The organism is Microbacterium sp. C23T, assembly GCF_053345975.1.
Genome location: NZ_JBKFBD010000036.1, coordinates 1 through 49,415, shown reverse-complemented (window position 1 = coordinate 49,415; position 49,415 = coordinate 1). Strand labels below are relative to the sequence as shown.

General features: G+C 69.8%; 42 protein-coding genes and 1 pseudogene. 25 read left to right on the top strand and 18 right to left on the bottom strand.

Annotated features, from left to right (window positions below; all coding sequences use genetic code 11):
• Positions 1-163 precede the first annotated feature (163 nt).
• Complete coding sequence (locus ACLBXX_RS17955; protein WP_447659140.1) at positions 164-610, bottom strand: pyridoxamine 5'-phosphate oxidase family protein; 447 nt, start codon at positions 608-610, stop codon at positions 164-166.
• A 185-nt stretch (positions 611-795) separates the two neighbouring features.
• On the opposite strand from ACLBXX_RS17955, the gene ACLBXX_RS17950 reads away from it, so the two are divergent.
• From ACLBXX_RS17950 to ACLBXX_RS17940, 3 genes are read left to right on the top strand one after another with little or no spacing between them, the layout of a single operon-like run.
• Positions 796-1,938, top strand: a complete 1,143-nt coding sequence (locus tag ACLBXX_RS17950; protein ID WP_447659139.1) for a 3-oxoacyl-[acyl-carrier-protein] synthase III C-terminal domain-containing protein — start codon at positions 796-798, stop codon at positions 1,936-1,938.
• Entirely contained in the window at positions 1,935-2,636 is a 702-nt protein-coding gene (locus ACLBXX_RS17945) for an iron-containing redox enzyme family protein (RefSeq protein WP_387140592.1), read from the top strand. The genes ACLBXX_RS17950 and ACLBXX_RS17945 overlap by 4 nt, the downstream gene beginning before the upstream one ends.
• Before the next feature lie 22 nt (positions 2,637-2,658).
• Positions 2,659-3,510, top strand: a complete 852-nt coding sequence (locus ACLBXX_RS17940; RefSeq protein ID WP_447659138.1) for a DUF6999 family protein — start codon at positions 2,659-2,661, stop codon at positions 3,508-3,510.
• Between the two features lie 10 nt (positions 3,511-3,520).
• Here the strand turns inward: ACLBXX_RS17940 and ACLBXX_RS17935 are convergent, their stop codons facing one another.
• Positions 3,521-4,087 carry a TetR/AcrR family transcriptional regulator gene (locus tag ACLBXX_RS17935; protein ID WP_447659137.1) on the bottom strand — a complete coding sequence of 189 codons (567 nt, stop codon included), beginning with the start codon at positions 4,085-4,087 and terminating at the stop codon, positions 3,521-3,523.
• Positions 4,088-4,166: 79 nt separating this feature from the next.
• Between ACLBXX_RS17935 and ACLBXX_RS17930 the strand changes: the two genes are divergently transcribed.
• Entirely contained in the window at positions 4,167-5,360 is a 1,194-nt protein-coding gene (locus ACLBXX_RS17930) for an MFS transporter (RefSeq protein ID WP_447659136.1), read from the top strand.
• A gap of 4 nt (positions 5,361-5,364) precedes the next feature.
• On the opposite strand, the gene ACLBXX_RS17925 is transcribed toward ACLBXX_RS17930, so the two are convergent.
• Entirely contained in the window at positions 5,365-6,126 is a 762-nt protein-coding gene (locus tag ACLBXX_RS17925) for an MBL fold metallo-hydrolase (RefSeq protein WP_447659135.1), read from the bottom strand.
• Between the two features lie 82 nt (positions 6,127-6,208).
• Here ACLBXX_RS17925 and ACLBXX_RS17920 point away from each other — a divergent pair, with 82 nt between their 5' ends.
• The 5 genes from ACLBXX_RS17920 (at position 6,209) to ACLBXX_RS17900 (ending at position 10,123) form a co-directional block, all read left to right on the top strand.
• Complete coding sequence (locus tag ACLBXX_RS17920) at positions 6,209-6,556, top strand: UBP-type zinc finger domain-containing protein (protein WP_310285731.1); 348 nt, start codon at positions 6,209-6,211, stop codon at positions 6,554-6,556.
• A gap of 13 nt (positions 6,557-6,569) precedes the next feature.
• Positions 6,570-8,222 (top strand): FAD-dependent oxidoreductase, encoded by a 1,653-nt coding sequence (locus ACLBXX_RS17915; RefSeq protein WP_447659134.1) that lies wholly within the window; start codon positions 6,570-6,572, stop codon positions 8,220-8,222.
• 115 nt (positions 8,223-8,337) lie between these two features.
• A complete protein-coding gene (locus tag ACLBXX_RS17910; protein ID WP_447659133.1) occupies positions 8,338-9,318 on the top strand; it encodes an aldo/keto reductase in 981 nt (326 codons plus the stop codon).
• 14 nt (positions 9,319-9,332) lie between these two features.
• Entirely contained in the window at positions 9,333-9,752 is a 420-nt protein-coding gene (locus ACLBXX_RS17905; protein ID WP_447659132.1) for a (R)-mandelonitrile lyase, read from the top strand.
• On the top strand, positions 9,749-10,123 hold the full coding sequence (locus ACLBXX_RS17900; RefSeq protein ID WP_447659131.1) for a DUF2255 family protein: 375 nt from the start codon (positions 9,749-9,751) through the stop codon (positions 10,121-10,123). Before ACLBXX_RS17905 ends, ACLBXX_RS17900 begins: the two co-directional genes overlap by 4 nt.
• 177 nt (positions 10,124-10,300) lie before the next feature.
• Here the strand turns inward: ACLBXX_RS17900 and ACLBXX_RS17895 are convergent, their stop codons facing one another.
• A complete protein-coding gene (locus ACLBXX_RS17895) occupies positions 10,301-11,197 on the bottom strand; it encodes a helix-turn-helix transcriptional regulator (RefSeq protein ID WP_387140561.1) in 897 nt (298 codons plus the stop codon).
• A 72-nt stretch (positions 11,198-11,269) separates the two neighbouring features.
• Positions 11,270-12,324: pseudogene (locus tag ACLBXX_RS17890) on the bottom strand (DNA polymerase IV).
• A 489-nt stretch (positions 12,325-12,813) separates the two neighbouring features.
• Here ACLBXX_RS17890 and ACLBXX_RS17885 point away from each other — a divergent pair.
• Entirely contained in the window at positions 12,814-13,152 is a 339-nt protein-coding gene (locus ACLBXX_RS17885) for a sugar ABC transporter ATPase (RefSeq protein WP_447659130.1), read from the top strand.
• A gap of 91 nt (positions 13,153-13,243) precedes the next feature.
• On the opposite strand, the gene ACLBXX_RS17880 is transcribed toward ACLBXX_RS17885, so the two are convergent.
• Positions 13,244-14,623: a permease prefix domain 1-containing protein gene (locus ACLBXX_RS17880; RefSeq protein WP_447659129.1), complete on the bottom strand. Its 1,380-nt coding sequence runs from the start codon at positions 14,621-14,623 to the stop codon at positions 13,244-13,246.
• A gap of 1 nt (position 14,624) precedes the next feature.
• Positions 14,625-14,999 carry a PadR family transcriptional regulator gene (locus tag ACLBXX_RS17875; RefSeq protein ID WP_116196997.1) on the bottom strand — a complete coding sequence of 125 codons (375 nt, stop codon included), beginning with the start codon at positions 14,997-14,999 and terminating at the stop codon, positions 14,625-14,627.
• A 180-nt stretch (positions 15,000-15,179) separates the two neighbouring features.
• Here ACLBXX_RS17875 and ACLBXX_RS17870 point away from each other — a divergent pair, with 180 nt between their 5' ends.
• The gene (locus tag ACLBXX_RS17870) at positions 15,180-15,932 is read left to right on the top strand and encodes a DUF1684 domain-containing protein (RefSeq protein ID WP_447659128.1); all 753 of its coding nucleotides are present in this window, start codon (positions 15,180-15,182) and stop codon (positions 15,930-15,932) included.
• A gap of 90 nt (positions 15,933-16,022) precedes the next feature.
• Entirely contained in the window at positions 16,023-17,063 is a 1,041-nt protein-coding gene (locus ACLBXX_RS17865; protein WP_447659127.1) for a potassium channel family protein, read from the top strand.
• Positions 17,064-17,071: 8 nt separating this feature from the next.
• Here ACLBXX_RS17865 and ACLBXX_RS17860 read toward each other — a convergent pair whose 3' ends face one another.
• Positions 17,072-18,082, bottom strand: a complete 1,011-nt coding sequence (locus ACLBXX_RS17860) for a LacI family DNA-binding transcriptional regulator (protein ID WP_387140540.1) — start codon at positions 18,080-18,082, stop codon at positions 17,072-17,074.
• A gap of 160 nt (positions 18,083-18,242) precedes the next feature.
• On the opposite strand from ACLBXX_RS17860, the gene ACLBXX_RS17855 reads away from it, so the two are divergent.
• The 4 genes from ACLBXX_RS17855 (at position 18,243) to rhaS (ending at position 22,978) form a co-directional block, all read left to right on the top strand.
• The gene (locus tag ACLBXX_RS17855) at positions 18,243-19,778 is read left to right on the top strand and encodes a sugar ABC transporter ATP-binding protein (RefSeq protein ID WP_447659126.1); all 1,536 of its coding nucleotides are present in this window, start codon (positions 18,243-18,245) and stop codon (positions 19,776-19,778) included.
• Positions 19,775-20,812, top strand: coding sequence for an ABC transporter permease (locus ACLBXX_RS17850; protein ID WP_447659125.1), 1,038 nt, complete (start codon positions 19,775-19,777; stop codon positions 20,810-20,812). The genes ACLBXX_RS17855 and ACLBXX_RS17850 overlap by 4 nt, the downstream gene beginning before the upstream one ends.
• A complete protein-coding gene (locus ACLBXX_RS17845; RefSeq protein ID WP_447659124.1) occupies positions 20,809-21,867 on the top strand; it encodes an ABC transporter permease in 1,059 nt (352 codons plus the stop codon). Before ACLBXX_RS17850 ends, ACLBXX_RS17845 begins: the two co-directional genes overlap by 4 nt.
• A 64-nt stretch (positions 21,868-21,931) precedes the next feature.
• On the top strand, positions 21,932-22,978 hold the full coding sequence (gene rhaS / locus ACLBXX_RS17840; RefSeq protein WP_447659123.1) for a rhamnose ABC transporter substrate-binding protein: 1,047 nt from the start codon (positions 21,932-21,934) through the stop codon (positions 22,976-22,978).
• Positions 22,979-23,053: 75 nt separating this feature from the next.
• Here rhaS and ACLBXX_RS17835 read toward each other — a convergent pair whose 3' ends face one another.
• Both ACLBXX_RS17835 and ACLBXX_RS17830 read right to left on the bottom strand, forming a co-directional pair.
• On the bottom strand, positions 23,054-24,301 hold the full coding sequence (locus ACLBXX_RS17835; RefSeq protein ID WP_447659141.1) for an MFS transporter: 1,248 nt from the start codon (positions 24,299-24,301) through the stop codon (positions 23,054-23,056).
• Between the two features lie 144 nt (positions 24,302-24,445).
• Positions 24,446-25,435 (bottom strand): DUF5937 family protein, encoded by a 990-nt coding sequence (locus ACLBXX_RS17830; RefSeq protein WP_447659122.1) that lies wholly within the window; start codon positions 25,433-25,435, stop codon positions 24,446-24,448.
• Between the two features lie 72 nt (positions 25,436-25,507).
• On the opposite strand from ACLBXX_RS17830, the gene ACLBXX_RS17825 reads away from it, so the two are divergent.
• Both ACLBXX_RS17825 and ACLBXX_RS17820 read left to right on the top strand, forming a co-directional pair.
• A complete protein-coding gene (locus ACLBXX_RS17825; protein ID WP_447659121.1) occupies positions 25,508-25,894 on the top strand; it encodes a cupin domain-containing protein in 387 nt (128 codons plus the stop codon).
• 11 nt (positions 25,895-25,905) lie between these two features.
• Positions 25,906-26,196 (top strand): DUF4287 domain-containing protein, encoded by a 291-nt coding sequence (locus ACLBXX_RS17820; protein WP_447659120.1) that lies wholly within the window; start codon positions 25,906-25,908, stop codon positions 26,194-26,196.
• A 1-nt stretch (position 26,197) separates the two neighbouring features.
• Here ACLBXX_RS17820 and ACLBXX_RS17815 read toward each other — a convergent pair whose 3' ends face one another.
• The 4 genes from ACLBXX_RS17815 to ACLBXX_RS17800 form a co-directional block, all read right to left on the bottom strand.
• On the bottom strand, positions 26,198-28,144 hold the full coding sequence (locus ACLBXX_RS17815; protein WP_447659119.1) for a glycoside hydrolase family 127 protein: 1,947 nt from the start codon (positions 28,142-28,144) through the stop codon (positions 26,198-26,200).
• Positions 28,141-29,034, bottom strand: a complete 894-nt coding sequence (locus tag ACLBXX_RS17810; protein ID WP_310285617.1) for a carbohydrate ABC transporter permease — start codon at positions 29,032-29,034, stop codon at positions 28,141-28,143. Before ACLBXX_RS17810 ends, ACLBXX_RS17815 begins: the two co-directional genes overlap by 4 nt.
• Before the next feature lies 1 nt (position 29,035).
• Positions 29,036-29,959 (bottom strand): carbohydrate ABC transporter permease, encoded by a 924-nt coding sequence (locus ACLBXX_RS17805; protein WP_447659118.1) that lies wholly within the window; start codon positions 29,957-29,959, stop codon positions 29,036-29,038.
• A gap of 93 nt (positions 29,960-30,052) precedes the next feature.
• Positions 30,053-31,351, bottom strand: coding sequence for an ABC transporter substrate-binding protein (locus ACLBXX_RS17800; protein WP_447659117.1), 1,299 nt, complete (start codon positions 31,349-31,351; stop codon positions 30,053-30,055).
• Positions 31,352-31,535: 184 nt separating this feature from the next.
• Between ACLBXX_RS17800 and ACLBXX_RS17795 the strand changes: the two genes are divergently transcribed.
• Together ACLBXX_RS17795 and ACLBXX_RS17790 are read left to right on the top strand one after the other, a co-directional pair.
• Positions 31,536-32,561: a LacI family DNA-binding transcriptional regulator gene (locus ACLBXX_RS17795; RefSeq protein WP_310285610.1), complete on the top strand. Its 1,026-nt coding sequence runs from the start codon at positions 31,536-31,538 to the stop codon at positions 32,559-32,561.
• Positions 32,562-32,787: 226 nt separating this feature from the next.
• Positions 32,788-36,126 (top strand): family 43 glycosylhydrolase, encoded by a 3,339-nt coding sequence (locus ACLBXX_RS17790; RefSeq protein ID WP_447659116.1) that lies wholly within the window; start codon positions 32,788-32,790, stop codon positions 36,124-36,126.
• A 117-nt stretch (positions 36,127-36,243) separates the two neighbouring features.
• Here ACLBXX_RS17790 and ACLBXX_RS17785 read toward each other — a convergent pair whose 3' ends face one another.
• Together ACLBXX_RS17785 and ACLBXX_RS17780 are read right to left on the bottom strand one after the other, a co-directional pair.
• The gene (locus ACLBXX_RS17785) at positions 36,244-37,248 is read right to left on the bottom strand and encodes a LacI family DNA-binding transcriptional regulator (RefSeq protein WP_447659115.1); all 1,005 of its coding nucleotides are present in this window, start codon (positions 37,246-37,248) and stop codon (positions 36,244-36,246) included.
• Between the two features lie 20 nt (positions 37,249-37,268).
• Positions 37,269-38,795 carry an alpha-N-arabinofuranosidase gene (locus ACLBXX_RS17780; RefSeq protein ID WP_447659114.1) on the bottom strand — a complete coding sequence of 509 codons (1,527 nt, stop codon included), beginning with the start codon at positions 38,793-38,795 and terminating at the stop codon, positions 37,269-37,271.
• 204 nt (positions 38,796-38,999) lie between these two features.
• Between ACLBXX_RS17780 and ACLBXX_RS17775 the strand changes: the two genes are divergently transcribed.
• The 3 genes from ACLBXX_RS17775 to ACLBXX_RS17765 are packed head-to-tail and all read left to right on the top strand — an operon-like array spanning position 39,000 to position 42,059.
• Positions 39,000-40,247 (top strand): sugar ABC transporter substrate-binding protein, encoded by a 1,248-nt coding sequence (locus ACLBXX_RS17775; protein WP_447659113.1) that lies wholly within the window; start codon positions 39,000-39,002, stop codon positions 40,245-40,247.
• 55 nt (positions 40,248-40,302) lie between these two features.
• Positions 40,303-41,232, top strand: a complete 930-nt coding sequence (locus tag ACLBXX_RS17770; protein ID WP_447659112.1) for a carbohydrate ABC transporter permease — start codon at positions 40,303-40,305, stop codon at positions 41,230-41,232.
• A complete protein-coding gene (locus ACLBXX_RS17765; protein WP_447659111.1) occupies positions 41,232-42,059 on the top strand; it encodes a carbohydrate ABC transporter permease in 828 nt (275 codons plus the stop codon). Before ACLBXX_RS17770 ends, ACLBXX_RS17765 begins: the two co-directional genes overlap by 1 nt.
• 6 nt (positions 42,060-42,065) lie before the next feature.
• Here the strand turns inward: ACLBXX_RS17765 and ACLBXX_RS17760 are convergent, their stop codons facing one another.
• Positions 42,066-42,632 carry a DnaJ family domain-containing protein gene (locus ACLBXX_RS17760; RefSeq protein ID WP_447659110.1) on the bottom strand — a complete coding sequence of 189 codons (567 nt, stop codon included), beginning with the start codon at positions 42,630-42,632 and terminating at the stop codon, positions 42,066-42,068.
• A gap of 258 nt (positions 42,633-42,890) precedes the next feature.
• Here ACLBXX_RS17760 and ACLBXX_RS17755 point away from each other — a divergent pair, with 258 nt between their 5' ends.
• The gene (locus ACLBXX_RS17755; protein ID WP_447659109.1) at positions 42,891-43,463 is read left to right on the top strand and encodes a hypothetical protein; all 573 of its coding nucleotides are present in this window, start codon (positions 42,891-42,893) and stop codon (positions 43,461-43,463) included.
• A gap of 65 nt (positions 43,464-43,528) precedes the next feature.
• On the opposite strand, the gene ACLBXX_RS17750 is transcribed toward ACLBXX_RS17755, so the two are convergent.
• Positions 43,529-44,374, bottom strand: coding sequence for an NAD-dependent epimerase/dehydratase family protein (locus tag ACLBXX_RS17750; protein ID WP_447659108.1), 846 nt, complete (start codon positions 44,372-44,374; stop codon positions 43,529-43,531).
• Between the two features lie 315 nt (positions 44,375-44,689).
• Between ACLBXX_RS17750 and ACLBXX_RS17745 the strand changes: the two genes are divergently transcribed.
• On the top strand, positions 44,690-49,333 hold the full coding sequence (locus tag ACLBXX_RS17745; RefSeq protein ID WP_447659107.1) for a galactose-binding domain-containing protein: 4,644 nt from the start codon (positions 44,690-44,692) through the stop codon (positions 49,331-49,333).
• Positions 49,334-49,415 lie beyond the last annotated feature (82 nt).

Genomic DNA, 49,415 nt, shown 5'->3' with positions numbered 1-49,415 from the left:
GTGGGACACGAAGGCCTCCTGGTTCGTGAAGCGGTTTCTAGACAGCTCCACTTCACAACCGGAGGCCTTCACCTATCAGCAGCTCAACCGCGATTCACAAAACAACGTCCCTGGACATCACAGCTAGCCGACGGACGCAGGACGCCCGAGCCTCGCAGAGCGCCTACGCGCCTTCCTTCTCCGACGCCCGGTAGCGCTCGGGTTCCGGCGTCCGCGCGAACCACCGGCCGGAGATCTGCGTCGGCACGATGCGCACCCACCGGTACTTGAGCGTGGGGATCCAGGGTCTGAGCGCGAGCACGTCGGCCTCGTCGATCTCCCGCTGCAGCTCGAGGCGCTCCGCCACGCCTTTGACGATCACGCTCGAGGCGTACGTGTCGTCGTACTCGTCGACCTCGAACGCGACGCGAGGGTGCTCCGACAGCTCCGCGAGCTTCGAGCCCGGAGCGGTGCGGAACAGCACTCTGGGTCCGTCGATCACGTAGTTCACGGGGAAGATGTCGGGCTCGCCGTCCGCGTCCAGGGCGAGATGGCCCAGCTCGCCGCGCGCGAGCAGGTTCCAGCATTGCTCTTCGCTGAGTGTCACGACCGCATCGTTCGTGTCTTCCATGGCGCCATCTCCGTCGATCCTCGTCCGCCGCAGCACGACCCTTCTGCGCACACACCCTAGTTCTTCCCGACGCAAAGCGGACCTGGTCCGCGCGCAGGCGATGGCGACCCCGGATCGGATGACACCGAAGGGATGATGGATGCTGCGGCGCACAGCATCCATATCTTCCCCTTAGTCTTCTCACCATGGGCGCGACGGCGAATGCCTATCTGACCGGGTTCGGCCGGTACCTGCCGGGGGAACCGGTCGACAATGACGGCATCGCGGCGCGCCTCGGCGGGGACGACGCGGTCACGGAGCGGATCCGCCGGCGAATCCTCGACTCGAACGGCATCCGGCAGCGTCACTACGCGCTCGACGAGCACGGCGAGCCGACCGAGCTCAACGAGGAGCTCGCGGTCAAGGCCCTCCGCGCGGCGTTCGACGATCGCGGCATCGACGCCCACGACATCCGCATGCTGGCGTGCGCGACGACGATGGGAGACGTGCTCGTGCCCGGTTTCGCGTCGATGGTGCACGGGCGACTCGGCGGCGGGCCGATGCAGCTGCTGTCGGCGTCCGGGGTGTGCGCGTCCAGCCTCGCGGCGCTCGACGCCGTCGTCAGCAAGGTGCGCCTCGGCGATCACCCGAGTGCGGCCGTGGTCGGCTCGGAGCTTGCGAGCCGGAGCCTCAGGCAGCGCCGCTACGACGGCATCCGCGCCGGCATGGACGCCCACTTCCTCCGGTGGATGCTGTCCGACGGAGCGGGCGCAGTCGTGGTCGAGTTCCAGCCCCACCCGAGCAAGCCGTCGCTGCGGGTCGACTGGGTGCGGCACGTCTCGCTCGCCCACGAGCACGACGTGTGCATGCGCGCCGGCATGGTCGGCGCCGAGCCGGAGGTCGGTGGAACCTGGCAGGACGTCGGCATCGCCGAGGGGGACGCGGCCGGCATGTTCCTGCTGCGGCAGGACGTGAGCATGCTCGACGACCTCGCGGATGCCGGCATCCGCCAGTTCGAGGAGCTCGTCGACATCGGGCTCGTCGACGTGCGCCACCTCGACCACGTCGTCTGCCACTACTCCACGAACATGTTCCGCGATGTCGCGTTCGAGGCGCTGCGGCGTCGCATCCCGACGCTCGACACCGACCGCTGGTTCTCGAATCTCGAGACCCGCGGCAACACGGGCTCCGCGAGCATCTTCATCGCGCTCGAGGAGGCCTGGCACACCGGGCGCTTCGCGCCGGGCGAGACCGTCCTGCTCGCCGTGCCCGAATCCGGGCGGTTCTCGTTCGCCTTCGCCCACCTCACCGTGGTCGCACCCCGCGACCAGCAAGGAGCATCGACATGAGCAGCACCACGACCGTCTCCGCCGACATCGCCCCCGAGGACGGCGCCGGAACGCTGTTCGAACGCCTGGCGGAGGTCTGGGTGGAGCTCGAGGACCGGCTGGACCGGGTGCCCATCCTGCAGCGCCTCGCCGACGGAACGGTGACGCTCGACGACTACCGGCGCCTGCTCTTCAACCTCCGCCAGCAGGTGGTCGACGGGTCGCCGTGGATCTCGCGTGCGGCGTCGAGCTTCGACATCGAGCACTTCGAGCTGCGTGCGGCCGCGATCCGCCACGCGGAGGAGGAGCACCGCGACTACCTGATGCTCGAGCGCGACTACGTCGCGATCGGCGGATCGCTCGACGAGCTGCGCCGCGGACGCAAGAACGTCGGGTCGGAGGCGCTGTCGGGCTACATGTTCCACTACGCGGCTCAGCCGAACCCCGTCGGTCTGCTGGGCGCGATGTTCATCATCGAGGGCCTGGGCGCGAAGCGCGCGGCGGGGTGGGCGGCGCGGTTCCAGGAGGTGCTCGGTCTCGCCGACAACCAGGTGCACTTCATGCGCTACCACCAGGATGCCGACGCCGAGCACACCGGGGACATGGAGGCGATCCTGACCTCCGGCATCATCGACGACCGCGATGCCGACGACATCGTCCGCTGCGCGCAGGTGGTGGCGCGCCTGTACGCGCTGCAGCTCGAGGAACTGGACCGCTGACGTGGCGGCGCCGCGGCCGAGCATGCCGGAGTTCGTGCGCTCCGACCCGAGCATGTGGGAGGCGGTGTACGCCGACCCGTCGGTCCCGCTCGACCGGGCGCTGGTCCGGCGCATCATCAACGACCAGCGGCGCCTGTCGCGGCGCTGGCTCTACCCGATCGCCCGGATCGTCTCGCGCGTGCTGGTCGCGATCATCTCGATCGTGAAGCGGGTGCTCCCGTTCCGATGGATGCCGCTGAGCACGATGGACGCACTGTGCGTGTGGTTTCTGCGACGCTTCGTCGCGCCCGGCGCGGTCGAGCTGCTGATCCGGCACTTCGTGGTCGAGACGAACCTCGTGAACTTCATCATCCGCAACACGGCGGTCGACATGGCGCCGGTCACGCTCCGGCCGGAGACCCTTGCAGGCCTCGGCGACTCGGCCGTCGTCGAGCACGACGTCAACGTCTACGACGTCCTGATCGCCCTCGACGGCGTTCCGCTCACGCGGCCGGAAGCGCTCGACTTCGCGCAGCTCGACATCCCGCCGCTCGATGCCGAGCGGGGTCGGCGGCGCTACCTGCGGCTCGACATCCAGACCGCGCTGTGCTTCATGAACATCCCGTTCTCGATGGCGCTCACGGTCGAGGAGTACCGGCGTGCGGTGCACTCGATCCGGTTCGACGACTCGTTCCTCGAGATCCTCGCCCTCGTCACGGGCGACGACACGTTCCGCCACTGGAAGCTCGCCGGCATGAGCCTGTGGATGGACTCGAACGTCGACGTTCCGCGCATGGTCTACCGCCACGCGCTCGTGTGCGAGTACGCCCACGCCCACCTCGTGAAGCTGGCAGGCGGCGCCTACCCGCGAGACACCGCGGTCGAGCTGGACTGACGTCGACGGGTCAGGCGATGTCGCGTGCCGGCTCGAACCGGTCCACGAGCGCCTGGACGACCGCCGCGACGTAGTCGCGGTCCAGCGGCTCGCCCTCCCACGCCTGGTGCATCGGGAAGGCCTCGACGAGCGCGTCGAGGGCGCGGGCGGTGGGCTCGGTGAAGTGCAGGCCGAGGCTCGCACGGCTCACGAGCAGCCAGTCGCGGCAGAGGTCGTGCACCTTCGCGTCGTAGTTGCCGAACGAGTACATCTCGAAGAGCGCGCGCACCTCGTCGGTCGTCGCATACGAGCCGCAGATCAGGTCGACCACGGCGGCGCAGGCCTCTTCGCGGGACCGTGCCCCCTCGAGGCTGGCGCGGTACTGCTCCGCCATGCGGGCTGCCAGTGAGGCGAACGCCTGCTCGAGGATGTCGGACAGCCCGTCGAAGTAGTAGGTGAGAGAGCCGAGCGGCACCCCGGCGCGTGCGGCGATGACCCGGTGGCTGGTCTGGTGCACGCCGCGCTCGCCGATCACCTCGAGTGCCGCGGCGATGATCCGCTCCCGCCGGTCAGGGTCATTGGCGCCTCGTGCGACCACGCGCCACCTCCTGTCGGGATCAGTTGTGTACGATAGTACAGATCACTTGTGTACGTTCGTACATATTCTAAGGATGCCGATGCCCACGTCTCTTCGCGCGCGCCGCCTCGCCCTGGCCACGCTCTTCTTCGTCCCCGGCGTCGGGATCGCCTCCTGGGTGACGCGCACGCCCGACATCCGCGATCTGCTCGGGGCGTCGACCGCCGAGATGGGACTCGTGCTGTTCGGTCTCTCGCTCGGCTCGATGATCGGCATCCTCTCGTCCGGCGCGCTCGTCGCGCGGCTGGGCGCGCGCCCCGTCATCGCGGCCGGCGCGGCCGGAATCGTGCTGAGCATGCCGCTCATCGGCATCGGCGCAGCAACGGGGTCGCCGTTCGCGGTCGCCGCGGGCCTCTTCCTCTTCGGCGCCGGCATGGGCGGCGGCGAGGTGGCGATGAACGTTGAAGGCGCGGACGTCGAGCGGGTGACGGATCGGTCGTTCCTTCCGACATTGCACGGATGCTTCAGCCTCGGCACCGTCGTCGGCGCTGTGGTCGGCATCGTGGCCACTGCGGGGGCGTTCCCGGTGGTCTGGCACCTCGTGATCGTCGGAGTGGTGGCCCTCGTCGCGGTTCTTCTCTCGGTCCCCGCGCTGCCGCCGCACACCGGTCGCGCCTACGGGGGCGAGACGACGACGGTGCGCGAGGACCGTCGCGCGCTCTGGAAGGACTCCCGCCTGCTCCTGATCGGCGTGATCATCCTGGCGATGGCGCTCGCCGAGGGCACCGCCAACGACTGGCTCCCGCTGGTCATGGTCGACGGCCACGGGTTCGATCCCGCCCTCGGCTCGACGATCTACGCCGTGTTCGCTGCTGCGATGACGATCGGCCGCTTCGCCGGCGGCTGGTTCATCGAGCGCTTCGGCCGCCCCGCCGTGCTCTGCGCCAGCGGCGTCTTCGCCGCCGTCGGCTTGGCACTCGTGATCTTCGTCGACAGCCAGATCGTGGCCGCGGCCGCCGTGCTGCTCTGGGGGCTGGGTGCGTCCCTCGGGTTCCCTGTCGCGATCAGCGCCGCCGGCGACTCGGGTCCTGACTCGGCGGCACGGGTGTCGCTCGTGGCGACGGCCGGCTATGTCGCGTTCCTCGTCGGACCGCCTGCGCTGGGGTTCGTCGGAGAGGAGCACGGGCTGCGCGCGGCGCTCCTGATCCCGCTCGTGTTCGTCGTCATCGCGGCGATGGTTGCACCCCTCATCGGCGGCCGGCGCCGCGCGCCCGTGCTCGTCGAGGAGGCCTGAGCCGTCAGATACCGGCGTCGGCGACCATCGCTCTGAGGTGCTCGTACTCCTCCGGCATCCCGGGGTTCGCAAGGCGCCGGTCGCCGGGCACGCGCCCGGCGATGACGTCGTCGAGATAGCGGCGGTCGGCGTCGAGACGTCGGACCGCGTCGCGGCCCGGCGTGCCGTGGCCCGGGATCACGACGTCGGCCTGGGCGGCGAACGGTGCGACGAGGTCGAGCGCGGCGAGGTACGCCGGCAGGTCGTCGGGGTCGAAGGGGAGAGGCAGCTCGAGGTCGCTGAGCATGTCGCCGGCGATCAGCACCCGCTGCTCGGGCAGCCACACCGCGGTGTGACCCGGCGCGTGCCCGTCGTGCACCACCAGTTCGGGGGCGAAACCCCAAGGAATCGACGCCTGTGGGAGCGCAGCATCCACTTCCGCCACCACCCCCATCAGGTCGGCCAGCGGCGCCGGAAACTCGGCGCCGAGTGCGGCGACCAGGGCATCCCTCTCGTCGCGGGCGAGCGCGGCGGTCGCCGCCGACGCCCACCGCGGCGCGGAGCCGAAGCGCGGGTGCCACAGCAGGTGGTCGTGGTGGGCGTGCGTCGCGAAGCCGCCGATGACGCGGAGTCCTCGCGCATCGAGCTCATCGGCGAGGGCGTCGAGCTCGTCGGGCATCCACGCCGGATCGATGAGCAGCGCCTCGCCGTCGCGGCACAGCACCGTCGACGTCGTCGACATCACGCGGCTTGTCGCGACGAGCACACCATCCGCGACCTCGATCATCGCGGCTCACTCTAACGGCCCGGCTCCCGCCACGGCGCGTTAGCATCGCACCGACGGAACGCGTGCGACGAGAGGCAGGCGAATGAGCCTGAGCGAGATCGACCCCACCGTGCCGCCCTCGGGTGAGGGCTGCGCCGACTGCGACGACGTCGGCGGATGGTGGGTGCACCTGCGGCGCTGCGCGGTGTGCGGCGACGTGCGGTGCTGCGACACCTCGCCCGCACAGCACGCGACGGCGCACTTCCGCGCGACGGGTCACCGGTACGTCCGCAGCTTCGAGCCGGGCGAGGAATGGTTCTGGGACTACGTCGCCGAGGACTACGTCGACGGGCCAGAGCTCTCTCCGCCCGAGTCGCGCCCCGACACGCAGCCGTCGCCGGGGCCGGAAGGCCGGGTCCCGGCCGACTGGCGCGAGCTGATCCACCGCTGAGGAAGGGACTGCGATGGGCAACGCGAAGATGACACCGCGCGAGTTCGAGCGCATGATGAAGCCCGCGCTCACCGACGCGCAGTGGGAGCGCCTGCTGTCGTTCGGCGAACCGCACGACGTGGAGGCGGGCGAGTACCTGTTCGAGGCCGGCGACCTCGACTACGACCTGATCCTCGTCGACACGGGGGAGCTCGAGATCGTCCGCGTCGCCTTCGGCTGGGTGGGCGAGACGCATGTCGGCACCATGGGCCCGCGCAGCTTCGTGGGCGAGCTCGGCCTGCTCAACGGACAGGGCGCGTTCCTGTCGGCGCGGGCGACGAAGGCGGGACGGGTGCTGCGGGTCAGCCGTGCGCGCCTTCGCGTGCTGATGGCGGAAGACGACGAGCTGTGCGACATCATCCTGCACGCGCTGTGGGCGCGCCGCGAGATCCTCCGCACCGGACCCGCCGCGCTCACCCTCAAGCTCGTCGGCCCCCGCTCATCGCGCGACTTCCTGGCGCTGCGACGCTTCGCCGAGCGGGTGGACCTCGTGCACACCGCGATAGAGCTCGCGCCGGGAGACCTCTGGACGCTCGGCGAGCACGGCATCGGCCTCGACGACCTGCCGGTCGCCTTCATCCAGGGCGAGGCCATGAAGAACGCGACGCCCGGCATGGTCGCCGAGCGGCTGGGCCTGAGCTACCAGGGTCGGGCCGACGAGGTGGTCGACCTGGTCGTCGTCGGCGGCGGACCCGCGGGCCTCGCCGCCGCCATCTACGGGGCCTCCGAGGGACTGAGCACGGTGCTGCTGGATGCTGTGGCCCCGGGTGGGCAGGCGGCGGCGACGTCGCGCATCGAGAACTTCCTGGGCTTCCCGTTCGGCGTGAGCGGCGGCGATCTGATCGGTCAAGCGTCGCTCCAGGCGCTCAAGTTCGGCGTGCGGGTCTACGCGCCGTGCGAGGCCGCCGACCTCCGCCCGGCGGGGAGGGACCTCGACGTCACCCTCACCGACGGCCGCGTCATCCGTGCCCGTACGGCGATCGTGACCTCCGGAGCCGCCTACCGCACGCTCGACCTCGACCGGTGGAACGAGTTCGAGGGCGCCGGCATCTACTACGCGGCCACGCCGCTCGAGCTCCGGCAGGTGTTCGAGTCGCCGGTGGTGGTCGTCGGAGGGGCGAACTCCGCCGGACAGGCGTCGCTGTATCTCGCCGCGAACGGGTGCCCGGTGCACCTCGTGGTGCGCGGCTCCGACCTCGGCAGCCGCATGTCGTCGTACCTCGTGGACCGGCTGCTCGAAGACCCGCGGATCGACGTGCACACCGGTTCCCGCGTCACCGCGCTCGGCGGAGCGGCGGCCCTCGAGAGCGTGAGCATCGACTCCATCGGCGACGTCGCCGCGCGCGGACTCTTCTGCTTCATCGGCGCCGAACCGGCCACGTCGTGGCTCGCCGAGCTCGATCGCGACGCCGACGGATTCCTTCGCACCGGCACCGATGTGTCGGTGCAGTCGCTCGAACGGTGGTCGGGGCTCGGCCGCGAACCGCTGCCGTTCGAGACGTCCGTGCCCCGCATCTTCGCCGCCGGCGACGTGCGCCGCGGGTCGATGAAGCGCGTCGCCGCCGCGGTGGGAGAGGGGTCGAGCGCGGTGGCATCCGTCCACCGCGCTCTCGCCGACATCCGCTGACGCCGTCCGAGGGGTTCTCGCGGTACCTGTCACAGCGGGGTCTCCCGCGCGCAGGCTGGCAGGAGTGGGATGGAGGATGCCGCGGGCGAACGCTCTACGGCACGAGGAGGGAACCATGCACACCAGGCAGCTCGGACAGGGTCTCGAGGTCTCGGCGATCGGCATCGGCGCCATGGGGATGTCGATGAGTTACGGCCCGAACCCCGGTGACCGCGACGACATGATCGGCGTGCTCCGCTACGCCGTGGACCAGGGCGTGACGTTCATCGACACCGCCGAGGTGTACGGACCGTACGACAACGAAGTGCTCGTCGGTGAGGCGATCGCCCCCATCCGCGACCGCGTGGTCGTCGCGACGAAGTTCGGCTGGGACATCGTCGACGGCAACATGGTCGGGACGGACTCGCGCCCCGAGCAGATCCGGCGGGTGGCCGACGCCTCGCTCCAGCGGCTCGGCGTCGACGCGATCGACCTGTTCTACCAGCACCGGGTCGATCCCGCCGTGCCCATCGAAGACGTGGCCGGCGCCGTCGGCGAGCTCGTCGCGGCGGGCAAGGTGAAGCACTTCGGTCTCTCCGAGGCCGGTGCGGCCACCATCCGTCGCGCGCACGCGGTGTTCCCCGTGACGGCCGTTCAGAGCGAGTACTCGCTGTGGACCCGCGACCCCGAGGCCGAGGTGCTGCCGACGTGCGTGGAGCTCGGCATCGGGTTCGTGCCGTTCAGCCCGCTGGGCAAGGGGTTCCTGACGGGCACCGTCTCGGCGGACGCCACCTTCGGCTCGGGCGAGATCCGTGGCCGCGTCCCGCGCTTCCAGCCCGACAACCTCCGTGCGAACCAGGCTGTCGTCGACGGCGTGCGCGACGTCGCGGCCGCACGCGGGGCGACGCCCGGCCAGGTGGCCCTCGCGTGGCTGCTGTCGAGGCATCCGTCCATCGTCCCGATCCCCGGAACCCGCCGCCGCGAGCGCGTCGACGAGAACGCGGGCTCGACCACCGTGGCGCTGTCGGCCGACGACATCGCGACGCTCGACGCGCTCGCCGCGGTCGTTGCGGGCAACCGCTACGACGACGCCGGCATGGCGATGGTCGGGCTCTGAGGAGGGGGCACACGATGAGCACGAGCAGGCAGCCGCAGGCGGCGACGGTCAAGGGACCCGCCGAGTGGTTCAGCGGCGACGTCTACTTCAACGCCTACTACCGCGGTGAGGAACCCTCGCGCACGCGCCTGAACCTGGTGCGGTTCACCCCCGGCGCGCACACCGCGTGGCACCGGCACGCGGTCGGGCAGACGCTCCATGTGACGGAGGGCGTCGGCTGGGTGCAGACGCGCGGTGAGGAGCTCATCGAGCTGCGCCCCGGCGACACTGTCTACACGCCCGCGGGGGAGTGGCACTGGCACGGCGCCGCTGCCGATCAGTTCATGTGCCACCTCGCGCTGTGGGAGGCGCCCGCCCCCGACGCCGGCGAGCCCGAGACGGAGTGGGGCGACAAGCTCACCGAGGCCGAGTACCCTGCGGGAGGCGCGTCATGACGGCGTGGGACGGGGCGGAGCTGCGCCGCATCGGCGCGGCCACCGAGCTGCGCATCTCGTCGCGGCGGCCCGACGGGACACTGCGCCCCGCCGTCACGATCTGGCACGCGGCCGTCGGCGACGCCCTCTACATCCGGTCCGCGCACGGCCCTGAGAACGGCTGGTTCCGCCGCGCCGTGCGGTCGGGCACCGGTCGTGTCACAGCGGGCGGTGTCTCGAAGGACGTGACGTTCGAGCTGGCCGATCCCTCGGTGAAGACCGACCTCGACGCGGCGCTGCACACCAAGTACGACCGCTACGGGGCCGCGTACGTCAGGCCGATCACCGGAGCGGATGCTGCGAGCACGACGCTCGTCGCCATGCCGGCCTGATCGTCGCCCGAACTGCTGCTCGCCTGTCACGAAGCGCCGGCCCGCCCGGCACATCGTGACAGGCGAGCAGCGCTGCTGTGAGCTCGCGGCCCGTCGAGCCGAGGCGTTCCGGCCGAGACAGGGGAGTCGGCACCCGGTCTCGGCGAGAATCCCCTGGCTCGAGGACAGCGCCGGCGCTCAGCGAGCGGCGGCGGCCGTGGCCGTGGCGTCGATCGCCGCGAACTCGGCGGCCTGCGTGGCTGCCCAAGACGCCAGGAGCTTGAGGGCGTCGGCCGACGGAGAACCCGCCGGCGCCGTGTAGACGTTGAGCACGAGGCCGGGCTCGCTCGGCAGGTCCATCGACTCGTAGTTCAGCTCGAGGTCGCCGACCACTGGGTGATGCAGGCGCTTGAGGCCGCTGCGGTGGAACTTCACGTCGCGCGAGGCCCAGCGCTCGCGGAACAGCTCGCTCTGCGTGGAGAGCTCGCCGACGAGCCGGATGAGGTCGGGGTCGTGCGGGTTGCGGCCCGCCTCCATGCGCAGCATCGCGGCGGAGTCGTGGGTGATCTGGTCGTAGTCGCGCCAGAAGTCGCGGGCGGCAGGGTTCAGGTACGCGAACCGCGTGGTGTTCACGGGCCGGCGCGGATCATCGAAGACGGGGGAGTAGAGCGCGCGGGCGAGCAGGTTCGCCGCGAGGATGTCGTGGCGGCCGTTGCGCACCCAGGCCGGAGCCTCGGTGAACGCGTCCAGCACCTGCTGCACGGCCGGCCGCACCGTCGGCGAGGGACGGCGGGCGGGCTTGCGGCCGGGGCCTGCCGCCCGCGCGAGGTCGAACAGGTACTCGCGTTCCGCCTCATCGAGCTGCAGCGTGCGGGCGACGGCGTCGAGCACGCCCTCCGACGCGCCGGCGAGATTGCCACGCTCGAGGCGCACGTAGTAGTCGACCGAGACGCCGGCGAGCATCGCCACCTCCTCGCGGCGGAGGCCTGCGACCCGGCGGTTGCCGCCGTACGCGGGCAACCCCGCCTGCTCGGGGGTGAGCCGGGCGCGACGGGAGCTCAGGAACTCCTTGACCTCGGCGCGGATGTCAGCCATGACTCCACGCTACGTCGCCGGATCCCGCGCTGACAGGCTCTGCGAGTGCCCGTCAACCCGCGTGCTGCGTCGTCACCAGCCGCTGCGGGTCGGCGTGTGACCGTCGCGGGCGTCGTCGGGCATCGCCATCTCGGCACGCACGCCGAGGAGGCGGATGGGTCTCCCAGGCTCGATCTTCGCGACGAGCTCCATCGTGCGGGCCAGCACGACCTCGCGATCGGACGTCGACGGGATCTTCTTCGTGAACGTCTTCGTGAGAAACGGCGCGTAGCGCACCTTCAGCCCGAGCCCCACGACGGGGCGGTCGTCGGCGGCGACCTCGTCGAGCACTTCGCCGAGCAGTCTGCGGGCGGCATCCTCGATCTCGACCGGATCGACGATGTCGACCTGGAACGTCGTCTCCTTGCTGTGGCCGCGGGCGACCCAGGGGGTGTCGTCAACGACGTTCGACCCGTCGCCACGGCCGAGCTGGCGGTACCAGAGCCCCATCTTCGGCCCGAATTCGCGGGTGAGAGCGTCCGGGTCGGCGACGGCGAGCTGGGACACCGTCTCGATCCCCAGCAGCGCGAGCCGCCTCGAGATCTTCGAGCCGACGCCCCAGAGGGCGATCGTCGGGCGGTGCCCCATGACCTCGAGCCAGTTGTCGGCGGTGAGATGGAAGGTGCCGCGCGGCTTGCCGAAGTCGGTGGCGTTCTTCGCCCGCACCAGGTTGTCGCCGATGCCGACGCTGCAGTGCAGGCGGGTGCGGTCGAGCACGTCCTGCTGCAGCCTGCGGCGTACCCTTCCGGATCGTCGGTGTCGACGCCGACGAACGCCTCGTCCCATCCGAGCACCTGCACCACAGCTCCCGGCTGTGCGCGGAGCGTCGCCATGACCTCCTCGGATGCCGCGAGGTAGAGCGGAGCGTCGACCGGCAGGATCACCGCATCGGGGATCTTGCGCGCGGCGATGCGCAGCGGCATCCCCGACCCGACACCGAACTCGCGCGCCTCGTACGACGCCGTGGAGACGACCGCGCGCTCGGTGGGATCGCCGCGGCCGCCGACGATGACGGGCTTGCCCGCGAGCTCGGGGTTGCGCAGGATCTCGACGGCGGCGATGAACTGGTCGAGGTCGACGTGGAGCACCCATCGCCGAGGCGCGGGCGCGGCGATGTCGCTCACGATCCCGCCCCTCGCGACCGGCGCATGACACGAGACTAAGCGCCGTCGCCGACACGGCGCACCGTCGGCGGTCGCCCGACCGCTGGCCGGCTCGGCGCGACCGCGGAGTGGAGGTCCGTGCCGAGGTAGCCGGTGTCGTCGCCTGGGGGCACGTCGTCATCAGGGTTCTCCGCCTGAACTGAGGCCCGGGAAGGGCACTGACTTCGTTCGTCACACATCTACGCTCCACGGCGCGATCGACGTACATCTGTGGCGAACTAACGGGACTGGACGTGCCCTGTACCGGGCGCCCTGTCGTGCGTCAACCCCCGTGCGACGGGCGGGGGCGGTTCGTAGCGTGGCTGTTCTCGATGAGAGGAGCCGTCATGGCAACCAGCACGGTGACCGCAGAGACCGAGCGACACGGCGCCCTGAGCGGCCGAGTCGCCTGATCGATCGAGGAGAGGATCCACGGTGTCCGACAACCTGCCCGCCGACATCTCGCCCGCGCCCGACGGTCAGGTCGGGATGCAGCCGTTGCACGATCGCGACACGTCGATCGAGCCCGACCCCGAGAGTGATCCGGCCCAGGCCGACTGGGACCGCACGAACGCCCGCGATGCCGGCGTCCTCGTGGACGACGCCGCCACCGCGACCGGCGACGACCCGGCCCACCTCGCGTCCGACGAGGACGACGTGCCCCGGTCCGATCTCCCTCCGGATGGGGCGCAGCCCGAGACGCAGGGGCTCCCGCCCGAGCTGGCCGACCAGGGTGAGACCGGCCAGGGAGACCTCGCTCCCGAGGACTACTGACTTCCGCACTTCGCGCAGCGGGGAAAGATGCGCGAAGGGGTGAGGAGAGGATGCCTCGGCCCGGCGATCGAGGGCCGGGCCGAGGCATCCGTCACGCGAACGCGAACACGGGCGGGAAGACCACCACGACGATCGACGCCCACGCGAGGTAGACGGGCATGAAGCCGGTCTGCCAGCGCTCGAGACGCTCGTAAGGCGTACGTCGCATCGCGAACCGCAGCTGCAGCCAGGCCGCGCCCGCGAGGTTCGCCAGCAGGATGACGTTGAGCCCGAGCGAGGCGAGCTTGTTGGGGCTCGCGCCCCACTCGGCGATGCGCCCGATCATCGCGACGAGCACCATGATGTCGACGACGAGCGCCGCGACGACCATGACGAGCTGCATCCGGTCGAACCAGGAGGGCGGCGCCAGCGGATCCCGGGCCGAGAGGGCGTACAGCAGCAGGCCGACCACGACGACGAGCACGATGTCGAAGAGGATGAGCAGGTCCCGCTGTCCGAACATCTCGGTCGAGCTGTCGTCGATGAGGTTGCCCTGGATGAAGCCCGCGACGATGAACGCGAGCAGGAGCAGTGTGAACAGCGGCGTGAAGAGCTTCGTGAGCACGGGGGCGATGTTCTCGATGACGCTCTGCTTCGCCTCGACCAGCCACGCGGCGATGATGATCGCTCCCGCGAGGCCGCACGGGATCATGACCTCTTCGACGAACCAGCCCGCGTCGAGGTCGATCGCGGCGAAGACGCCCATCGTGAGCGCGATGAGCACGCCGCCGCCCAGCGCGATGAGGGCGAGGTACACCACCCACTCGCCGGTGAACCGGATGAAGTCCATGCGGGCGCGGCTCGACCTGACACGCCCGTTGACGTAGCCGATGCCGGTGACGAGCCACAGCACGACGACGAGGTGCGTCGCCGCGAGCATCAGCGTCGCGCCGCCCGGGGCGAACGGGTAGACCGCCATCACGACGGCGGCCACGACGAACGGCACCGCCACGACCGCGATGGTCGGGAGCGCGGCCTTCCGCCGCGTCAGGAAGTACGCCGCGAGGAAGGGCAGCACGAGCAGTGCGTACCAGCGGCCGTAGAAGTCGCCGTTCTCCGCGAACTGGATGCCGAACAGGGCCGGGACCTTCACCGCCAGCGCCGCCGCCACCGCGAGTCCGATCGCGAGCAGCAGCCCGCCGCCGGTGCGTGGGGCGCGCGGCGCGTCCTGGAACATGAGCTGCTTCCAGAGTCGCTCGGAATGCTCGCGCGCGAACTCCCGCGAAAGGTCGTCGAGCCCGCCGAGCCGCTTCACCGCGACGAGGAACGCCTCGTCGCCGTCGAGACCGGATGCCTCGAGCCGGTCGATCTGGCCGCGAAGGTGGTCTTCGAGCTCGTCGACGTCGCGGCCGTCGATCGCCTCCGGGCGCGAGACGTACGCGCGCCACGTCGAGATCTGCTCTTCGATGCGGGGGTCGAGGTCTTCGGTCATGTCAGGCCCCTCCGAACGCCGGGATGCCGGCGAAGTCGGTGCCGCCGTCGCGATCCGACCACACGCGCTGCAGCGCCCGGCTCACGACGGCCCACTGCTGCCGCTGCTCGGCGAACGCCGCACGGCCGGTCTGGCTGAGCCGGTAGTGCTTGCGGGGCCGCCCGCTGGGGGAGGCGCCCCACGACGACTCGACGTGCCCGAGGCGCTCGAGCCGGTGCAGCAGCGGGTACAGCATGCCGTCGCTCCACTCGAGCTCTCCGCCCGACAGCTCGCCCACCCGCTGCAGGATCGCGTAGCCGTACGACTCGCCCTCCGCGAGGATGCCGAGCACCATCGGCGTCGCCGCCGCGGCGACCAGGTCCTTGCCGATCTTCACGTCGCCTCCATACCTAGAAGTCCTAGATACATAGAAGTACAAGTTACCTAGAACTGCAAGGTATGCACCATGACGCCCCGTGACACCGCGCGTCGCCGCGGGTCGCACGGTGGGAATGCGGTCGCCCGCGTCGTGTTGGGATGGAAGGGCGAACCGCCCCTCCCCGGACGAAGGAATCGAATGACCCTCCCCGCGAGCACCTCCGACACCGTCACCGACGCACGCTGGCGCGCCGTGTCGAGCGAGCACGGCATCGCCGCGCTGCGCCACACGCACTGGCTCGACACCGAGCCGCGCGCGTACGACGGGGCACCCGGGGTATGGCAGGCGGTCGACGGGAAGGTCGTCGGCGCCGCGCTTCGCGTCGACGCACCCGGTGCTCCGGCCGATGACGTCGTGCTCACTCCCGGCGAGCACCTCGATGTGGGAGGCGTCCGGCTGAAGGCGATCAGCCGCGAGGGCGCGCCGGCGCTGCGGGTGTTCGACCCCGAGGCTCCCGGACGCACGCGGCTGCGCGGCATCCTGTCGTTCCTTCACGACGCTGCGTGGGCGCTGCCCGGGGTGTTCCGCCCCGCGGCCGAGGGCGAGATCAACGTGATCCGCAGCGTCGACGGCTACGAGCGCGAGGAGCCCGCAGTGGGCACGATCGCGCTCGAGGTCGACGGGTCGCCGGTCGAGCTCACGGTCACGGGCGATCCTGCAGAGGGTCTCAGCGCGGTCATCGCCGACGCCACCAGCAACGTGGACGCGTACCGGTTCCGGTTCCTCGAGATCGATGCGCCCGCCGCGGACGGCACCGTGACCGTGGACTTCAACCAGGCGTACCTGCCGCCGTGCGCGTTCAGCGACCACTACGTGTGCCCGCTCCCGCCCGCGAACAACCGCCTCGCCGTCCGTGTCGAAGCAGGGGAGCGAATCACCGAAATCGCGTGAGAGTGGTGCTCGCACCCCGGGCGCGGGTGCGAGCACAATGGGGCCACAGCCGGAGCGCGTCCGGCGCTGCCCGACCCGAGGAGCCTCGCCATGGCCCGTTCCCTCTCCGAGATGCGCGAGCGGTCCCGCGCGCGTGCCAAGGCCCGTGCCGATGCGCGGTCCGAGCTCAAGAACACCGCGTACGAGATCTTCATCGGCGCGCTGTCGATCCTGTCGATCCTCAACCTGGTGCTCGTCTACGCGATGGCCGGCGACACGGCGCTGGAACTCGTGCTATCGGTGATGAACGCGCTGTTCAGCGCGATCTTCCTCGGCGACTTCATCTACCGGATCTCGACCGCGCCGTCGGCGATGCGGTACTTCTTCCGAGGCTTCGGCTGGGCGGACCTGCTGGCCAGCCTGCCGTTCCCGCAGTTCAAGATCCTGCGGCTGTTCCGGCTGCTGCGGGTGTTCCGGCTGCTGCGCGAACTCGGCCCGCGAACGGTGTGGACCACCCTCATCCACGACCGCGCGAACAGCGCCCTCATGACGCTGCTGCTGATGGGCATCCTCGTGCTGCAGTTCGGCAGCATCACGATCCTCTACGTCGAAGAGGATGCCGACGGCGCCAACATCACCTCGGCCTCCGACGCGCTCTGGTACACGATCGTCACGATCTCGACCGTGGGCTACGGCGACCAGTACCCGGTGACCAACGCCGGCCGCATGATCGGCACGCTCATCATCGTGGTCGGGGTCGGCATCTTCGGTACCTTCACCGGTTACCTCGCGAACCTCTTCCTCGGTCCTCGCAAGGCCGCCGAAGACGCGGGGACGGATGCTGACGCCCCCGCGCCGACCGAAGACACCACCGCCGCGCCGACCGAGGCCGCGGCGCCGTCGATCGCCGATCACGCCGCCAAGGGCGTGGCGGCCGGAGCAGTGGCGGGCGCCGTCAAGGCCGGGGCGGCCGCGGGGCAGGGAAGCGGCCCAGGAGCACCGATCGCGGGCACGCCGGAATCGCCCGGACTTGAGCCCGAGGTCCGCGAGGCCGACCCCGAAGCCACGGTCGAGCGCCTGCGGGCGCTGCTCGCGCAGTCCGAGGAGACGATGGCCGAGATGCGCCGGCTCCTCGCCGACGCGACGCGGTAGGGGGCGGGTCAGCGGGGACGCGTCGAGGCCCGCACCACGAGCTCGGGCGGGAACACCGTCTGGCGCGCGATGCTGTCGGGGTCGGTGGCCTCCTCGAGCACGATCCGCAGCGCGGTGCGCCCGATCATCCGGCTCGGCTGGCGGATGGACGACAGCGGCACCGCCGCCGCGCCGGCGAATGAGATGTCGTCGAACCCGATGATGGCGATGTCGTCGGGCACCAGCATCCGTCCGTCCACGACGAGGGACTGGAGCAGGCCCAGGGCGAGCAGGTCGTTGGCGGCGAAGAGGGCGTCGGGCCAGTCGCGGCGCGGACGCGAGATGATGCGGGTGCCGGCGGCCACCCCCTCCTCCACGGTCATCGCGGAGGTCGCGACCACTTCGAGATCGACGTGGTCGCCGGCGTTCTCGGCGGCGACACGCGCGCCCGCGAGCCGGTCGTTCACCTGGCGGATGTCGAACGGGCCGCCGACGAACGCGATGCGGCGCCTGCCGCCCTCGATGAGATGCTCCACGGCAAGGCGCCCGCCCGCGACGCTGTCGACCGAGACCGACGAGAATCGGCCGTCGCCGCTGAAACGGTCGACGAGGACGGCCGCGATGCCGCGCTCGCGCAGCCGCTCCAGTCGCTTCGTCACGTCTCCGTACGGTGCGATGAGGAGTCCCCGCACCTGCTGCTCCTCGAAGAGATCGAGGTAGAGGCTCTCGCGGCGGTGGTCCTCGTCGGTGTTGCCGTAGAGGATCGCGATGCCGTGGCGGGTGGCTTCGTCCTCGGCCCCGCGCACGACGTCGTTGTAGAAGGGGTTCTGCCCGTCCAGCACGACGAAGCCGACGGTGGTGCTGACGCCCGCGCGCAGCTTGCGAGCCGCATCGTTGCGCACGTAGCCCAGCTCCTCGATCGCCCGCGTGACGCGGTCCGCGGACTCCGCGGAGACCTCGCCGGGGCGATTCAGGACGTTCGACACCGTGCCGACCGAGACCCCCGCGCGCTGCGCGACATCACGGATGCTCACCGGCACGGCTGGTCTCCACTTCGTCGTCGGACTCTGGTCACGATTCGGTCACCGTCACCGAGTGACTTGACCGCATTCGGCTCTGAACTTTAGAGTAGCCTGAACTTCACCTGAATCGATTCAGGAAGATTCAGAAACCTCAATTCACCTCGATGAGGAGGATGCCGTGGCAGCCGATGTCGCACCCGCCGCGCCACCCGCGCCCCCGCCCGCGCTCGAGCTCCGGCGCGTGGTCAAGTCCTTCGGCCCCGTGGTCGCGCTGCGCTCGGGGAGCCTGACGCTCGACGCCGGATCGATCCATGCGCTCATCGGCGAGAACGGCGCCGGCAAGTCGACGCTCGTGAAGATCGTCGCCGGGCTCTACCGCCGCGATGCGGGCGGGTTCCTGCTCGACGGCGAGCCGGTCGACTTCTCCAGCACGGCGCAGTCGAAGGCGGCGGGCATCGCCGTCATCTACCAGGAGCCGACGCTGTTCCCCGACCTGTCGGTGACCGAGAACATCTTCATGGGCCGCCAGCCCACGAACCGCATCGGCCGCATCGACCGCAAGGCGATGCGCACCGAGGCCGTGGAGATCTTCCAGCGCCTCGGCGTCTCGCTCGACCCCGATCGGGTCACCGAGGGCCTGTCGATCGCCGACCAGCAGATCATCGAGATCGCGAAGGCCATCTCGCTGGACGCCCGCGTGCTGATCATGGACGAGCCGACGGCGGCGTTGTCGGGCGTCGAGGTCGAGCGCCTGTTCGCGGTGGCACGGAGCCTGCGCGACGAGGGTCGGGCGCTGCTGTTCATCTCGCACCGCTTCGACGAGGTGTTCGCGCTGTGCGACACCGTCACCGTGATGCGCGACGGCTCGTACATCGACACCACGCCGATCGCCGACACCACGGTGGACGAGCTGGTCCGTCAGATGGTCGGCCGCGACGTGACTGAGCTGTTCCCGAAGCTGCCCTCCGAGGTGGGGGAGACCGTGCTCGAGGTGCGGGGCCTCACCCGCAAGGGCGTCTTCCGCGACATCTCGTTCGACCTCCGCGCCGGCGAGATCGTCGGGCTCGCGGGCTTGGTCGGGGCCGGGCGTTCGGAAGTGGCCCGTGCCGTGTTCGGCGTCGACGCGTACGAGTCGGGCACCGTGAAGCTCCTCGGCGCGGCCCTGCCCAAGGGCAACCCGCGCCTGGCGACGGCACGCGGACTCGCGCTCGTGCCCGAGGACCGCCGCAAGCAGGGGCTGGTGCTCGATGACGGCGTCTCGCGCAACATCACGCTCGCCATCCGCTCGAAGCTGGCCAAGTGGGGCCTCATCTGGGGCGGCCTCGAGAACCGCGCCGCGCAGCTGTGGGCCAGCCGCCTCGAAGTGAAGACCGCGGCCCTCGACGCCGAGACCGGCACGCTGTCGGGCGGCAACCAGCAGAAGGTGGTGCTCGGCAAGTGGCTCGCCACCGAGCCGCAGGTGCTCATCGTCGACGAGCCCACACGCGGCATCGACGTCGGAACGAAGGCCGAGGTGCACCGCCTGCTCAGCCAGCTCGCGCAGCAGGGCAAGGCCATCCTCATGATCTCGTCCGAACTCCCGGAGGTGCTCGGCATGGCCGACCGTGTCCTGGTCATGCGCGAAGGACGCCTCACCGGTGAGTTCTCGCGCGTGGAAGCGACTCCCGAAGCCGTCATGTTCGCGGCGACCGCGGATGCGGAGGCTGCCCGATGAGCACCACCACGGCCCCCGTCGCGCCCGGCACGAGCGCGGCGTCGAAGCTCGTCCGCCACCTCGCGACCGCGCGTGAGACGGGCATCCTCATCGCCCTCCTCGTCGTCGTCGTCGCGGCCACGATCGCGAACCCGAGCTTCCTGTTCTCCTCCGACGGGTTCCGCGACCTGCTGCTCACGCCGTCGCTGCTGCTGCTGGTCGCGGTCGGATCGGCCGTGGTCATCATCACGCGCAACGTCGACCTGTCGGTGGGCTCGATCGTGGGCCTGTCGGCCTACCTGACGGGGCGGCTGTTCATCGACGTGCCTGGCATCCCGATCATCGGGGTCTTCGTCGGCGGCGTGCTGCTGGGCGGTCTGCTCGGCGCGATCAACGGCGCGCTCGTCGCCTTCGCCCGCGTCCCCGCCCTCGTCATCACGCTGGGCACGATGTACATCTACCGCGGCATCAACGTGGCGTGGACCGGCAGCGACCGCATCAACGCCTCCGACCTTCCCCGCGACTTCCGCGGGCTCGGGACGGACTCGATCCTCGGCATCCCGATCCTCACGATCATCGCCGTCGTCGTGCTGGTGGTGGCCGCCTGGTACCTGCGCAACATCCGCGGCGGTCGCGAGTTCTACGCGATCGGGTCCGATCCCGCCGCCGCGCACCTGTACGGCCTCAAGGTCAACCGCCGTGTCATCACCGCGTTCGTGGTGTCGGGCGCACTCTCCGGCCTCGCCGGCGTGCTGTACGCCGCCCGCTACGGGACGGTCAGCTCCGCGGCCGGGTTCGGCTGGGAGCTGCAGGCGATCGGTGCGGCCGTGATCGGCGGCGTGGCGATCTCGGGCGGTGTCGGCACCGTCTGGGGCGCCGCGATCGGCGCATTCCTGCTGCTCACCATCAACCGGGCGCTGCCGATCCTCGGCATCGACGACTTCTGGCAGCGCGCCGTGGTCGGCGTGCTGATCCTCGGCGCCATCGTGCTGGACCGCGTGCTCGCCGTCCGCCAGCACCGACGACTCATCGCACAACGGGAGGAGACGAGATGACCACTTTGACGGATGCCGCGCCCACGCGCGTGTACAAGGCCCACACCCGTCCCGCCTGGCGGCGCGTGCTCATCACCCGCGAAGCCGCGATCATCGCCATCCTGCTGCTCGTCATCGTCGTGGCGCTCGCCGCGGTGCGCAACTTCGACAGCCCCCTCACGGTCACCTATCTGCTGCGCGACATCGCGCCGATCCTGCTGATCGCGCTGCCGATGACGCTCATCATCATCACCGAGGAGATCGACCTCTCGGTGGCATCGATCGTGGGGCTGTCGAGCGTGATGACCGGCATCCTCACCCACGCCGGGCTGCCGTTCCCCGCCGCGGCGATCATCGCGATCCTGGTGGGCACGCTGGCCGGGGTGGTCAACGGCTTCCTCATCACGGTCGTCGGGCTTCCCTCGCTCGCGGTGACCATCGGCACCCTGGCGCTCTTCCGCGGCATCGCGGTCGGCCTCCTGGGCACCACGGCGATCACCGAGTTCCCCGAGGAGTGGACCGACCTCGCCAAGGCGAACATCCCGGGCACCCCGATCCCGATGATCATGATCCCGTTCCTCGTGCTCGCGCTGATCTTCGCCGTCGTGCTCCACTTCACGCCGTTCGGCCGCTCGCTGTACGCGATCGGCCTCAACAAGGAGGCCGCGGCCTTCTCGGGCATCGACGTCGGCCGCACGAAGTTCCTGCTGTTCGTGGTCTCGGGCGCGGTCTCGGGGTTCGCGGGCGTCTACTTCACGCTGCTGTACTCCAACGCGCGCGGCGACAACGCGATGGGCATGGAGCTCCAGGTCATCGCCGCCGTCCTCCTCGGCGGGGTCTCCATCTTCGGCGGCCGCGGCGCCCTCCACGGCGTCATCGCCGGCGTGCTCCTGATCGGGGTGCTCGGCTCGGCCCTGCGCCTGGCCGGCGTCACCAGCGACGTCATCAACATCATCACGGGTGTGCTCCTCATCCTCTCCGTGGTGTCTTCCAGCCTCCTCGCCTGGCTGCAGCGCCGACGCGCCGCCGCCATCGGGAAGAGAAAAGGGCGGGGCGAGACGACCGACGTCTCGTAGCCACCTCCACACCATCACCTCGCAGCACTGCACCAGGCACCTGCAATCAGGAAGGGAAACAAAGATGTTCGGACTTCAGCGCAAGGGTCGCATGGCCCTCGCGGCGGCCGCGCTCACTGTGGGCGTGGCACTCGTCGCGACGGGCTGCTCGGGAGGCAGCGGCGGCGACGGCGGCTCGACCGAGGACGGCGGCGACGCCAACCTGTCGATCACGATGCTGCCGAAGAACCTCGGCAACCCCTACTTCGACACCTCGACCAAGGGCGCCACCGCGGCGGCGGACGAATTCGGCGGCACGATCGACGAGGTCGGCCCGTCCGAGGCGTCGCCGACGTCGCAGGTGCAGTACATCCAGACCGCCGCCCAGCAGGGCGCCGGCGGCCTGATCGTGTCGGCGAACGACCCCGAGGCCATCTGCGACGCGCTGAACGAGGCGCGCGACGCGGGGGTGAAGGTCGTCACCTTCGACTCCGACACCAACGCGGACTGCCGTGACCTGTTCATCAACCAGGCCACCGCCGAGGGCATCGCCAAGGTGCAGGTCGACCTCATCGCCGAGCAGATCGGCGACGCCGGTCAGATCGCGATCCTGTCCGCCTCGGCCAACGCGACGAACCAGAACGCGTGGATCGAGACGATGAAGGAGCTGCTCGCGAGCGACCACCCGAACATCGAGCTGGTCGAGGTCGCGTACGGCGACGACGACGACCAGACGTCGTTCGACAAGACCGCGGCGCTGCTGCAGACGTACCCCGAGCTCAAGGGCATCATCTCGCCGACGACGGTGGGCATCGCCGCCGCGGCCCGCTACCTGTCGACCTCGGAGTACAAGGGCAAGGTCGCGCTGACCGGCCTCGGCACCCCGAACCAGATGCGCGAGTACGTCGAGGACGGCACCGTCACCTCGTTCGCGCTGTGGAACCCGGAGGACCTCGGCTACCTCGCCGCGTGGGCCACGCAGGCCCTCATCACCGGTGAGATCACCGGCAAGGAAGGCGACACCTTCGACGCCGGCAAGCTCGGCTCCTACGAAGTCGGCGCCGACGGCGTCGTGCTCCTCGGCGAGCCCTACGTGTTCGACGCGGACAACATCGGCGACTTCGACTTCTGATCCGCCGCTGACCACGAACGCCCGGTCCCGCATCCGCGGGGCCGGGCGTTCCGCGTCGCGCGGTGGTCTCGAGGCTCAGTGGCGCGAGGCGACCGCGTTCCAGATGCCGGCGCCGAGCACGACGGACGCGGCGAGCAGGGGCGCGAGGAGTGCGGTGCCGGCTCCGGTCGCGTCGGCGACGAGACCCGTGAGAGCGGATGCTGCGGACTGGCCGACGACGATGGCAGAGCCGAGCATCGTCATCACGGTGGCGGAACGGCCACGCGGACTGAAGGCGGCGGCGAGGCTGTACTGGGAGACGAGTGTGGGACCGATGCCGACGCCGATCACGAGGAGGCAGATCGCGATCGCGCCGATGCTGTCGACGAACGGCAGCGCGACGGTGCCCGCGACCAGGATAGACGCGAACGTCAGCCACCGCGCGCGCAGCGTGAAGCGCGCCGGGAACAGCGCCACGCCGAGGGCGAGCGCCGCCGAGCCGATGCCCATCGCCCCGTAGACCAGTCCGGCCTGCTCGGGCACGCCGCGCTCGGCCATGAAGGCCGTCAGCGAGGTGAGCATCGCGCCGAAGAACAGGCCCATGCCCAGCGCACCGACGACGGGGGCGAGCACGCGCGGACGGAACAGCTCGCGCACGGGCGCCTGCTCCGGCCTCACTGATCCCGCCGATGCGGTCGCGGTCTGCGCCGTGGGGTGCAACGCGAACGCGCTCACGAAGATCAGGCCCAGCACGGCGGCGCCGATCACCGGCGCGGCGGGGTTGAGAGTGGTCGCGAGCAGGCCCACGATCACCGGGCCGAAGACGAACACGATCTCGTCCGCCGCGGACTCGTACGCCATCGCACCGTTCACGACGGGCGTCCGGCGCTCCTTCGGGTACGCCCGGCCGATGATGCCGACGAGGCGGCTGCGTGAGAGCGGTGCGACCTGGGGCATGGTCGCGCCGATGAAGAACGCGACGGCGAGGAGCGCAGCATCCGGAACCGGCGCGAAAGCCAGCCACGCTATCGTCGCGAGCATCGCGCTGTTCGCCGCGCCCGCGATCAGCAGCACGCGGCGCTGGCCGAAGCGATCGGCGGCCGCTCCGAGCAGCGGACCGACGAGGGCGGTTCCGAGGCCGGTCATGGCGCTCGTCGCGCCGCCGAGCGCGAGCGAACCGCGTGCGGAGACGACGAGCGTCAGGATGCCGACCACCATCATCGCGAACGGCAGACGCGCGATCAGCGCGATCGGGAAGTAGGCGTAGCCCGCCTCGCGGATGAGGCTCGGGCGCCGGACGGCGGCGCGCGCAGCGGTGTCGGTCTCGACGAGTGTCGTGTGCATCTTGCTCCTGGCCATGCGCCGAGGGTCGGCGGCTGTTGGTGCCGCCTTGTGCGCAGCCGGGAGCCGCAGACAGGTAGATGCACATCGAAATGGGCACGGCCAGTCTACCGTGGCCCACCTGGGCAGGGCCTGGCCGTGCTCCGGTCAGAGCACGGCGCCGACCATCGCCTCGCCGAGCGGGGTGCGCCGGTGCAGCACTCGGGCGCCGTCGCGCGCGCTGGCGACCAGGCCCGCATCCCGCAGCACGGTGAGATGGTGCGAGGCCGTCGAGATCGCGACGGCCGTGTCGCGCGCGACCTGCGAGGTCGTGCGCGGTTCGTGCGCGTCGAGCAGGATGCGCGCGCGTGCGGGACCGAGCAGCGCGCCGAGCGCCGACGCCACGTCGGCGGGATCCCGCGCCCAGGCGGCTGTCACCCCCTGCGTCGGGTAGAAGAGCGTCGGCTGCGCCGGCGGTTCGGTGAGGACGAAGCATCCCGTGGCACCCATCACCGACGGCACGAGCACGAGGCCGCTGCCGCGGCAGTCGACCACCTCGCTCCAGATGCGCATCGTGACCCGGACGGCTCCGTCCGACCATGCGACGCGGTCGTGGAGGCCCTGGATCATCGCGCCGATGCCGCTCTCGGCGATGCGTCGCGAGCGCACCGCGATGTCGGCGCGCAGCAGCCGCTCGAGCTGCGTCCACACCGGGGCGATGCCGGAGTTCCACACCGACAGCCACGCCTCGGCGATCATCGCCCGGGCGCGGTCGGGCTGCTCGAGCATCCGCTGCACCGCCGCGCGCCGCGCGCCGTCGGTGCGGACGAGTACCTTGGTCATGTCGACCTCGAAGCGCTCGTCGTCGATGTCGCGCAGTCGCGCGGCCTCCGCTTCGGGGGTGAGCTCCCACGTCGGGGTGGTGGTCAGGAAGTCGGGGAAGTAGCCCTCATCGCGGATCAGCAGCGCGAGCACCTCGAAGTCGTCGCGCGGGATCGCACCGCGGGTCGCCCGCATCCATCCCCATTGCAGCGGGTATTCGTCGGGCCGGAGCATCGCGCGCACCGCGTGGCAGAGCTCGTGGCCGGGCGAGATCCCGAACCGGATCGCCGTGAGGTCGTCCGGCGCGAGCTGGAAGTCGACGAACTTTCGATCCACATCGAAACTATAGGGGTCGCGCACGGCGGCGAGCAGGGTGGGATCACACAGACCGACAGGACGGAGCATCCCATGAGCATCGCGATCCCCGACATCGTCCCGGCCGCCGACACCCGCGTCGGCACGGGGACCCTGCGCCGCTTCATCGGCGCCGAGCACGGCGCCGGCGTGTCGTACTTCTTCGTCGACAACGAGCCCGGGCAGGGCCCCGACATCCACCGGCACCCCTATCCCGAGACGTGGGTGCTCCTCGAAGGCGAGGCGCGCATCACGATCGACGGCGAGACGCTGCACGCGGTCGCCGGTGACACGGCGACCGCGCCGGCGGGGGCGTGGCACGGCTTCAAGAACTGCGGCGCCGGGCGGCTGCGGGTGCTGTGCATCCACGCCTCCGACCGCATCGTCCAGGAGTGGCAGGATGCTCCTGGAGTGCTCGACATCCCGTCCACCGGCAACTGAGGAGATCACACATGTCGTTCCAGGCATACCTCGACAACATCGAGTCGAAGACCGGCCTCACGCCGCGTCAGCTCATCGAGAAGGCGCACGAGAAGGGGTTCGACGAGAACACCAAGGCGACGCCGATCGTCGAGTGGCTCGCGGCCGATTACGGTCTCGGCCGCGGCCACGCGATGGCCATCGTGCACGTCGTCACCAAGGGTCCGCAGATCAGCGACAACCACGTGGGCACCGACACCACCCACTCCGACCCGTCGAACACTCTCTGGCTCGACGGCAAGGCGACCAACCCCAACCCCTGACTCAGGTCGCGGCGGGGATCCACACACGCATCGTCGAGGGTCCTCGCTCGGCCCACTCGTGATAGGGCACGAGGGGCACGGACAGGGATGCTGCGCCCCCGAGCCCGTCACCGGGCTCGCCGTAGGGCCAGCCGGCGTTGCTCTCGCGGTGCCGCACGACATCGATCCACACGCGGCCGTCGCGCTCGACGGGCGCGGCGCCGGGCGCCAGTGCGACCTGGGCCACGTCGTCGACGCCGGCGGCAGCGAGATCCACCGATTCAAGGGCGAACACCTCCGGGCCGCGCTCGATGACGAGGCATCCGCGCACGGCGTCGATGCGCTCGTCGGGAGCGGTCAGCCGGGGTGCCATGGGCAGCTCGAGCTCGACCACGTCTCCCGCCCGGAAGGCCCGTCGCACCTCGACGGCACCGGGCGCGGCGTCCGACTCGGCGGCGGCACCGCCGTTCGTGGGAACGACCCGCAGGCGCGCACCGTCGGCCCACGCGGGTACGCGGAGCGTGAGCGTCCATTCGGCGTCGGGCGCAGCATCCGGCACGATCACCCGGACGAGCCCCGACACCGGGTAGTCCGTCTCGACATCGAACGCGATCACACGGCCGTCGGGCAGCGTGGTGCGAACGGACGCCGGTGCGTACTGCTGCAGCTGCACCCCCTCGTCGTCGGCCGTCGCGAGGTACGTGTCGAGGCTCGCCAGTGTGCGGGCGACGTTCGGCGGGCAGCACGACACCTCGAACCACGGCGCGCGCAGCGACGACGAGGCGCGCGGCGACGTCGTGTCGGGGTCAGCGGGGATGCCGGGCACGCGCTGGTGCAGCGTGTTCGCGTAGAAGAACGCCCGGCCGTCGGGTGCGGCCGAGGTGGCGACGACGTTGTAGAGCGTGCGCTCGATGAGGTCGGCGTGGCGGGGGTCCGCCCCGGCCAGCAGCAGCCGCCACGAGAACATGATCGATCCGACGCCCGCACAGGTCTCGGAGTACGCGCGGTCGGCGGGCAGCTCCCAGTCCTCGCCGAACGCCTCGTCCTGGTGGTGGGAGCCCTGGCCGCCCGTGACGTAGGTGCGGCGCGCGACGGTGCGGTCCCACTGGCGGCGCAGCGCTTCGAGCAGCTCGTCGTCGCCGGTGTCGATCGCCACGTCGGCGGCACCGGCTGCGAGGTAGTTCGCCCGCACGGCGTGGCCGCGCAGCGCCTCGGCGTCGCGGACCGCGACGTCGTCCTGGTAGTACTTGCGTCCCCATTCGATGTCGCGCAGGGTGCCCCGGCCGTGCCGCTCGACGAACAGGCGCGCCTGCTCGAGGTAGCGGTCGTCCCCCGTGACGCGGGCGAGCTCGGCGAGGCCGACCTCGACGACCGCGTGGCCGCAGATCGCGTCGCGCCCGTCGGCGCCGAACTCGCGGCACACCATGTCGGCGGCGCGCCGCGCCACCTCGAGGAGCCCGTCGTCGGCCCCCCGCCGCGTGCGCTCCCGGGCGACGGCCGCCTGGAAGAGGTGGCCGAGGCAGTACAGCTCGTGCCCCCACTCGAGGTCGGACCACCGTGCGCCCTGACCGGGGCGGCCGAACCGCGTGTTGAGGTACCCGTCGGCCTCCTGCGCGGCGGCGACGCGACTCACGACCTCGCGGAAGCGCGCCTCCAGCGTGGCGTCGTCGGTGCGGCCGATCTCCCACGCGAGGCCCTCGAGGTACTTGTAGACCTCCGAGTCCGAGAACTCGCGGCCGCGGCGCCCCTCGGCGAGCCCGCCCGACACGGCGAGGTCGAAGTTGGGGAGCCATCCCTCGGATTCGAGGCGGGCGCCGATGTGCCGCAGCGTGCCGGCGGCGTTGACCGACTGCCGGTCGCCCCAGAAGCCGCCGGTGATGCGGACCTCGTTCTGGCCCAGCGGGCGCAGGCGTCCCCTCGACGGGGCGACGGGCGCCTGAGGTGCGGTGGTGGTGATCTGCATGGTCATCCCTTGAAGGCTCCCGACATGAATCCGCGGACATAGTGGCGCTGGAGCACCAGGAACAGGACGACGCACGGCAGCGCGAGCACGACGACTCCCGCCTCCGTCGCGCCGTAGTCGATGACGCCCATCACCTGGCCGCGGAGGTTCGCGACCGCCAGGGGGAGCGTCATCCGGTTGGTGTCGGTGATGAGGATGAGGGGCGCGATGAAGTCGTTCCACGCCGTGAGGAAGGCGAACAGTCCCACCGTGATGAGTCCGGGCTTGACGGCAGGCAGCAGCACGCGCCAGAGCGCCGAGAAGCTGTTGCAGCCGTCGACGAGCGCCGCCTCATCCATCTCCTTGGGGATCGACTCGAACGAGATGCGCATCATGAACATCGAGAACGGCAGCTGGAACATGGTGAGCACCAGCGCCACGCCGACCAGCGAGTTGTTGAGGCCGATCGCGTTGAGGATCACGTACAGCGGGATCAGCAGCGTCGCGTACGGCACCATCAGGATCGCGAGCACCAGCAGGAACAGAAGGTTCTTGCCGGGGAACGAGAAGCGCGCGAACGCGTAGCCGCCGAGGAACGATGTCACGAGCGTCAGGACCACGGTCAGCAGCGAGACGAACAGCGAGTTCCCGAGGTAGACCCAGATGCCCGCCTGGAAGTTCGCCAGCGACTCGTAGTTGCCGAAACCCCAGCCGTCGGTCTGAGCGGAGCCCGCCTGGGGGCTGAACGACGACACGGCGGTCCACACGAGCGGGTAAAGGAAGATGATCGCGAGCGCGCCGGTGAAGACGACATACGGGATGCCGTAGACGAGGCGCCCGCGCGGACGACCTGTCCGCGTCCCCCGATAGTCCGGCGCCACGATGGTGCGCGTCGAGGTGGTGTCTGTGAGGGTCATGTCAGCCCTCCTCGGGCTTGCGGAACGCGCGCAGCTGCACGACGTTGATGACGATGAGGGCCAGCAGCACGATGACCGACAGCGCCGCGGCGATTCCGAGGTCGTTCTTCCCCTGGAAGGCGACGTTGTAGATCAGCTGGACGATGGTCATGGTGCTGTTGTCGGGTCCGCCCTTGGTGAGGATGTAGAACTGGTCGAACGCCAGCAGCGATCCGGTCACGCACAGGACGATCGTCAGGGCGAAGGTGGGGCGCAGCAGCGGCACGGTGATGTGCCGGAAGGTCTGCCAGCGCGAGGCGCCGTCGATGCGGGCGGCCTCGAAGACGTCGTCGGGGATGCCCTGCAGGCCGACCAGCATGAGCAGCATGTAGAAGCCCGCGTACCGCCACACGATGAGGAACACCGTCGACCACAGCGCACCCTCGGGTGTGCCGAGGAAGGTGAAGCCCCAGGTCTCCATGAGATCGGCGAACGGGCCGGCGAACGGCGAGTAGAGCACGTAGAAGAGGAGGGATGCCGAGGCCAGGCCGAGCGCGCTCGGGATGAGGAAAGACGTGCGCAGGAAGCCCTTCCACGCGCTCGACTCCTGCACGAGGAGTGCGAGGCCGAGGCCGAGGCCGATCAGCAGCACGGTCGTGATGATCGTGTACTTGAGCGTGAACCTGATCGAGTCCCAGAACAGCCGGAGGTCCACGGCATCCGCGTAGTTCTCGGGGAAGTTCCAGCCCTGGTTGCCGCGCAGCAGCGGCCAGTCCGACCCCGACATCTGGAGTACCAGCAGCAGCGGGATGAGGAACAGGGCGACCACGAACAGCGCCGTCGGCAGGGCGTAGAGCCACCCTTGGACGGGGCCGCCGAGGGCGCTCCGGCTCTGGCGGTTCGCGCGCGGTGCTCGCGCGCGGCGCGCAGTGGTCGTGAAAGCCACGTCAGTCCTTCGTTCGGGGCTTGGGGAGAAGGTGGGGGAGAGAGAGCGGGGCGCATCGCTCGGTCGGTGCCGGCGATGCGCCCCGCCGGTGGATCACTCGCCGAGGACGGCGGTGATCTCGTCGTTGTCGGCGTCGACCGTGTCGGTGCCTTCGAGCACGGCGTTGCGCACGAGGGTCAGCCACGGGCTTCCCGGCGCGTTGAACGCCTGCTGGAACTGCAGTGCGACGGGGGTGTCGCCCTCACCGGCGACCTCGTTGATCGTCACCAGACGCGGGTCCTCCGAGGAGTACTCGTTGTTGGCGAGGTCGGAGCGCGAGACCGCGTTGCCGTCCTTCGCGAGCACCTGCACCTGCGCGTCGTCCGACATCATCCAGGAGAGGAAGTTCCACGCCTGGGCCGAGAGCTTCGAGTCCTTCGAGATGCCGATGCCGTCGCCGCCGACGAACGTCGATGCGCCGCCGTCGACACCGGGAAGGCCCGCCACGCCTGCGTCGAACTCGAGGCCCGACAGGAGGGTCGCAGGGTACGGCATGATTCCGACCTTGCCCTCCTGGAACCCGGCGACCCAGGTCGGTCCGGTCTCATCGGCCGACCCGGGAGCCACGGCGCCTGCGTCGTAGAGCTCCTTCCACGTGGAGTAGACCTCCTGCGCGGCCTCGCTGTTGAGCAGCGACTCGGTGCCCTCTTCGTTCATCACCTGGTCGCCCGAGGCCCAGACGCTCGGGAACCACGTGAAGACGAGGCATCCGCCGCAGTTGAGGCCTGCGGACGTGCCGGAGACGCCGTCCTTGCCGAGAGACTGGATGGCCTGCGCGGCTTCGGAGAACTCGGCGAGGGTCTCGGGGGCCTTCTCGGGGTCGAGCCCCGCCTCGGCGAACAGCTCCTTGTTCCACATCAGCATCGACAGGTCGAGGACGAAGGGCAGCACGTGCTCCTGCCCCTCGTAGGTGCCGGCCGACAGGTGGCCCTTGTTGATCGAGTCCTTGTAGTCCAGGCTGTCGATCTGGTCGGTGATGTCCGCGAACAGGCCCTGCTCGACCCAGTTGGGCACGTACACGATGTCGGCGGCGAACAGGTCGGGCAGGCCGCTCGCACCCGCGGCGGCGCCGACCTTCGCGACGTAGTCGTCGTTGGGGACGACGGTCAGCTCGACCTGGTTCTTGTGGCTCTCGTTGTACGCGTCGACCAGAAGGTTCGCCTGGCGCTCCATCGGCGCGCGCGTCCACAGCGTCAGGGTCGAGCCGTCGTCGACTCCTTCAGCGGGAATGGATGCGGCGGGTTCGGGGCTGTCGCCGCCTCCGGCGCAGGCGGCGAGGCCCCCGATGAGGGCTCCCGCCGTGACGAGGACGGTGGCCGTCCGCAGTGCGGCACGACGTCGGGTGGTGATCATGCAACTGTCTCCTCTGGCTCTTCTTCGAGCGGATGACGCTGGACGGGTCGGCATCGCTGCGAGTGGGTGCAATGGACGAAAACCGAAATCGGCGAAATCCATTTCGAGCAAGCTATCGTGGCGATTGCGAGACCGTCAAGTATGGTCTTCGATAACGTTTGAGCACCCGAAAGGAAGGTGACTCGTGGCAACGAGCGAAAACGGGTCGCGCGCCGCGACGCTGAGCGATGTGGCTCGGCGCGCGGGAGTGTCGATCGCGACGGCGTCGAAGGCGCTCAACAACCGCGACGACGTCGCCGTCGCGACGCGGCAGCGCGTCCTGCGCGCGGCCGACGAGTTGTCGTTCACCCCCAACGCGATGGCCAAGGGACTGCTCGCCGGCCGCACCGGCACCGTCGGGCTTCTCACCAGCGACCTCGAGGGCCGCTTCATGATCCCCATCCTGATGGGCGCCGAAGACGCGTTCGGGGCGGGGCAGATCAACGTGTTCCTGTGCGATGCGCGCGGCGACGCCATCCGCGAGCAGCACCATCTCAAGGCCCTGCTGAGCCGTCGCGTCGACGGGATCATCGTCGTCGGGCGGCAGACCGATCCCCGCCCGTCCCTCGGGCAGGACCTCCCGGTCCCGGTCGTGTACGCGTATGCGCCGTCCGACGACCCGCGCGACCTCTCACTGACTCCCGACAACTACGCGGGCGGGCGCCTCGCCGTCGAGCACCTGATCGCCTGCGGGCGATCCCGCATCGCCGTCATCACGGGCGACCCCGCCTACGCGGCAGCGCAGGACCGCGTCGCGGGAGCTCGTGCCGGGCTGGCGGCGGCAGGGCTGGAGCTCGTGGGCGAGCCGATGTTCTCGGAATGGACGGAGCACTGGGGCCGAGATGCCGCGGCGATCTTGCTGCAGCGGCACCCCGACGTCGATGCGATCTTCTGCGGATCCGACCAGATCGCGCGCGGAGCGCTGGACACCGCGCGCGACCTGGGACGCAGCGTGCCCGACGACCTCGCGGTGATCGGCTACGACAACTGGGAGGTGCTCGCGACCAATTCGCGGCCTCAGCTCACGAGCATCGACGCGAACCTGCAGCAGCTCGGACGCCAGGCCGCGCAACGGGTGTTCGACGCCATCGACGGCGTGAACATCGGCCAGGGAAGCCATCACCTTCCGGTGCGGCTCGTGATCCGGGGATCGACGATCCCGCGTCGATGAGGCGGTGCGTCGTCGAGGACGGCGCGTAGTTTCGAAATTCTCGAAAACGATTGCGCTCGCACGTGGGTCACTGCCAAACTGCCCCTCACGCGGGATTTCAGCGTCGAGAACACCAATTGTGAGCGCCAACATCGCTGCTGTGGTGTCAACCGGTTTCGGTGCTCGTCGAGTCGCTGTCGCGTACCCGGCCGAGACCAGCCGCTGACGAAACAAAGGTGATTCACGAATGAACGACCACGTCCTGGCGCGGGCAGCAGTGGCGACAGCCGCCGCTGTCGCGCTGATCCTCGCAGGCGGCGCCGCACCGGCATCCGCCGCCGACGCCCCACCACCGACGCGCACCATCACATCCGCCGGCAACCCGATCATCGCCGACGGATCCCTGTACACCGCCGACGCCGCACCTCTCGTGGGGGCGGACGGCCGGCTGTACATCTACACCGGCCACGACGAGGCGTCGGCGCAGCAGGCGGGGTTCGCGATGCGCGACTACGCGGTGCTCGCGACCGACGACGTGGCATCGGGCGAATGGGACGTCTACCAGAACGCCCTCGACCCGGACGCGGTGTTCTCGTGGGCCTCGGGCAACGCGGCCTACGCCGGTCACGCCGTGCTGGGCGGTGACGGCAAGTACTACTGGTACGTGCCGGTGGAGTCGAAGGACACGACCCAGGCCAACCGCATGGCGATCGGCGTCGCCGTCTCCGACTCGCCGGTCGGGCCATGGACCGACGCGATCGGGGCGCCGCTGGTGAAATGGTCCGACGTGTTCGGCTCGAGCACCAACGGCCAGGAGGTGATCGACCCGCACGTGTTCACGGACACGGACGGCACCGTCTACCTCTACTGGGGCTCCTGGAGTGTCGCGCGCGTCGTGAAGCTCACCTCCTCGATGACCGCGCTCGACGGCGCGATCTCGACGATGTCGGGTCTCACCTCGTTCTACGAGGCGCCGTGGGTGTTCAAGAAGAACGGGCTGTACTACCTGCTCTACGACTGGAAGCAGGGCGGCAGCGCCTGCACACCGTCGAACTACCAGGCGTGCATCGGGTACGCGACGTCGACGAGTGCCACGGGGCCGTGGAACTACCAGGGCATCATCCTGTCGGGCACGTCCGCGACGACCGTGCACCCGTCGCTCATCGACTTCGAGGGCAAGTCGTACCTCACCTACCACACTAAGGATGCGGTGGGCGGTGGGCACTTCCGCCGGTCCGTCGCGATCGACGAGGTCCAGTGGGACGGCGCGAAGATCCTGCCCGTCACGCAGACCCTCGCGAAGGATCCGAAGCGGATCCCGTCGGCCAACCTCGCGCTCGACGCGCAGGTGAAGGCGTCCTTCACCGAGCAGCCCCCGATGCGGACCACCGCGGTCAATGACGGATTCCGCGCCACGACGGCGCTCCTGCCGCCCGACCAGTGGGGCAACTACCGGGGAACGACGAGCGCCAACGAGACCGACTGGCTCTCGTACCAGTGGACGGCACCGGTGCGCACCGGCTCGGTCGGCATCCAGTTCCACCAGGACTCCAACTGGATCCGTCCGCCCGCCTCGTGGAAGCTCGAATACCTCGACGCCGCGGGGGACTGGCGACCGGTCGAGAACGCGACGTACCCGACGACGGTCAACACGTGGCTGACGGTGAACTTCACGCCGGTGACCACGACCGCGCTGCGCGCGACGTTCGCCGGCCGTGCCAGCGGCGCGTACTTCAACTCCGTGTCGGTTTCGGAGTGGGAGGTCTACGCCCGCGAGGCCGCGGTGCCCGCGCCCGTCGCGGTGCACACCAAGCCCGCAGTCGCACCGGTGCTCCCCGCCGCTGTGCGGATCACGGTCGACGGCGCGCAGCAGTGGGCGCCGGTCAACTGGCTGCCGGTGAAGGCGTCCGACTACGCAGAGGCGGGCACGTTCACGGCGACCGGCCGAGCGCTCGGTGTCGCCGCGGGTCTGGTCCAGGCGGACGTCACCGTCAGCTCGGACGACCCGCCCGCACCGCCGGCGGACCACGATGCCCCGACCGTCACGCTGGCGGCCTCCGGGACGTCGGGTGCTGACGGCTGGTTCGCCTCGAACGTCACGCTGCGCGCCTCGGCCGAGGACGCGGTCGACTACCTCACCACGGTGTCGACCCGCATCGGCGCCGGCGCCTGGACGGCGACGCCGAACGTGCGCTTCGCCGAGGTCACGGTGACCGCAGAGGGGACGAGCACCGTCGCCGCCCGCGCCGAGGACTCGTCGGGCAACGTGTCGAGCGAGGTGAGCCGCACGGTCAAGATCGACAAGACGGCTCCGACCGCGAACGCCGCGCTCGACGCCGCCGCGCGCACGGTGTCGATCTCCGCGACCGACGCCGGATCCGGCGTGGCCGCGATCGAGTATCGCTTCGACGGCGCCGGGGCATGGGTTGCGGCGACGGCGGGCGCGGCGATCGCCGCACCCGACGGGCTGCCGCACCAGCTCACCTACCGCGTGCGCGACGTCGCCGGCAACACGGCGAACGGCACGGTGACGATTCCCAAGGACCCGAACGCTCAGCTCACGGGCAACATCTCGTCGTATGCGACGGCCACCGCCTCGTTCACGAGCGGCTGGGAGAACGTCAACGGTCTCAAGGACGGCACCAACGCGCCGTTCGAGAACGCGGCGGCCAAGTACGCGACGAGTTGGGGGACCTGGCCGCAGGCCGGCCAGCAGACCGCACGGCTGACGTGGTCGTTCTCGGTCGACGTCGACTCGGTGGGTGTGTGGTGGTACCGCGACAGCCCCGATACCGCGAACGCCGGCATGATCCCGCCCAAGAGCTGGGTGCTGCAGTACCTCGACGCCGACGGCACGACGTGGCGTGACGTCACCCTCGACGCCGGCCAGTCGTACGGTCGCACCGGCAGCGGATTCGACCGCGTCGACTTCGCCCCGGTGAAGACGACGGCGCTGCGGATCGTGTCGCAGTCCTGGGGTGCCGCGGAGGGTGGCGGATCGACCGGCATCCGCGAGTGGCAGGTCATCGCCGCGGCACCTGACGCGACGCCCGCGATCGAGGTGCCGGCCACTGCCGTCGCGGCGGGGTCCGAGTTCCCGGTGACGCTGACCGGCGGCATCCCGAACGTGGACTACACCGTGACGCTCGAACCGGGCGGGATCGCTCTCGGGACGCTGCACACCGATGGCAGCGGCGCGGGCTCGCTCACGGCAGGGCTCCGCACGGACCTCGCCGCGGGGGAGTACACGGTGCGCGTCGCCCGCGGTGACGTCACGATCGAGAAGAAGATCACGGTGGCGCTGCCCGCGCTGCAGGTCGAGGCCTCTGCGGCTCCTCGCTGTGTCGCGGGGAAGGTGCAGCTGGTGACCGTGGTCAAGAACGTCAGCGGCACGGCGCTCCAGGTCGACGTGTCTTCGACGTACGGATCGAAGTCGCTCGCCGTGCAGCCGGGCAAGTCGGCTTCGATCGCCTTCGCCACCCGCTCCGCGTCGGTCGCCGGCGGCGCGATCGCCGTCGCCGCAGCTGCGGAAGATGGACGCACGGCGCAGGTGGAGGCAGCCTTCTCGGCCATCACCTGTCAGTGAGCGCTCGCGCCGACCGAGCGAGCTCGTGAATGGTGCGGCGTCCCAGACTCGGAGGATCCGGGTCTGGGACGCCGCGTCCTTCGGCTCAGTCGGCCGCCGCGTCTGCGCGTGGCCGGGTCAGGCCGAGCGGCGCACGACGAGTGAGCAGTCGGTCATGAGTTCGGCGGGTGCGGCCGCGCGTCCTTCGACCCGCGATGCCAGCAGATCGACGGCCTGCTTCGCGATCTGACCCGTCCCCGGGTCGATCGTCGTCAGCGGTGGGACGGAGAACTCGGCCATCGGAACATTGTCGAAGCCGATGATCGCGATGTCGTCGGGCGCGCGCAGCCCCCGTGCGGCCAGCGTGTGCAGCGCGCCGAACGCAAGAGTGTCGTTGAAGCAGAAGACCGCTTCAGGCGGCTCGGGCAGGCTGAGGAGCTGGGCCATCCCGGTCGCGCCGTCGCGCAGATGCCACTGCTTCGCGACGACGACGTAGTCATCGCGGATGGGGAGTCCGCGATCGACCAGCTCCCGCGAATAGCCGTCCAGCCGGAGCGAGGCGGCGCTGACCGTGCTGACGTCGGGGTTGGATCCGATGACGGCGATCCTGCGGTGACCGCGGTCCATGAGGTAGCGCGTCGCCATCGCGGCGGCTTCGGTGTTCGCCATGCCGACGTGGTCGACCGGGCCGTTGAAGATGCGGTCGCCGAGGATGACGAGCCGGTCGTTGCCCGCGAGATGACGTTCGTCACCCGGTCCGAGGGCATGCGGCTGGAAGATCAGGCCATCCGAATGCTGGCGACGTGCGCCCGAGAGGATCGCCAGCTCGGTTTCGCGCCGCGCCCCCGTCTGCTCGATGACGACCCCCCAGCCATGGCGTTCGGCCTCGATCATGATGCGGCTCGCGAGGTCGCTGAAGTAGTCGATGCCGAGATCGGGGATGGCGAGGCCGATGGTGCCGGTGCGTCCGGTCCGCAGGCTGCGCGCCGACGTGTTCATCCGGTAGCCGAGCTCCTCGACCGCGCGGAGCACCCGCTCCCGAGTCTCCGGGCGCACGGCGGCGCTCCCGGAGAGGACGTTCGAGACGGTGCGGGCGGTCACCCCCGCGCGTTCGCCGACATCGGCCATCGTGACGCTGGTCATCGGTGTTCGCACGACCCCCCTCATCCGTCGACCGAACAGGCCAGCTCGATCCCCGCCCATGATATGGGTGGCAGCGTCAGACGCAGCCGGCCGCCTTCGAGCACCGTCGTCGGGGTGCGGCGCGTCACCCGCACGCGGGACTGCGCAGTGTTCGCGGCGTGCGGGTCGGGATGCCACAGGAGCTCGGCGCGGTCGACCCGGTTCGGGCGGAATCGCGCGAGGTCGACCTCGATGACGGCCGGCGTGTCCGTCGAACGATTCGTCAGGAAGACATGGGCGGCGCCCCCCGACGGATCGCGGGTAACCGTGGTCACGACGTCGGAGTCTGCGGTGCGATTCGTCGCGAAGACCGTGTGCCCCGCACTGCGAGCCATCGCGGCGAAGGGGAAGTAGGTGGTCTGGCGCCAGGCCGGCCCGTCTGCTTCGGCGCGGATCGGCCCGATCACGTTGACGAGCTGAGCCATGGCGGCGATGCCCACGGTGTCGCAGTGCGCGAGGATGCTCTGCAGCAGCGACCCCACGACGACGGCGTCGGCGACGGTGTAGTCCTGCTCGAGCAGGCGGGGAGCCAGCTCGAAGTCCCGCTCCTCCTTGATGTCGTCGTACGCGCGGAAGTTCCACACATTCCACTCGTCGAGGCTGATCCGGACGTCTCGGGCCCCGGGGTGCCGTGCGCGGACCCGGCGGATCACGTCCTGCACGCCGTCGAGGAAGGCGTCCAACCTGTCGGCGGAGCGGAGGAAGCCCGCGAGGTCGTCGTCCTCGTAGAAGTAGATGTGGCACGAGAGGTAGTCGACGAGTTCGATCGTGCGCTCGAGCACCGTCTCCTCCCAGGTGCCGAAGGTCGGCATGTCGGCGTTCGAGCTGCCGACGACGACGAGCTCCAGCGACGGGTCGAACATGCGCATGGCGTTCGCCGCGGATGCCGCGACGTCGGCGTAGTGCGTGGCACTCTTGTGGCCGAGCTGCCAGGGGCCGTCGAGTTCGTTTCCGAGGCACCAGGTGCGGACATCGTGGGGGAGCGGGGCGCCGTTGCCGATCCTTTCGTCGGAGAGCGTCGTGCCGCCCGGGTGGTTCGCGTACTCGAGCAGCTGCAGCGCCGATCGGACGTCCCCGAGCCCGAGGTTGAGCGCCAGCATCGGCTCGGTGCCCGCCGCGCGGCACCACGCGATGAACTCGTCGGTGCCGAACTCGTTCGTCTCGACGGACTTCCACGCGAGGTCGAGGCGACGCGGGCGCTCGGCCACCGGTCCGATGCCGTCGCGCCAGTCGTAGCCGGAGACGAAGTTGCCTCCCGGATACCGGACGACGGTCACGCCGAGTTCGCGTACCAGCGCGGTCACGTCCGAACGGAAGCCCTGGGCATCGGCTGCGGGGTGCGCCGGATCGAAGATCCCGCCGTACACGCCGCGCCCGAGGTGCTCGACGAACGACCCGAACAGCCGAGGATCGGCTGTGCCGATGGGTGCTCCCACGGTGACGGGTACGTGCTGCGGCGCGCTGGTCGCAGCGGACCCGCGGGGAGCGGCGATCAGCGGACGTGTCACGGAAGACCTCATTTCATCGATGAACTGATGGCACGCTAATCGGCCCGTTCCCCGAGTGTCAAGCCGGAGTGGCGGGAATCAGAATTCGCAGAATTCAGTTGACGAAAGCGATTTCGATCGCCATGATGCCCAAAGAAGCGATTTGCCACATCGAATTTCATCGATGAAATCGCGGGCTCACACACATCCCAGGAGGCGTAAGCAATGAAGCACACTCGTCTACGGCCGCTGGCCGGGCTGACGGCCGGCCTGGCCGTGGCCGCACTCGCACTGAGCGGCTGCGCCGGCGGCGACGATTCGGGCGGCGGCCCGGTGACCCTCACGGTCTGGCACTACTACAACACCGATGGCCAGGTCGCGACGCTGGAGGCGATGGCGGCGTCCTTCACCGACGAGCACCCCGATGTCACCGTCGACTACCAGTACATCCCCGTCGAGCAGATGACGACGAAGGCCGTCACCGCGGCCGGAGCCAAGACGGGCCCCGACGTCATCGTCTTCGGCGCATCGGGCACCTACGACCTGTCCCAGTCGGGGGCGATCGAACCGATGGACTGGTTCGAGGACTTCGACGGCGCCGACCAGTTCCCCGACGGCGCCATGCAGCGCATCGACGGAACCCTGTTCGGGGTGCAGGGGTTCGTGAACCTGCTCGGCCTCTGGTACAACTCCGACATGATGGCCGAGCTCGGCATCGACGCGCCGCCGGCCACGATCGACGAGCTCGAGGAGGACATGGCCCTGGCGGTCGCCGCCGGCAAAGAGGGGATCACCCTGACGGGGAAGCCGGGCCTCGAGAGCCAGTGGCAGGGTTTCCCCTGGTTCACGTCCCACGGCTTCGACTATGCGGATGCGCAGGCCGGACCGATGGCAGACACCTACACGATGCTGCAGGACTGGGTGGACGCGGGTTACCTCTCGAAGGAGGCGGCCACGTGGGATCAGACCGTCCCGTTCCAGCAGTTCGCCGCCGGCTCCGCGCTGTTCGCCGTCAACGGGAACTGGCAGATCGCGGCGGCCGAGGAGGCCGCCTTCGAGTACGGCGTCGCGCCCCTGCCCATCAGCGACAAGGGCGGTGTGCTCCTCGGCGGCGAGGTGCAGAACATCGGCGCCTTCTCGAAGCACAAGGACCTCGCGCAGGAGTACCTGGAGTCCACGTTCTTCTCCACGGAGGGCGAGCTCGAGCTGCTGAAGGGCTTCGGCGCGATCCCCACCCGGTCAGACGCGGCATCCGCCTCGGAGATCGGTGACGACCCCATCCTCAGCGTCTTCGCACAGATCGTGCAGGCGCAGGGCCGGCCTTCGCCGAGCCCGGCCGTGCCGTCGGCCAACGTCAACGCGGTCGAGGGCCTGGTGGGCGATTTCTGGAGCAAGGCCATCGCGGAGGAGGGCTCGCCGGACCAGCTCGCGGACGACCTCATGACGCGGCTGCTGCCGTTGCTGGAGAACTGAGACCGCAATGACAGGGACGGAATCCGTCACAACGGTGCGGCCCTCCCGTTCGCTCGTGTCGTCCCCGCCGGGCTCGCGCCCGACGGGGACGACCCGCGTGCGACGCAGGCCTGCTGCATCCGACCGGCGTCTCGCGTTCGCCCTGCCCGCGGCCGCCCTCCTTGCGGCCCTTGCGGTATGGCCGTTGCTGGTGCTGGGACGCATGAGCGTGAGCGCCGTCACCGGGGCGACCCTCAACCGCGAGTGGGAGTTCGTGGGCTTCGCCAACTACGCACAGCTCCTGGCCGACCCCGACTTCACGAAGGTCGTCGTGAACACGGTCGCCTTCGTGGTGGTCGTCACGGCTCTCGGGATGGCGGGCGGTTTCGCGGCAGCCGTGTCGGTGTGGTCGGGCACGAAGGGCGGCGCGTTCCTCCTGGGCGTGATGGTGTTCGTCTGGGCGCTCCCGCCGGTCATCAACGGCTCGATCTGGAAGTTCCTGCTCGCCGACCACGGCCTGGTGAACGAGTCGCTGCGAGCGCTCGGACTCGGCGCGGGTGGTGTCGGCTTCCTGTACGACCCGAAGCTGGCGCTGTGGTCGGTCGCCCTCGTGAACGCGTGGGCCGTGATCCCGTTCAACGCGCTCATCTTCCGCGCCGCGTTGCTGAGCATCGACGAGTCGGTCCTCGAGGCGGCCGAGGTGGACGGCGCGCGGCCGCGGCATCGCGTGCGCTACATCTTCCTGCCGCATGTGCGCCCGGCGGCCACGGTGCTCACCGTGCTGACGATCGTCTACGCCTTCCGCAGCTTCGACTTCATCTACGTCATGACTGCGGGAGGCCCCGGCACGTCGTCCTCGACACTCCCGTACCTCGCCTATGTCGAGGCGTTCCAGCGACTCGACTACGGGACGGGGGCTGCGACGGCCCTCTTGTCGCTCCTGGTCGTCGTGGTGTTCGCCCTCGTCTACGCGCGAGATGTCCGTCGCAATGAGGAGGTGCTGTGATGACCGCCACCCGACGACGTGCGGAGCCGCTCGCCTTCACCGTCCGCATCGTGCTGTTCCTGCTGTACGGGCTGCCGCTGCTGTGGATCGTGCTCACCTCGCTCAAGAGCCAGAGCGAGGTGCTCACGTCCCAGGCCTCCGTGTTCTTCACACCCACATGGGATGCCTACGCCTCCGCGTTCGCAGACCCGCAGCTGGGCGCATCGATGCGCCAGTCGGCGATCATCGCGGTCGGCACGACCGTGGTGTGCCTGGTCTTCGCGATCCCGGCCGCCTATGCGCTGGCCCGCGTGACGAGCAGGATCGTGGTGCCGGCGCTCGCGCTGCTCGTGGTGCTGCAGATGATCCCGCAGACGGCGAACCTCATCCCGCTGTTCTGGCTGCTGGCGCAGTTCGGGCTGCTCGACACGGATGCGGGTCTGATCCTGGCGGACGCCGCGTTGCTCCTGCCGTGGGCGGTGCTCCTGCTTCGGCCGTTCTTCTCCGCGATCCCGCTGGCGATCGAGGAGGCCGGCCGCATCGACGGGGCGAGGACTGTCCGCGCTTTCTTCTCGCTCGCGCTGCCGCTGGCCAGGAACGGGATCCTGACCGTCGGGTCGATCCTCTTCCTGGTGTCGTGGGGCGAGTTCCTGTACGGGATCACCTTCATGCTGTCGCCGGAGAAGTACCCGATGAGCGCCTTGATCGCGCAGCAGGCAGGAGCCTTCGGCATCGACTGGCCGAGGATGATGGCCTTCGCGGTCGTGTCGGCGCTGCCGGTGTTCGTCGTGTACGTCTTCAGCTATCGGCTCTTGCGCACCGGACTCACTCTGGGTGCGGTGAAATGACGGCCGTCACCCCCGCGGGCGCCGCCACCACGGGCGACGCGGGGGTGCGGCATCCGTCTCCTCGGCGATCGATGCGGCGCGCGCTTCCCGCCGTTCCCGCCACGCGGCAAGTTCGGCCTCGACCTCGCGCGTGGGCGTCACGACCGGCGGGCCGCCGAGCAGCTGGCGCCGGGCTTCGATCACCCGGCGGTTGAAGTCCTCGACCGCCTCGCGCACGTCGGTCTCGTGCCCGAGGCCGTCGAGTCTCGCCTCGAGCTCGGCGTTCTCGACGCGGAGCATGAGCGCCGGCGGGCCGAGGCCGGTGAGCTGCTCGGTCTCGATCTTGCGGCGGATCCACCAGTCCGGGTCGTGCGTCCCGCCGAGGCCCGGTATCGGCTTGCCGGCGCCGGGCAGGTCGTCGAACTCGCCCTGGCGGATCGCCTGCTGGATCGCCGTCTCGACGACCGCCGCGCGATCGGCCGCGGAGTACGCACGCGCGGCCTGCGATGGCGGGGACGCAGCATCCGTGTGTTCGCCGTCATCGTCGCGTTCCGCGCGGTAGCGCGCGGCGGCGAGGCGTGGATCTTCGGCCATGCGTGCACCTCCTCGGGGCGAGGTCCGGTTCGAGCCTACGGCGAACGCGGGCGAAGCCGGCGAGCACGGGACGGATGCCGCGGGTCGCCGACCATTCAGGAATCTCCCAGGAATCCGCTCACACCCGCGGAATTCCGCGCCTCGCGGACGGCGAGCTGGCGGGAGTCGGACCCGGTCGCCCAATCCGCTCGGGTGCCCCCTCCGGATGACCCGATGTGCGGGGAACACCGCACGTCACGGAACGGAAGGAATGATCCGATGCGCAAGACGACGCGAGCTGGACTGATGGGAACCGCAGGAATCGGCGCTGTGGCATTGGCGGTGGCGGGCTTCTCGATCCCCGCGAACGCCGACGACCACACGTCCGCGGCGGAGGACACCCACACGTCGGCGCACGCCCTCGATTCGCTCGACGCCTTCCAGGGGTGGGCCTGGGTCGATGACGCGCTGGACGCGAACGACAACACGATCGGCAGCGTCGGTGTCGGCGGCGGCCTCATCGACGGTCCGCTGGTGCGCGACGTTGCGAACGGCCCGATCCTCTCGGGCAACGACGCACCCGTGCTCTCCGGCAACGACGTCAGCGCCCCGATCGGTTCGGGCAATGATGTGAGCGTCGACGCTCCCGTCGGCTCGGGCAACGAGGTCGCCGGCGGCAACTTTGTCGGCAACGGGACGAACGTCGGCTCGGGCAACGACACCGGCGTCGCGGTGGGCGAGGTGGGCGCCGAGATCGGCGACCTGACGAGCGACATCGGCACCCACGTCGACGATCTCGTCGGCGATGTCTCGAGCGATGTCGACGATCTGGTCGGCGACCTGCTCGGCTGATCACTCCGCGGGGTGTGGGCAGCGGCGCCGGGAGATTCCCGGCTCCGCTGTCGCGTGCGGCTGCGTCAGCTCACCTCATCGCGCCACGAATGCTGCGGGTCGTACCCGAGCAGGCGCCGGGCCTTGTCGATCGACAGGAGGGTGTCGTGCTCTCCGAAGTCCCGCGTCTCGACGCCGGGGAAGACTTCTGCGACCAGTTCCGCATTGGGCCGAGACATCACGGTGTCGGCGGCGGCGATGATGTACGTCTCGAAGCCCGGGGGCGCGACCTCGAGCGCGCGCTCGATCGCCTGCGCGCCATCGCGGGCGTCGATGTAGCCCCAGAGGTTCCACTTGCGCTTGAGCGCGTCGTCGTCGTACGACGGGAACGCCTCGTAGTCCTCCGGCACCATCACGTTCGAGAACCGCAGGCCCGTGATCGACAGATCGGGGTGCCAGCGCACGAGCTCGACGGCCATGCGCTCCTCGAGCGTCTTCACGAGCGAGTACACGGACTCGGGACGCGGCGGGTACTCCTCGTCGACCGGGATGTACGGCGGCGGCACGTCGAAGGGGAGTCCCAGCACCGTCTCGCTCGACGCGTACACGATGCGACGGATGCCGAGCCTCACGGCCGCCCAGAACACGTTGAACGTCGCGGTCATGTTGTTGTGGAAGGTCGCGACATCGGAACGGATGCCGGGAGCCGGGATCGCGCCGAGGTGCACGACGGCGTCGAACCCGTCGTGCCGGTCGTTCACGGCGGCGAGGGCGTCGACGACCTGGCCGTAGTCGGTGAGGTCGACCTGGACGAAGTCCGGCCCGCGGGTGCCGACGACGTCGATGCCGATGACGTCGTGACCGGCCGCGCGAAGCTCGCGGGCGACGACGGTGCCGAGTTTGCCGGACGAGCCGGTGAGGGCGATGCGCATGGATCCAGCTTGCCAGCACTGGCCGACGCCGGGGCCGCCTCAGCCCACTCGGACAGGCCGTCTCGACGTCGCAAGCGTTTTCGGCATGAAGGAGGGTGAATAGATACCGGTAACACGAAAACTTCGAAAACCATTGCGCTCTGCCTTTCGTCACTGCTTTACTGGCGCGGACCCGGTTCGCCCCGACCGTCCCCGTGCGGCGTCGCCGAGTCATCCGTTCCCCGATGGAGAGGATGGGCGATGTCGCCTACAACCAGGAGAAGAACGGCTGCCGCAGCGACGATCTGCGCGCTGACGGCAGCCACACTCGCGTTCGTGCCGACGAACGCATTCGGAGCCCCCGTGCCGGGCAACGAATCCGACGTCGGCGTCTACACGAACGGCCAGACCGACACGATGGACATCGGCGACCCGACGTACACGAACCTCGCGGAGGTCGAGCAGAAGCTCGTTCCCGGCGTGGACTGGACGGCGGAGAGCATGCACGGCGCGATCTTCGAGAAGGATCTCGCCGCAGGAGGCACCGACTACTACCTCGACCGCATCCTCGGAGTGACGGGCACGGCGAACAACACCGTCCTCCAGACGCGCGGTCGCTCGCTGTACCTGCGCGGCGGCAGCACGTGGGGCGTCATGGGCTTCGCAGGCTCGACCTATGTCGGCGGGCCCAACAACCTCGGATCCTTCTACTCGGTCATCGTCCCCGGGCAGACCGTCACGGAGGTGGGCGCCCAGCGATTCAACGCGCCCAGCCACGCGAAGTCGCGGTACAACATCGGCACCACGGGCGTGGTGGCCGACATGAAGAAGTTCATCACGTACGACAACGTCGCCGTCACCACGATCGCGTTCCAGAACCCGGGCGGCGCCGCACAGACCTTCACCGTTCGCGCCGCATCGCCGCTGGCGACCGGCGCCGGTGACGCGGGCGACGAGCTCGTCGGCACGCGCACCATCACCAGCGGTTCCAACAACGGACTCAACGACACGGCGTGGTCGCAGGTCGACATCGCACTGAAGGCACCCGGCTTCACGCGGTCGGGCTCGAACCTCGACCGCCAGATCACGGTTCCGGCCGGTGGCACGGTCGAGATCTCCGTCGTCGGAGCGCTCTCCAGCGACGGCATGCCTGCCGGAGCGGAGCAGCTGCAGGCGTACGCCGCTCTCGCGCCGGCGGATGCCTTCCGCACCGGCGTCACCGAGTTCAACCAGCGCTGGGCCGAGGACATCCCCTACATCGATGTGCCCGACGCGGCGATCGAGAAGGCGATCGTCTACCGGTGGTGGGGCGAGCGCTACAACGCGCTCGACACGAACGAGGCGGGCTACGTCTACCAATACCCGACCACCGTCGAAGGCTCGAACCTCTACCAGAACGCGGTCGTGCTGACGCAGCCGATGCATCTGCAGGACACGAAGTGGATCCGCAACCCGTACCTCGCGTACGGCCAGATCCTCAACGTGGGAGAGCTGTCGGGATCGTCGGCGTTCCTCGACAGCCCCGGTCACACGAGCTGGAACAACCACTACTCGCAGTACATCGGCACGGCCGGCCTCGAGGCGTACAACGTCTACGGCGGTGGACCGGCGATCGCGGAGAAGTTCGCGTCGTACTTCGAGGGCGACGGCGTCGGTCAGCTCGAGCACTACGACGGCAACGACGACATGCTGATCGCGTACGACACGAACTACATGCCCGGCAACGACTCCGACGCCATCACCTTCGGCTACCCGAAGACGAACGCCTCGGCGGCGGGGGCTCGCACGATCGAGCGCCCGGAGTCCGCGTACGTGTGGGGCGCCTTCGACGCGGCCGCTCAGCTCTACGAGCAGGCGGGTGCGGATGCCTCGAAGGTCGCCGAGATGCGCACCGCCGCTGACGGGATCCAGAGCGAGGTCCTCGACCGGCTGTGGAGCGAAGAGATGCGGATGTTCCTCGCGGGCACCTCGCACGGAGCCCAGGCCGCAGCATCCTCGAACGGCGGGGCCAACCCGCTGAGCACCGCGGAGCGGGACCTCATCCCGGCCAAGGAGTCGAACCTCTACGACATCTACTCGGAGGGGCTCATCCCCAAGGAGGACGCCGAGAAGTACGTGGACGGCTACCGGTTCCTCCGGTACGGCGACAACTTCCCGATCTTCCCGTTCTACACGGCCAACCAGTACGACCGGGCGAAGTTCGGGATCGGGGGGTCGAACAACTTCTCGAACATCAACTTCACCGTGCAGTACCGCGCGGTGCGGGCCGCGCTGCGCGACTACGACCCGGAGCAGAAGTACATCACTCCGGAGTATGCCGAGCGCCTGCTGCAGTGGATGGCGTGGAGCATCTACCCGAACGGTGACGCCCGCGTGGCCAACCAGTCCGAGTACTACTCGAACTGGAACCCCGCCACGAAGACGTACAACCGCAACAACCCGAACCACGTGATGCTCGGCAACATGAACTACATCTACGTGGAGGACATGGGCGGCATCCGTCCTCGCGCGGACGACAAGATCGAGCTCTGGCCGATCGACCTCGGCTACGGGAACTTCATGGTGAACAACCTGAACTACCACGGCAAGGACCTGACGATCGTCTGGGACGAGGACGGCTCGGAGTACGGCCTGGGCGCCGGCTACAGCCTGTTCGTCGACGGCGAGCGCAAGGCGACCGCCGATGACCTCGGCCGGTTCGTCTACGACCCGGCGACGAACGAGATCGTCGAGTCGGACGAGGGCCTGGACGTCGAGGTGGTCGCCGAGGAGGGCGCCGACGTGCCCACCGCCGTCGACACCCCGATCCAGGACGAGCGTGTCGTGTCGTACCTCAAGACTGCGGGCATCGACCTCGAAGAGGACGCGGCCAACCTGGCCTCGGGTGCGACGCTGTCGTCGTCCGCGACGCAGCAGGGCGCGCGTCCGGCCGCCTGGCGCAACTTCCACACGCCGGGCTTCTCGACGGGTTCGATGAACTACACCCCGGGTGCCATCAAGGAGACCGAGCGGCCCGTGACGCTGAACGCCGTCAACGACGGCATCACCGCCAACGAGCCGTACTGGGGCAACTACGGCACCGGTCAGGCCGGAGGCTACGTCGACATCGACTTCGGCTCGCCGAAGACGTTCGACAACGTCAAGGTGTGGTTCGTCAGCGACCGTCAGGCCGGGGGCTACCACGAGCCGCAGGGCTACGCGATCCAGGTGCAGAACGGTGCGGGCGAGTGGGTCACCGTGCCCGACGCCTTCAAGGCGCCGAAGATCCCGGGGCCGAAGTTCAACGAGGCGCTGTTCGAGACGGTCACCGCGAGCAAGGTGCGCGTGGCGTTCACGAACACACCGTCGTTCTCCACCGCGATCTCGGAGATCCAGGTCTTCGACTCGGGCCGCGAGGTCCCGGTGGTCGTCAACGACGCGCCGGTGGTCACCGCGACCGCCGACCGCTCCCGCGACGGCAACCTCTCGACGACGCTCGTCGGAACGGCGACGGACGACGGCATCCCGGAGTCGGGCACGCTGACGTACAGCTGGTCGACGGTGTCGGCCCCCGCGGGCGCCGGCGTCATCTTCTCGGACCAGAACGCACTGCGCACCACCGTGACGGGCACCGTCGCCGGCGCGTACGTGTTCCGGCTCCAGGCGAGTGACGGCGCGCTCACCACGCAGCGCGATGTGTCTCTCGACCTCACCGAGAAGGCCACGTCCGCCGAGTACGGCGCGGTCGCGACGATCACCTCGAGTGGTGTCGCCTCCTGGGAGAACCAGAACCGGGTGAACGAGGCCACCACACCCGCCAGCTCGAACCCGGGTGCGGGCAACGGCTGGGGCAACTGGGGTCAGACGGCCAACGGCACGTCGGTGGCGAACGCCGCATGGCTGCGGTACACCTGGCAGTCGCCGGTGCGGATCAGCTCGACGGAGATCTACTGGTATGACGACAACGGCGGGACGCGGTCGCCGCGAGCCGACACGTACGTCATCGAGTCGTCCAACGACGGCACGAACTGGACTCCGGTGACCCTCACCAACGGCTCCACCTACGCCGCGGGCCTCAAGCTGAACGCCTTCAACCGCTTCGAGTTCGAGGCGATCGAGGCGAGCCAGCTCCGCGTGCGCATCACGGGCGTGCAGACCGGCGGCGCCGGCACCGGTGTGCTGCGCTGGCGGGTGAACGGCGAGACGGTCGCGTCTGTGGACGCGCCTGTCGTGGTCCGCACGGTCGTGGGTGAGATCCCGCAGCTGCCGGCTGAGCTGGATGTCGTCTTCGCGAGCGGTGCGCGGGGCTCGGTGCCCTTCACCTGGCAGGCGATCACCGCCGAGCAGGTCGCCGAGACCAACGTCGAGCCGTTCACCGTGTACGGCACCAACACCGCGTACGGGCTCATCGCCCAGGCGCAGGTGTACGTCCGGCCGGAGAACTCGCAGGGCGGCATCTCGATCCAGGGAGCGCAGCAGTTCGAGCAGACCGTCGAGGTCGGCGAGCTGCCGTGGCTGCCGGAGCGGGTCGCCGTGTCGTACAACGACGGCTCACGCGACAACCGGGCGATCGGCGTCGAGTGGGACTTCGACGAGTCGATCGTGCAGACGCCGGGCGTCTACGAGATCCGCGGTCAGCTGATCCTGCCGTCGTACGTCAGCACCGCCGGCACCACGTCGACGACGCTGACCCTGACGGTCGGTGACGGCATCGCACCCGGACCGAAGGTGTCGGCCACCGTCGACACCCGCTGCGTGGCGGGCAAGATCCAGCTGGTCGTGAAGGCGACCAACGAGCACGACGAACCCGTCACGCTCGCGCTGGCATCGGACTACGGCACCAAGCAGGTCACGGGCGTCGAGGCCGGCAAGTCGGTCAGCAACGCCTTCGCGGTACGCGCCGCGTCGGTGACCGCCGGTGAGGTGTCGGTGACCGCCACGGCGGCCGACGGCTCCACCACCACGGTGAAGGCGCCGTACACGGCGAAGTCCTGCGGCTGATCCACAGGCCGGAGGGGGGGGGGGGGCCCCCCCCCCCCCCCCCGCGCAACCCACACACCCCCAGCCTGGCCCCCGGGGGGGG

Bases quoted from the DNA above. Each gene is read 5' to 3' on its own strand.
- ACLBXX_RS17825 (WP_447659121.1), top strand. From the start codon at position 25,508: ATGAGCATCGCGATCCCCGACATCGTCCCGGCCGCCGACACCCGCGTC.
- ACLBXX_RS17760 (WP_447659110.1), bottom strand. From the start codon at position 42,632: ATGGCCGAAGATCCACGCCTCGCCGCCGCGCGCTACCGCGCGGAACGC.
- ACLBXX_RS17955 (WP_447659140.1), bottom strand. From the start codon at position 610: ATGGAAGACACGAACGATGCGGTCGTGACACTCAGCGAAGAGCAATGC.
- ACLBXX_RS17880 (WP_447659129.1), bottom strand. From the start codon at position 14,623: ATGACCGAAGACCTCGACCCCCGCATCGAAGAGCAGATCTCGACGTGG.
- ACLBXX_RS17905 (WP_447659132.1), top strand. From the start codon at position 9,333: ATGAGCACGAGCAGGCAGCCGCAGGCGGCGACGGTCAAGGGACCCGCC.
- ACLBXX_RS17950 (WP_447659139.1), top strand. From the start codon at position 796: ATGGGCGCGACGGCGAATGCCTATCTGACCGGGTTCGGCCGGTACCTG.
- ACLBXX_RS17925 (WP_447659135.1), bottom strand. From the start codon at position 6,126: ATGATCGAGGTCGCGGATGGTGTGCTCGTCGCGACAAGCCGCGTGATG.
- ACLBXX_RS17810 (WP_310285617.1), bottom strand. From the start codon at position 29,034: ATGACCCTCACAGACACCACCTCGACGCGCACCATCGTGGCGCCGGAC.
- ACLBXX_RS17800 (WP_447659117.1), bottom strand. From the start codon at position 31,351: ATGATCACCACCCGACGTCGTGCCGCACTGCGGACGGCCACCGTCCTC.
- ACLBXX_RS17945 (WP_387140592.1), top strand. From the start codon at position 1,935: ATGAGCAGCACCACGACCGTCTCCGCCGACATCGCCCCCGAGGACGGC.
- ACLBXX_RS17845 (WP_447659124.1), top strand. From the start codon at position 20,809: ATGACCACTTTGACGGATGCCGCGCCCACGCGCGTGTACAAGGCCCAC.
- ACLBXX_RS17850 (WP_447659125.1), top strand. From the start codon at position 19,775: ATGAGCACCACCACGGCCCCCGTCGCGCCCGGCACGAGCGCGGCGTCG.
- ACLBXX_RS17940 (WP_447659138.1), top strand. From the start codon at position 2,659: ATGCCGGAGTTCGTGCGCTCCGACCCGAGCATGTGGGAGGCGGTGTAC.
- ACLBXX_RS17785 (WP_447659115.1), bottom strand. From the start codon at position 37,248: ATGACCAGCGTCACGATGGCCGATGTCGGCGAACGCGCGGGGGTGACC.
- ACLBXX_RS17915 (WP_447659134.1), top strand. From the start codon at position 6,570: ATGGGCAACGCGAAGATGACACCGCGCGAGTTCGAGCGCATGATGAAG.
- ACLBXX_RS17765 (WP_447659111.1), top strand. From the start codon at position 41,232: ATGACCGCCACCCGACGACGTGCGGAGCCGCTCGCCTTCACCGTCCGC.
- rhaS (WP_447659123.1), top strand. From the start codon at position 21,932: ATGTTCGGACTTCAGCGCAAGGGTCGCATGGCCCTCGCGGCGGCCGCG.
- ACLBXX_RS17870 (WP_447659128.1), top strand. From the start codon at position 15,180: ATGACCCTCCCCGCGAGCACCTCCGACACCGTCACCGACGCACGCTGG.
- ACLBXX_RS17775 (WP_447659113.1), top strand. From the start codon at position 39,000: ATGAAGCACACTCGTCTACGGCCGCTGGCCGGGCTGACGGCCGGCCTG.
- ACLBXX_RS17750 (WP_447659108.1), bottom strand. From the start codon at position 44,374: ATGCGCATCGCCCTCACCGGCTCGTCCGGCAAACTCGGCACCGTCGTC.
- ACLBXX_RS17835 (WP_447659141.1), bottom strand. From the start codon at position 24,301: ATGCACACGACACTCGTCGAGACCGACACCGCTGCGCGCGCCGCCGTC.
- ACLBXX_RS17895 (WP_387140561.1), bottom strand. From the start codon at position 11,197: ATGGCTGACATCCGCGCCGAGGTCAAGGAGTTCCTGAGCTCCCGTCGC.
- ACLBXX_RS17910 (WP_447659133.1), top strand. From the start codon at position 8,338: ATGCACACCAGGCAGCTCGGACAGGGTCTCGAGGTCTCGGCGATCGGC.
- ACLBXX_RS17930 (WP_447659136.1), top strand. From the start codon at position 4,167: ATGCCCACGTCTCTTCGCGCGCGCCGCCTCGCCCTGGCCACGCTCTTC.
- ACLBXX_RS17900 (WP_447659131.1), top strand. From the start codon at position 9,749: ATGACGGCGTGGGACGGGGCGGAGCTGCGCCGCATCGGCGCGGCCACC.
- ACLBXX_RS17820 (WP_447659120.1), top strand. From the start codon at position 25,906: ATGTCGTTCCAGGCATACCTCGACAACATCGAGTCGAAGACCGGCCTC.
- ACLBXX_RS17755 (WP_447659109.1), top strand. From the start codon at position 42,891: ATGCGCAAGACGACGCGAGCTGGACTGATGGGAACCGCAGGAATCGGC.
- ACLBXX_RS17865 (WP_447659127.1), top strand. From the start codon at position 16,023: ATGGCCCGTTCCCTCTCCGAGATGCGCGAGCGGTCCCGCGCGCGTGCC.
- ACLBXX_RS17920 (WP_310285731.1), top strand. From the start codon at position 6,209: ATGAGCCTGAGCGAGATCGACCCCACCGTGCCGCCCTCGGGTGAGGGC.
- ACLBXX_RS17815 (WP_447659119.1), bottom strand. From the start codon at position 28,144: ATGACCATGCAGATCACCACCACCGCACCTCAGGCGCCCGTCGCCCCG.
- ACLBXX_RS17790 (WP_447659116.1), top strand. From the start codon at position 32,788: ATGAACGACCACGTCCTGGCGCGGGCAGCAGTGGCGACAGCCGCCGCT.